General features: G+C 35.7%; 40 protein-coding genes and 1 other annotated feature (2 of these 41 only partly in view). Of the genes, 11 read left to right on the top strand and 29 right to left on the bottom strand.

Annotated elements, in window-relative coordinates:
• Positions 1-404, top strand: partial view of a TIGR03915 family putative DNA repair protein gene (locus tag NBE98_RS15085; protein ID WP_250815844.1) — the 3' portion only. Its footprint begins 337 nt before the window's first position; the window shows 404 of its 741 coding nt (coding positions 338-741); its start codon lies off the left edge, out of view; the stop codon is at positions 402-404.
• Positions 405-564: 160 nt separating this feature from the next.
• On the opposite strand, the gene NBE98_RS15080 is transcribed toward NBE98_RS15085, so the two are convergent.
• A complete protein-coding gene (locus NBE98_RS15080) occupies positions 565-1374 on the bottom strand; it encodes an ATP-binding protein (RefSeq protein WP_250815843.1) in 810 nt (269 codons plus the stop codon).
• Positions 1375-1635: 261 nt separating this feature from the next.
• Here NBE98_RS15080 and NBE98_RS15075 point away from each other — a divergent pair, with 261 nt between their 5' ends.
• A complete protein-coding gene (locus tag NBE98_RS15075) occupies positions 1636-2316 on the top strand; it encodes a Crp/Fnr family transcriptional regulator (protein WP_250815842.1) in 681 nt (226 codons plus the stop codon).
• Positions 2317-2353: 37 nt separating this feature from the next.
• Here the strand turns inward: NBE98_RS15075 and NBE98_RS15070 are convergent, their stop codons facing one another.
• Genes NBE98_RS15070 through NBE98_RS15060 form a run of 3 tightly spaced genes read right to left on the bottom strand, consistent with a single transcriptional unit; the run spans position 2354 to position 5219 of the window.
• Positions 2354-3379, bottom strand: a complete 1026-nt coding sequence (locus NBE98_RS15070; protein ID WP_250815841.1) for a CotS family spore coat protein — start codon at positions 3377-3379, stop codon at positions 2354-2356.
• Between the two features lie 27 nt (positions 3380-3406).
• The gene (locus NBE98_RS15065) at positions 3407-4177 is read right to left on the bottom strand and encodes a spore coat protein (RefSeq protein WP_250815840.1); all 771 of its coding nucleotides are present in this window, start codon (positions 4175-4177) and stop codon (positions 3407-3409) included.
• Positions 4178-4208: 31 nt separating this feature from the next.
• Entirely contained in the window at positions 4209-5219 is a 1011-nt protein-coding gene (locus tag NBE98_RS15060; protein WP_250815839.1) for a CotS family spore coat protein, read from the bottom strand.
• 156 nt (positions 5220-5375) lie between these two features.
• Between NBE98_RS15060 and NBE98_RS15055 the strand changes: the two genes are divergently transcribed.
• Complete coding sequence (locus NBE98_RS15055) at positions 5376-6506, top strand: glycosyltransferase family 4 protein (RefSeq protein WP_250815838.1); 1131 nt, start codon at positions 5376-5378, stop codon at positions 6504-6506.
• A gap of 18 nt (positions 6507-6524) precedes the next feature.
• Here the strand turns inward: NBE98_RS15055 and NBE98_RS15050 are convergent, their stop codons facing one another.
• The 5 genes from NBE98_RS15050 to NBE98_RS15030 all read right to left on the bottom strand — a co-directional run bounded on the left by NBE98_RS15050 (position 6525) and on the right by NBE98_RS15030 (position 11614).
• Positions 6525-7736, bottom strand: a complete 1212-nt coding sequence (locus NBE98_RS15050; RefSeq protein WP_250815837.1) for an ABC transporter substrate-binding protein — start codon at positions 7734-7736, stop codon at positions 6525-6527.
• 122 nt (positions 7737-7858) lie between these two features.
• Positions 7859-8581: a nickel pincer cofactor biosynthesis protein LarB gene (larB, locus tag NBE98_RS15045; RefSeq protein WP_432432688.1), complete on the bottom strand. Its 723-nt coding sequence runs from the start codon at positions 8579-8581 to the stop codon at positions 7859-7861.
• A 49-nt stretch (positions 8582-8630) separates the two neighbouring features.
• Complete coding sequence (larE, locus tag NBE98_RS15040) at positions 8631-9443, bottom strand: ATP-dependent sacrificial sulfur transferase LarE (protein ID WP_250815835.1); 813 nt, start codon at positions 9441-9443, stop codon at positions 8631-8633.
• 13 nt (positions 9444-9456) lie between these two features.
• Positions 9457-10752 (bottom strand): nickel pincer cofactor biosynthesis protein LarC, encoded by a 1296-nt coding sequence (gene larC / locus NBE98_RS15035; RefSeq protein ID WP_250815834.1) that lies wholly within the window; start codon positions 10750-10752, stop codon positions 9457-9459.
• A gap of 1 nt (position 10753) precedes the next feature.
• Positions 10754-11614, bottom strand: a complete 861-nt coding sequence (locus NBE98_RS15030; protein ID WP_250815833.1) for a DMT family transporter — start codon at positions 11612-11614, stop codon at positions 10754-10756.
• Positions 11615-11774: 160 nt separating this feature from the next.
• Positions 11775-12011, top strand: a binding site (T-box leader).
• Between the two features lie 121 nt (positions 12012-12132).
• Between NBE98_RS15030 and NBE98_RS15025 the strand changes: the two genes are divergently transcribed.
• Both NBE98_RS15025 and NBE98_RS15020 read left to right on the top strand, forming a co-directional pair.
• Positions 12133-13452: a dicarboxylate/amino acid:cation symporter gene (locus NBE98_RS15025; RefSeq protein WP_250815832.1), complete on the top strand. Its 1320-nt coding sequence runs from the start codon at positions 12133-12135 to the stop codon at positions 13450-13452.
• A 149-nt stretch (positions 13453-13601) separates the two neighbouring features.
• Positions 13602-15263, top strand: a complete 1662-nt coding sequence (locus tag NBE98_RS15020; protein WP_250815831.1) for a sensor histidine kinase — start codon at positions 13602-13604, stop codon at positions 15261-15263.
• A 92-nt stretch (positions 15264-15355) separates the two neighbouring features.
• Here the strand turns inward: NBE98_RS15020 and namA are convergent, their stop codons facing one another.
• Entirely contained in the window at positions 15356-16384 is a 1029-nt protein-coding gene (namA, locus tag NBE98_RS15015; RefSeq protein ID WP_250815829.1) for an NADPH dehydrogenase NamA, read from the bottom strand.
• Between the two features lie 244 nt (positions 16385-16628).
• On the opposite strand from namA, the gene NBE98_RS15010 reads away from it, so the two are divergent.
• Complete coding sequence (locus NBE98_RS15010) at positions 16629-17327, top strand: pirin family protein (RefSeq protein WP_250815828.1); 699 nt, start codon at positions 16629-16631, stop codon at positions 17325-17327.
• Between the two features lie 113 nt (positions 17328-17440).
• Here NBE98_RS15010 and NBE98_RS15005 read toward each other — a convergent pair whose 3' ends face one another.
• From NBE98_RS15005 to NBE98_RS14960, 10 genes are all read right to left on the bottom strand, one after another.
• A complete protein-coding gene (locus NBE98_RS15005) occupies positions 17441-18772 on the bottom strand; it encodes a 6-phospho-alpha-glucosidase (RefSeq protein ID WP_250815827.1) in 1332 nt (443 codons plus the stop codon).
• A gap of 111 nt (positions 18773-18883) precedes the next feature.
• A complete protein-coding gene (locus tag NBE98_RS15000; protein ID WP_250815826.1) occupies positions 18884-20467 on the bottom strand; it encodes a PTS transporter subunit EIIC in 1584 nt (527 codons plus the stop codon).
• A 139-nt stretch (positions 20468-20606) separates the two neighbouring features.
• Positions 20607-21365, bottom strand: a complete 759-nt coding sequence (locus NBE98_RS14995) for a MurR/RpiR family transcriptional regulator (protein WP_250817592.1) — start codon at positions 21363-21365, stop codon at positions 20607-20609.
• Positions 21366-21498: 133 nt separating this feature from the next.
• Positions 21499-22566 (bottom strand): mannose-1-phosphate guanylyltransferase, encoded by a 1068-nt coding sequence (locus NBE98_RS14990; protein WP_250815825.1) that lies wholly within the window; start codon positions 22564-22566, stop codon positions 21499-21501.
• A 123-nt stretch (positions 22567-22689) separates the two neighbouring features.
• Positions 22690-24864 carry a glycoside hydrolase family 3 C-terminal domain-containing protein gene (locus tag NBE98_RS14985; protein ID WP_250815823.1) on the bottom strand — a complete coding sequence of 725 codons (2175 nt, stop codon included), beginning with the start codon at positions 24862-24864 and terminating at the stop codon, positions 22690-22692.
• A gap of 3 nt (positions 24865-24867) precedes the next feature.
• Positions 24868-26724 (bottom strand): beta-N-acetylhexosaminidase, encoded by a 1857-nt coding sequence (locus NBE98_RS14980; protein ID WP_250815822.1) that lies wholly within the window; start codon positions 26722-26724, stop codon positions 24868-24870.
• A gap of 13 nt (positions 26725-26737) precedes the next feature.
• Positions 26738-29827 carry an alpha-mannosidase gene (locus NBE98_RS14975; RefSeq protein ID WP_250815821.1) on the bottom strand — a complete coding sequence of 1030 codons (3090 nt, stop codon included), beginning with the start codon at positions 29825-29827 and terminating at the stop codon, positions 26738-26740.
• 145 nt (positions 29828-29972) lie between these two features.
• Positions 29973-32267 (bottom strand): glycoside hydrolase family 2 protein, encoded by a 2295-nt coding sequence (locus tag NBE98_RS14970; RefSeq protein WP_250815820.1) that lies wholly within the window; start codon positions 32265-32267, stop codon positions 29973-29975.
• Positions 32268-32284: 17 nt separating this feature from the next.
• Complete coding sequence (locus NBE98_RS14965) at positions 32285-33640, bottom strand: sulfatase family protein (RefSeq protein WP_250815818.1); 1356 nt, start codon at positions 33638-33640, stop codon at positions 32285-32287.
• A 150-nt stretch (positions 33641-33790) separates the two neighbouring features.
• A complete protein-coding gene (locus NBE98_RS14960; RefSeq protein WP_250815817.1) occupies positions 33791-34645 on the bottom strand; it encodes a helix-turn-helix domain-containing protein in 855 nt (284 codons plus the stop codon).
• A gap of 168 nt (positions 34646-34813) precedes the next feature.
• Between NBE98_RS14960 and NBE98_RS14955 the strand changes: the two genes are divergently transcribed.
• Positions 34814-37048 carry a pyruvate formate lyase family protein gene (locus tag NBE98_RS14955; protein WP_250815816.1) on the top strand — a complete coding sequence of 745 codons (2235 nt, stop codon included), beginning with the start codon at positions 34814-34816 and terminating at the stop codon, positions 37046-37048.
• 186 nt (positions 37049-37234) lie between these two features.
• Here the strand turns inward: NBE98_RS14955 and NBE98_RS14950 are convergent, their stop codons facing one another.
• The 4 genes from NBE98_RS14950 to NBE98_RS14935 form a co-directional block, all read right to left on the bottom strand.
• Complete coding sequence (locus NBE98_RS14950; RefSeq protein WP_250815815.1) at positions 37235-37819, bottom strand: hypothetical protein; 585 nt, start codon at positions 37817-37819, stop codon at positions 37235-37237.
• A 393-nt stretch (positions 37820-38212) separates the two neighbouring features.
• Positions 38213-39682, bottom strand: a complete 1470-nt coding sequence (gene gtfA / locus NBE98_RS14945) for a sucrose phosphorylase (RefSeq protein WP_250815814.1) — start codon at positions 39680-39682, stop codon at positions 38213-38215.
• Positions 39683-39698: 16 nt separating this feature from the next.
• A complete protein-coding gene (locus NBE98_RS14940) occupies positions 39699-41111 on the bottom strand; it encodes a family 1 glycosylhydrolase (protein WP_250815813.1) in 1413 nt (470 codons plus the stop codon).
• Positions 41112-41331: 220 nt separating this feature from the next.
• A complete protein-coding gene (locus NBE98_RS14935; protein WP_250815811.1) occupies positions 41332-42450 on the bottom strand; it encodes an anaerobic sulfatase maturase in 1119 nt (372 codons plus the stop codon).
• A 194-nt stretch (positions 42451-42644) separates the two neighbouring features.
• Between NBE98_RS14935 and NBE98_RS14930 the strand changes: the two genes are divergently transcribed.
• Genes NBE98_RS14930 through nagA form a run of 4 tightly spaced genes read left to right on the top strand, consistent with a single transcriptional unit; the run spans position 42645 to position 48551 of the window.
• A complete protein-coding gene (locus NBE98_RS14930) occupies positions 42645-44879 on the top strand; it encodes a pyruvate formate lyase family protein (protein ID WP_250815810.1) in 2235 nt (744 codons plus the stop codon).
• Positions 44879-45802: a glycyl-radical enzyme activating protein gene (locus NBE98_RS14925; RefSeq protein ID WP_250815809.1), complete on the top strand. Its 924-nt coding sequence runs from the start codon at positions 44879-44881 to the stop codon at positions 45800-45802. The genes NBE98_RS14930 and NBE98_RS14925 overlap by 1 nt, the downstream gene beginning before the upstream one ends.
• Before the next feature lie 23 nt (positions 45803-45825).
• Entirely contained in the window at positions 45826-47382 is a 1557-nt protein-coding gene (locus NBE98_RS14920; RefSeq protein WP_250815808.1) for a sulfatase family protein, read from the top strand.
• A 26-nt stretch (positions 47383-47408) separates the two neighbouring features.
• Positions 47409-48551, top strand: a complete 1143-nt coding sequence (nagA, locus tag NBE98_RS14915) for an N-acetylglucosamine-6-phosphate deacetylase (protein ID WP_250815806.1) — start codon at positions 47409-47411, stop codon at positions 48549-48551.
• 65 nt (positions 48552-48616) lie between these two features.
• Here nagA and NBE98_RS14910 read toward each other — a convergent pair whose 3' ends face one another.
• From NBE98_RS14910 to NBE98_RS14885, 5 genes are all read right to left on the bottom strand, one after another.
• The gene (locus tag NBE98_RS14910) at positions 48617-50392 is read right to left on the bottom strand and encodes a glycoside hydrolase family 2 protein (protein ID WP_250815804.1); all 1776 of its coding nucleotides are present in this window, start codon (positions 50390-50392) and stop codon (positions 48617-48619) included.
• A 5-nt stretch (positions 50393-50397) separates the two neighbouring features.
• Positions 50398-51039 carry a class II aldolase/adducin family protein gene (locus NBE98_RS14905; RefSeq protein WP_250815803.1) on the bottom strand — a complete coding sequence of 214 codons (642 nt, stop codon included), beginning with the start codon at positions 51037-51039 and terminating at the stop codon, positions 50398-50400.
• 90 nt (positions 51040-51129) lie between these two features.
• Positions 51130-54603 carry a glycoside hydrolase family 38 N-terminal domain-containing protein gene (locus NBE98_RS14900; protein ID WP_250815802.1) on the bottom strand — a complete coding sequence of 1158 codons (3474 nt, stop codon included), beginning with the start codon at positions 54601-54603 and terminating at the stop codon, positions 51130-51132.
• Positions 54604-54621: 18 nt separating this feature from the next.
• A complete protein-coding gene (locus NBE98_RS22545; protein WP_349305959.1) occupies positions 54622-56271 on the bottom strand; it encodes an ROK family protein in 1650 nt (549 codons plus the stop codon).
• 149 nt (positions 56272-56420) lie between these two features.
• Positions 56421-57671 carry the end of an alpha-mannosidase gene (locus NBE98_RS14885; protein WP_250815800.1) on the bottom strand. Its footprint extends 1863 nt past the window's final position, so only the last 1251 of its 3114 coding nucleotides appear in the window; the start codon falls outside the window, past its right edge; its stop codon occupies positions 56421-56423.

Below are 57671 nucleotides of genomic sequence, written 5' to 3'. Positions count from 1 at the left end.
GCATGCATAACACTGAAAAAAAGGTTACATATGAATGTCATAGAATGCTTGGTTTTGTTCGATTTAAAAGCATTGATAATATGTTTTACTCTGCCATTGAGCCCGATCACAACATTTTAGGACTCATAGCCTCACACTTTGCCTCAAGACTTCCTAATGAGAACTGGATAATTCATGATCTTAAACGCAACTTAGCTTTATTTTATAATAAAAAGGAATGGATAGTTACTGAGCTTACTAAAGTAAAAGCTGAAGACTTTATTGTAATGGAAGAACCCGAATTATACGAAACTCTTTGGAAAGAGTTTTACCAAACTATCGCTATAGAAGATAGAAAAAATCCAAGACTCCAGAAGCGAATGATGCCAGCAAGGTACTGGAAGCACCTGACCGAGTTAAGATGAGGATTACTAATTTTATATTAAATAATAAAAAAGTAACAGAAACAAATAAAATATGCTTATTGAGCTAAGACCTTCTTATGGAAATGGTCAGTCAACAAGCATATTTTATTTACTTGCACGATAGTTTTAGATTAATCTCTATGTTGGTCGTATTACTTCTTTATATATAGTCTCTTTTTAAAACCTCACCTTCAAGGCTTATAGTAACAACTTTAATAGGAATGTTCACTCCGGACCTATCTCTTCCCATTTTTGCAGCTTGAGCCATACCTCCACAGCAAGGAACTTCCATTCTAAGCACAGTAATACTTTCTAAATCATTTATTCTAATAATATCGCTAAGCTTTTCTGCATAGTATGCTGCATCATCAAGCTTAGGACATCCAACAACAACAGACTTGCCTTTTAAAAAGTCATTGTGATAATTAGCGTATGCAAAAGGTACACAGTCAGCAGTTATTAATAAGTCTGCTCCCTTAAAATATGGAGCGGCAGCTGGCACAAGCATAAGCTGAACTGGCCACTGTCTTAACTTTGAAGTTACTTTAACTTCATCCTCGCTGTCCTCGACTTCCTTTCTTTGAAGCATTCTCATCTTGCTTCCTGGACATCCCCCGCCAGTGTGGTTGTGAGCATGTACTTGTACTTGAGGTCTATTAAGCTCTCTAACTTGACTTCCCGGACATGAACCGCCTTCATGACTACTGCTATGCCCTAATGCTTTACCTTGAGCTCTAAGCATTTCTTCTACTGCCTTCTCATCAAATTCTTCAGCATCTCTCTCAATTATAGTGATAGCATCCTGGGGGCAATGTCCTAAACATGCTCCCAATCCATCACAGTATAAATCCTTTATCAGTCTTGCTTTACCATCTATAATAGCCAGTGCCCCCTCGGCGCAGTTAGGAATACACAAACCACAGCCATCACACTTGCTTTCATCTATACATACTATTTTTCTTACTGCCATACTAATCTCTCCTTTGAGTACTATTATAAGAACATTATAGAAAATTTTTACTATTATGTCGGTAACCTAGGTTACAGATTAGTATTGCTATGAACATTAAGAATTTAATATAATGATATTAACGCGAGCTAAGTATAAAGCGTTTGAAGAAGATGCAATTTCACCATAAAGCATAAAATATAACAATTTAACTTTTTAACAAGTTATATTGTTGTATTTTACTTAGTTTTCTTCCTTCGCTGTTTTTAAAAGGAGAACGTTATGAGTGTTAGAAATTATATGAGAGTAATACTGAACACTAATCTATTTAAAGATTTTACAGAAGAAAGTATACTAACCTTATTTAGCAAAATCCCTTACAAAATTGAACACTACAGCAAAGGTGATGTAATCCTTGCTGAAGATGATACTTGTGATACTCTAAATTTTATATTAGAAGGCACCGTTGAGGTTCAAAAGATGGATGTAAGCGGCAAAGTCTTATCTATAGCAGAATTTCACAAAGGAGAAATTTTTGGAGAAATGCTTATTTTTGCTGATAGAAATACTTCCCCCATTAATGCTATTTCCAAAAATAAAACTTCTGTGCTGCATATCCAAAAAAATTCTGTTATAAGTCTTTGTCAAGGTAATTCAAGTTTCCTCATGGAATATTTAAGAATAATCTCAAACAAAGCCATGATTTTAAATTTAAAGCTTAAAGAAGTAACCCTTAAGACTATTAGGCAAAAAATAAGTGAGTTTATTTTAGCTCAGTATAAACAGCAAAACTCTTTGAAAATAAAGATCAATATGACAAAAAAAGATTGGGCTGATAAAATTGGAGTACAACGTCCTTCTCTTTCAAGAGAACTTATTAAGATGAAGGATGAAGGTGTTATTGACTATAGCAAAGATATTATCATTATTAAAGACTTGAATGCGTTAGAGGATTTATCTTAAATAAAAAAATGCAGCTTGTAAGTAGGCTGCATTTTTATTACTTTAATATTTTTTCTTTAAATTCATCTAAAAACTCCTGTCTATCTTCCTTATAGGAAACTTTTTTAATAAGTCTATCTAGAAACACTTCTTCTTCCCAGTCCTTCCGCTTTGTATAGTAGTCTCTTGATATACTGTAGAAGTCTTCTGGAAAGTACAGCATTCCATATAAAACTCTAATTTCCCTTTTATCTAGAGAGTTACTACTTTGATAGTCATCCAATATGGAAACTGCCTTTTCTATATCAAAAGCAAAGTTTTTAATAGCCTTGCTTATAAAATTGCACAAGTCGTTTATCCTTAAATCAATTACTGAATAATCAAAGTCAACAAAATAGGCTTTTTCCTCATTTATAAGAATATTATGATATGCCAAATCATTGTGGCATAAAACAATTTTATCCTGCTCCTTACTAAGTTCATAGTAGCCAGAATTTTTCAATATATCTATGCTTTCTTTTATCTGAGCTACATTCTGCTCATAATTTTCTAAAAAGATTTTATCAAAATCACTTTTATATTCATGTAGGTTTGCCAAACTCTTAAAAAATTCCATTTCCTGAAGTCTTCTTTCAAAGCAATCAATAGTCTTTCCTGCTTTGTTCTTATTTACCTCAGAGCTTTTAAAACCTATAGATGCCTTATGAAGTTCTGCTAGTCCTTCTGCAGCTATCTTAACATCTATGGGATTGCAGAAGTCACATTCTCTTCCTGGAACTAAATCCATAACACAGTACAATTCCTTTTTCCATTCAATACATATCTTATTATCCTCAAGTTCAGTAAAGTCCAATACCCTATTGAAGTTCTTTTTTACATATTTAAGAGCTTTATTTATAAAATTTAGATTCTCTAAAGAGTAATCGACTCTCTTTAAAATTTTTTCGCCTTTATTTGTAGACAAAACAAATACGTTTCTTATTGGAACCAAATCAGATACCTTCAAATCAAAGCTTTCAAAAAGTTCTACAGAAAGATCATACTTAGTTAAAAACCTTTTGTCTAAATATCTTCCCTCAAGCATTGCCCCACCTCCGCTCAGCTAAATGCTTTAAATAAGCATTTCTCCATCTTTTATCATTTCTTTAAGCAAGTTATCCTTATATGCTTCCTCACTCCATTCTTTAGTTCTTTCTCTATATCTGTTGCAGGATTTCATAAAACCATATGGATAGGACAAAAGAGCAAGAATGAATGTGCAGCTGTTTTCCTCAAGACCTTCGTACTCACAGAATTTGCTTGCTAGTTTTCTATAGTCAAGCTTTATACCTTTTCTTCTATACTTGCTCAATAAATTGTAGCAATCCATTTCTATATTGTTATAGCAGCATTTGTTAAGATTTATAAACTCTATACTGTTTCCTTTGCTTCTTAAGTTATTAAAGTCTGTTAACCCAAGGCAAATTTCCGTCCTTTTCATGCTTCTTTCAATTATATCAATGTAGCCTGCATTAAAGGCTTCAATTATGCACTTTTCTGCTCTTTGAAGGTAGCCATAGCCTTCTTTTAGAAGGCTTCTTTCAAAGTCACTTGAGGCTGTATTTATCCTTATATTTTTTATATATCTTTTAAGCCGCCTTATGTTTACTTTGTATTGCTCCACTACACTTCCTGTTTTATTTTCCAATCTTTGTCCCATATATCCTTTGTAGCCCATGACTCTTTTGTGAAATTGGCTTATAGTATATAGCTGCTGCAGCAGCTTTTCTTCATTTATATCCTGAAGCTGCAAAAATTCACTATCCTTAAAATCCTGCAGCTGCTGTATATCCTTCGAAGAAAGATATTCTAAGAAGGATTTGATAAGTTCATCTTTTATCACAGCTCAACACCTCAATTTACTTACTTCATTTTTAATGTCCATATTTAAAATTTCTAAACTCTTCAATAAATTCCTGTTTCTCTTCTCTATCTTCATAAATCTTGTTCAATTTTTTAACAAAGAAATCTTCACTTTTAAGAGGGCCTTCCCAGTAATATTGTATTCCTAATTGCCAGTAATCCTGTGGGAATTCCATAAACGCAGCCATTATTCCAACATCCCGTCTTTCAATTTTCCTGACACTGTCATAGCTGTCCAGTATATGAACTGCATTTTCTATATCCCACTTTCCATTTTTCATTTTTCTTATCAAAAGACTGGCTAGATCATGCAGATTTGTATCTAAGATACAGTAATCAAAATCAATTATATTTACACTTCCGCGCTCTTCAATAAGTACATTATGATGAGCATAATCATGGTGGCAAAAACCAGACTTTACTATATCGTCACTGATTTTTTCCATATAACTGCTCTCTAAAAGATTTTCTACAGCTCTTTCTGCTCTGCTGAGCTCCTTATTCATTTCCGATAAGAACAAATAATCAAAATCTGTTTTTTCTGTTTTTAATGCTATCTTCTTTTTAAAATCCAGTATTTCCTCCATCCTTGTTCTAAAATTCTCCGGCCACTTATACCAATAAACCCTAGGCTTCATAGTTTCTGTTACCATAAAACCTTCGCTTTTGTTATGAAGCTCTGCAAGCTTTACTGCGGCTAATGAGACATCCAATGGATTATCATAGTTGCACTCTCTTGCACTAATCCACTTTGTAAGATAAGCATTTAGCTCGTCTATGCTGACATAGTCCTTACCTTCTTTAGTCTTAATTATTTCCGGAACTCTGTCAAAACCTTTGCTTTGAAGATGTTTTATAGCACCTACAATAAACCAAAAGTGCGGAAACTCATATTTTATCACTTTCAAGCAGTAATCATCGTCAGAAGTTTTTATTCTATATACATTCTTAATCTTTTCAAGTTCTATAACCTCAAGTCCATAGCTTTGTTCTACTAACTGCTTAAGTTCATCTATCTTCAAAGGAGTACCTCCAAAATATTGCTATAATTGTATTATATGAGATGCCCTAAAAGTGTGTGATTGACTTATATAAAATGGAACATTTTTTAAGACAGTATAATATTATTAATATATAGACTCATTTTACGGTTTTATCAATTTAGAGGAGAGGATTGGATGAGGATTGCAATTGATGCACGTGGTATCAATTGGTATAGAGGCACTGGAATTGGTACTTATACAGATAATGTTTTGAAGAACCTATTAAGATTGGATAAAGAAAATTATTACCATATATATTGGTCAGGAAACAGTTATGAGGAGTTTCAGCAACTCAACTCTCAAATTGTAATGGCATCTAAAAAGCACCATCGTTTTTTTGAGCAAAACTTTTTCCCAGAAAATACAAAACGAAACGATATAGATATTTACCATGTTCCGCAAAACGGAATTGGATTAAGCGAAAATATGCCGTGCAAGAAAATAGCAACAATTCATGATTTGATACCTTATATCATGCCTGAAACCGTCGGTAAAGGCTATCTGTTAAAATTTTTAAAGGAGGTTCCAAAGGTACTTGATTTAAGCGATGCTTTAATAACAGTTTCTGAATGGTCTAAGCAAGATATTTTAAAGTTTTTTCCTATAGATCCAGACAAAATTTTTGTTACCCCTTTAGCTGCAGATGAAAAATATAAGCCTTTAGATAAAGAATACTGTAAAAGCTTTTTATCTAAAACCTACGGTATTAACAATCCATTTATCCTATATATTGGAGGCTTTAGTCCAAGAAAAAACGTAAAGGCTCTAATAACTGCTTTTGCAAAGATTTATAAACAGCTAGATGCTGATTATAATTTAGTAATAGTTGGCGCAACAAGAGATCAAGGTCAGTATCTAAGCAAATTTTCTACTAATCTTGAGTTTGCTTCTAAAATTATATTTACTGGCTTTGCACCCGAAGACCACCTTCCAATACTTTATAATGGCTGCGAAGCTTTTGTTTATCCATCATTATATGAAGGCTTTGGACTTCCTCCGTTAGAAGCTATGAACTGCGGCACACCTGTTATAACTTCTAACTTAACCTCCATACCTGAAGTAGTTGGGGATGCTGGAATACTTATAAATCCTTATAATGAACAAGAATTAGAAAGTTCACTAGTAAAGCTTTTAAATGATTCCAAGCTAAAAGAAGAATACAGCATGAAAGGCCTTGAAAGAGCTAAGAACTTTTCCTGGGAAAAGACAGCTTTAGATACTTTAGAGGTCTATAGAAAAGTTTATGAGTTGCCTTCAAAAGTTTAAATAAAGAACCCCTCAATACTATTGTAGCTGTATTGAGAGGTTCTTTTGAAGTTCTTCTAATATGATCTTTGTATCTTTACCTTTTATTATATTATTTGATAATTCATTTTGAATAGGAATTTTAATACCTGAAAACTTGCTTGTATAATTTATCCCATTCAGTTCTTCAGCAAGTTCTAAGTAAAGCTTTGTTCCAAAGCCTTTTTCATCATTATATGCAGTATAAGCTGGTACAGCTAATAGTTCGTTCATTTCTGATTTAAGGCTATTCCTATTTTCAGCTGCAAATTTTGCGAAATCTAAACCTATACTTTTGTTTTTGCTTGAGTTTATTAATAGCAGGTTTGCACCTCCAAAACAAATAGATTGATTTCCTCCTTCTTCAAAGGCAGGAGGCTTAATTTGCTGTAGCTTTTCCTTAAGCTCTGGTTGTTTCTTGTATATTTTTCCAAGGCTTTCAGTACTTATTAAAGCACTGTCAGTACTGCCTTTTTCAAATAGGCCTGCTATTTCTTCAAAATTCTTAGCACTCTTAATATTACCTAAGGAATATAGCTTTTTTATCATATCTGAAGCTCTTAAAGCTTTTGCTGAATTAACCTCAGCTTTTCCTTCTTTATCAAAATATGAACCACCTAACTGATTAAGCATGACTCTATAAAACTTCTCGTCTTCAAATGGAAGTGCTGAGTTAAGCTTAAGCGAAGCAAAATCCTCCCAGGTTTTTATATATTCAAGATTGATTGCATTTTTTTCTAATATAGTAGTTCTAAATACAATTACCCCTGGTTTTACTGTTAGTGGAAAGCCATATATCTTTCCCTCGAAACTTAAATTTTCTATTTTATATTTTAAATAATTTTCTTTCTTTAAATCGTTCCCAGTTTCTTCAAGTAAAGCGGCTCGTTTTTGTAGAAGGCTCTGAACGTCTTCATCCTCTAAACAAATCAAATCTGGAGCATTATCTTTTGACATCAGTGCAAGTTGAAGTTTATCTGAAAGCTCACTAGGCACTATTTCCGTAATATTTATCGTAACTTTGCTGTGTATTTTATTGTAATTGGCAGCATGCAGCTTTAAAAGCTCTGTATTTTCTTTAGCACTCCAAATTGTTATGTTGCCTTCAATTGGATCTTTTTCTTCTTGCTTCGGTTCTATATTTTTCCTGCAGCCATTTACTGAAACTAACAGTATGCATAGTAAAGCTGCAGTTATCTTTTTCAGTTTCATATCACTATCTCCTTTTTAGGAAACTTTAAATTATAAATAATAGTATACCACATCTTTAAAATTTTTCCATACAACAAAGCACAAAGCTATTTTATTGCTTTGTGCTTTGCTTATACTGACTATTAAAGTTTATTGATCATGCTTGCCGAATAACCGGCTCCAAACCCATTATCTATATTTACTACGCTAATTCCGCTAGCACAACTATTAAGCATGCATAATAACGCTGACAATCCTCCAAAGTTTGCTCCATAGCCAACACTTGTTGGTACTGCAATAACAGGTTTATCAACAAGCCCACCTACAACGCTTGCAAGGGCACCTTCCATTCCTGCTATTACAACAACTACTTTTGCCCCTCTAATTAAATCAAGTCTATTAAATAGTCTGTGTATTCCCGCTACCCCTACATCAAATATTCTTTCAACCTTGTTCCCTAAAATTTCAGCAGTTACAGCGGCCTCTTCAGCTACAGGTATATCTGAAGTTCCGGCCGTTACTACAGCTATATAAGTGTCTGGAACCTCGATTTCCTTCTTTTTTACTGTTATTGTTCTTGCCAGCTTATTGTATTCTGCCTCAGGGCAAATCTCCTTAACAGCCTCATACATTTCCTCGGATGCCCTTGTACCAAGTATGTTATTATTTTTAGTCGCCATAAATTCAATTATCTGCTTGACCTGCTCTACGGTTTTTCCCTGACAATAAATAACCTCTGGATAGCCAACTCGCATCTCTCTATGGTTATCAATTTTGGCAAAACCAAGTTCCTTATAAGGCAAATCCTTAAGTTTTTCTGTACCTTCTTCAACGCTTAGCTTCCCGTCCTTTATATCCTGCAGCATCCTTGTTAGGTCCTTCTCATTCATAAATCTCTCTCCTGTCAATTAGCGATCAATTTTTCATTGTTAATTCGCTGTTCAAGCTTCCCATCTTATAGCCTTCCATCTCTAGTGCTACATACTTAAATCCAAAGGATTTTAATTTTTGCGATACCTTATCCATCAGATCTTCATCAAAAAATCTTCTGATATGCTGCTTTGGAACCTCTATTCTGGCCAAATCTTTATGAGTCCTAACTCTTACCGCTCTAAACCCTAAATCCATAAGATATTTTTCAGCTTTCTCTATCCTTGCAAATTCTTCTACCTTAAGCTCTTCACCATATGGAATTCTAGAGAGAAGGCAGGCATAAGCCGGCTTATCCCAGGTAGGCAGTCCAAGTTGTTTTGAAAACTCTCTGATGTCAGCTTTAGTTAGTCCACACTCTAATAGCGGACTCTTAACCTTAAGCTCTCCCAAAGCCCTAAGTCCAGGCCTGTAATCATTTAAATCATCAGCATTTGTGCCGTCTAGTACATACCTATACCCTTTTTCCTTTGCCACATTTGTTATCTTAGTAAATATTGCTTTTTTACAAAGGTAGCATCTGTCACTGGGGTTAAATTTTATTTCATCAATTATTACAGGTACCTCTAAAAATTCATGCTGCACCTTTATATCTTTAATAAGCTCCTTTGCCTCTTCAATTTCCCACTTAGGTATATAAGGTGATACTACAGTAAGGGCTATTGCCCTATGTCCAAGAGCTAGCTGGCATGCCTTAAGCAAAAATGTGCTGTCTACTCCGCCAGAGTAAGCAACAACTACGCTCTCCATGCCTTTTAAATAATTGATAAGTTTCATATACTTTTCACTATTCACCATTACGTTCCATCCCCTATTTGCTCAATACTCGATTAACCTCTGAATAGATTTCAGTTATAGCTATGCTGTTTTCCTTAGCCAGCCTCTTGCAGTCATCATACTCTGGCTTGCATTTTACTTTTTCTCCATTAAAAAGAGAAGTTTTTACTGTTATCTCTCCGTATTTAGTGCTGATCTTTGAAAATTCCCTTTTAAGCATAGTTTTCTCAACCTTATGTTTTCTGACTCCTAAAGTTGTAGTTTCTGTAAGAAGTGTTTGTGTCATTATTTTTTCAGCTTCAATACTGCAAAGTACACTCAGCTTTATTCCAGGTCTTCCTTTTTTCATTATAATCGGAGTCATAAATACATCCATAGCTCCAATGTTAAAGAGTTTTTCCATAACATAATCATAAAGCTCTGGATTCATGTCGTCTATATTGCATTCAAGGATATACGCCTCTTCATAAGCCTTATCATTAACATCAACAGCTGTATGATCATATACTGAGTTTTCTCTTATTTCACCTAGATATACTCTTAAAACATTAGGTATAACAGTATCTCTTTGGCCTATTCCGTATGCCACCTTTTCAATAATAAAATCCTTCTTATCAGTAAACTCATCAACAGTAGCAGCTAGAATTGCAGCACCTGTTGGAGTTGTTGTTTCCACCTGAACTGCTCCAAGCTTAACTGGAACACCCTTTAAAATCTCTGCTGTTGCTGGGGCTGGAACAGGGAATAAGCCGTGGGCGCATTTTACAAAACCGCCTCCAAGCTCAACTGAAGATGCCATTACCTTGTCAACCTTTAAGTAGTCTAAACAAATTGCAGATCCTATAATATCAACTATTGAATCCAGTGCTCCGACTTCATGAAAATGCACATCCATAAGCTTCTTGCCATGAATTTTAGCCTCTGCTTCAGCTACCTTTAGGAACATCTTACGACTCAAATTCTTTACCCTGTCACTTAGTGAGCTATCATTTATTATATCTTCAACGTCTTGTAAATTCCTGTGGTGATGCTCATCCTCATGTTTATGATCATGATGCGTATGACTATTATGTTCATGGTTATAATGATGAGATTCATGCTCATGTTGATGATGATGATATTCGTGTTCTTCACTTTCAAGTGTAACCTTAACCTTTGTTCCTGTTATACCTTTTCTTTCATCAGTTTTGACCTCAATTTTATATCCATGTACATTAAGTTTTCCAAGCTCATTAACAAGATAATCCCTATTCACACCTAAGTCTATAAGTGCGCCTAAATTCATATCTCCGCTTATCCCAGAAAAACAATCATAATAAAGTATTCTCATTCTAGTCACCCTTTCTATCTATCTTTAGATTTATAATAATCATTCCAAGCAGTATCAAAGAACATCCCCAAGAGGTTCTTCCACTTAATTTATCTCCAATAAAAACGGAAAATATAGCACTGAACACTGGCTCAGCTAGAAATATTATTGCAGTATGTGTTGGTGTTGTATAAGCCTGAGCAACATTTTGCAGTCCATAAGCAAAGATTGTACAAAAGAGCGCTGTAAAAATAATTGCTCCCACTGCAAATAAGTTTAGATTTATTTTAAAGCCTTCAATAAAAGCTGCTGGTACTGAAGACAGAAATCCTACCACTAAGAACTCTATGGTAGTTAATACTGCCAAATCACTATCCTTTGCAAACTTATCAACTAAAATTATTTGCACCGCAAAGGCAACAGCACTTAAAAGGGTTAAAAAATCGCCAAAATTTATACCGACTTTACCACTAATAGACATTAGAGCTAAGCCAGAAACTGAAAGTACAACTCCAAGGTTTGTTTTAAAATCAGGAATTTTTTTATATATAAAAGCTATAAAAATAGGAACAAGCACAACATTCAGTCCAGTTATAAAGCCTGATTTACTTGGAGTTGTATAAGTCAATCCAACAGCTTGAAGTATACATCCTATTCCTAATGCTATACCTATAAGAATTCCAGGCTTAAGCATTTCCCTGCTAAAATTGTTAAACCTTTTTATAAAAAATATACCCAAGATTAGACCTGATAGTATATACCTCATTGCTATAAAGGAATAGGGCGGTACACTCTTAAATGCTATACTCATAATTGGAAAGCTGGCTCCCCATACTACCGTTACTGCAAGCAAGCTTAAGTCAGCTTTTAGTTGTTTTGTCATCATTGCTCTCCTTTGCTAAATACTCACTACTATTTTATCAAATATGACTAAATTGGTAAACATTCGCTAACACTTTAATAATAATTTATTAAAATAACTATTGATTTTTTAACATTTTGCTTTTATAATTAATTCATAGTAATTCACTATGAATTGTAATTTAAATGCAGTGATCAGGAAAAGTAGACTGTAGGACACATACAGAGAGAAGCTTCTAGGCTGAGAAAGCTTTATGTTGGAAAATGGTTGAAGTGCCCCTGTGAGCAGTAGGCCGAAGAATAGTAGGCTGATACGGATGCTCCCGTTATAGAGCTATGACATGCATGTGTCTGATGAGAGATGGGCGTTTTACGCCTAATCAGAGTGGAACCGCGGAAGTATACCTTCTGCCTCTGTATATATTTATACCGAGGCAGGAGGTTTTTTATTTTGCTTGTATACTAAGGCGCCTGTATACAAGCGGTAAGCTTTAATCTATTTACAAATTAATTTAACACAAATTTTTAGGAGGCTTTATAATGAATTCACAATATATTGTTTTATTAGTTTCAGCATTATTAGTCGGTTTTTTATACTTTTTAGGTAGAAAAAAAGTAAGCTTTGGAAATAGAGTTTTAATAGGAATGATTCTAGGTGTTGCTGTTGGTGCAGCATTTGCAAAAACAACTTTAATCATAGAACCTCTAGGTCAGATATATATTAACTTGATTAAGATGCTTGTTATTCCTTTAGTTACATCAGCTATTATCTCAAGTATAACTAATCTTGAGGGACCAGATAAAATTAAGAGCATTGGTGTTAAAACTTTAGCATGGCTTGTAGCAACAACTGCAATAGCTTGCGTAATTGGCTTACTAGTTAGTCTTGTTACTGATCCTAGTTCTGGAGTTCAACTTGTTAAGGATGCTTCCTACAAGGCTAAGGAAATACCTACTTTTGGAAAGGTATTAGTCGATTTATCACCTTCAAATCCTATAGCAGATGCTGCAAATGCAAAAATAATTCCAGTTATAGTATTCTCTATGTTTGTTGGAGTTGCTATAGCTATAGAAAATGCTAAAAAGCCTGAAGTTATAAAACCAGTAATTTCTGTTATAAATGGTTTTGCTCAAGTTATGTTTAGAATTACGGATATTGTGCTTGACATTACCCCTTATGGTGTATTTGGCCTTATGGCTACAGTTTCTGCAAAATATGGACTTTCAACACTATTACCTCTTGGAAAGTTTGTTATAGCAGTTTATATAGCCTGCATAATACAGGTTGCAGTAGTACACACAGGACTTTTAGCTTTTGTTGCTAAGGTAAATCCATTGAAGTTCTTTAAGGCTATTTATCCAGCACAGGTAGTTGCATTTACTACAAGAAGCAGCTACGGAACCTTACCCGCTACTATAAAGAGCTTGACTAAGAAAGTAAGAATCTCTGAAAAAATTGCAAACTTTGTTGCTCCAATGGGAGCTTCCATGGGTATGAATGCTTGCGGTGGTCTTTACCCAGTAATGGCTGCAATGTTTATAGCTAATGTTTATGGAATGCCTCTATCACCTGGCAAGTACGTTATTCTTATATTAGTAACTACAATCGCATCCTTTGGTACTGCTGGTGTTCCAGGAACCGCTTCCATTATGTCAACAGTAGTTCTTGCAAGTATGGGACTTCCTGTTGAAGGTATAGCAATGCTTCTTGGAGTGGATGCAGTAATAGATATGGCAAGAACTGCAACAAATGTTACTGGAGCTTCTGTAGCTGCACTACTGGTTGCAGACTCTGAAGGAGAATTTGACAGAGAAGCTTTCAATGCTGAAGCCTCTGGCAAAGTTAAATTAACTGCATAAAATAAGCGGCTAGATAATAGCCGCTATTTTTATTTTTTGACATTTTTTATTCGACACATATCTCGTTGAATTTGTATAGATAAGTATGTATAATATTAGGTATTTGGAATTATTTGTAGAAATGGTATATATTTCTCAGGGGGATTGAGATGTGTTACGAAGACAAAACTAAAGAAGAGCTTATTGAAGAGCTTAGAATAAGGGATACGGTACTGTATGAACAGAACTTAAAAAATAGTAAGACTATATTGGAAGCAATCTTGCAATCAGCTACTGATGGAATATTGGTAATCGATTATAATGAAGAAATTCTTCATATTAATAAAAGGTTTAATGAATTATGGAATATACCCCAAAAGGCTATATTAGAAAAAGATATATGGAAAATTACGCATTATTTAAAGAATCAATTAGTGGACCCTGAAGCTTTCATATTAAGTACAAGAAAAATAATTGATATATCCGTTGAATATAAAGATATTATATATTTAAAAAATGGAAGAGTTTTGGAGAGATACTCTCATCCACTTATACTCAATAATAAGCCTATAGGTACTGTTATAAATTTTAGAGATATCACGCAAAAATCTATTCTTGAAAACAAACTTATAAGAAACCAGAAGCTCTATAGAAGACTTATAGAGCTTCTTCCTGACGGTATCTTAGTATATAGGGATAACAAATTGTTTTTAGTAAATCAAGCAGCTTCTAAATTATTGAAGCAGAGCAAAAAAGATATCCTTGGAAAGAAAAGTGGATCTATGGCTAAAATACATCCCGACTACAGGGACGAAGCCTTTAAAAAAATAGCAAAGCTTCATCAAAATGAGTCAGTAATGGATTATTCGGAATACAAACTAATACTTCATGATGGAACAGAGATTGATATTGAAACTGGTGCTTTTTCCTTTAAAAATGAAGGTCATTTTTTTATTACAAGTATCATAAGAGATATTACTGAACGCAAAAAAATACGTCAGTTAGAGGAGACAGTTTCACAAAAAAGCGAACTCCTAAAAGAAGCGCAGGAATATAACAGGTTGAAAACTCAGCTTTTTTCCACCATATCTCATGAGTTAAAAACCCCATTAAACATAATTTTTGGTTCTGTTCAGCTTTTAGAGAAACTATATAATGGAGCCTCATTGAATAAATACTTAAAGATTATGAAACAAAACTGCTACAGACTTCTTAGATTAATTAATAATTTGATAGATTTAAATAAATTTGAAATCGGTTATTATAAACTTGAACTTAATAAATGCAATATTGTAAAGGTAATTGAGGATATTACACTTTCAGTTGTTGATTATACAAGCAGTAAAGGAATTGAATTAATTTTTGATACTGATGTAGAAGAAAAATATACAGCTTGTGATGCAGAAAAACTAGAAAGGGTTATATTAAATTTATTATCTAATGCAATCAAGTTTACTGAACCAGGCGGAAATATTAAGGTTAGTATACATGATAATGTTGACAATATACTTATTTCTGTAAAAGACTCTGGAATAGGTATTCCTGAAGATATGCTTGATAAAATTTTTGAAGCCTTTAGACAAGTTGATTCTTCTCTTAGAAGAAAAGTAGAAGGCAGCGGACTTGGACTTTCTATTGTAAAGTTTCTTATAGAAATGCATGGAGGAAATATTTCAGCTAAAAGCCATTTAGGAAATGGGAGTGAATTTTTAATTGAACTGCCTATAAATCCAATCCCAGATATCATTGAAGGTGTCCAGGAATACAGTCCTGCTGCTATTGATAGTAAGGTTGAAAAAGTTAGCATTGAATTTTCCGACATTTATTCTTAGTTTATAAAAGGAAGAGTCTTTCTCCAGATAAACCCTTAAAGCTATATTAATTGGGAGCCCCAATACCAGTCAAAAGTATTGGAGCTCTTTTATTATCCTCTGAACTTACCTCTATCATATTGTTTTGGCCACTCTACCTCAGCCCTTAGCTCGTGAGCAGCTCTCAATGGCCAATAAGGATTTCTTAATAGTTCCCTACCCAGGAAAACTAAATCCGCTCTATTGTTTTGAACAATCTCTTCTGCCATATCTGAAGCAGTTACAAGTCCACCAGCTATAACCGGAAGACCTGTTTTGCCCTTTATTATTTCAGCAAACCTTATTTGATAGCCTGGATAGGGTGTAATAGGAACTGGTACAACTCCTCCTGAGCTTACGTGAACTATATCTAATCCTTCTGATTTCACCATGTTTATCATTTCTGCTAAGTCATCAGAATGATTGCCTTCTTGTGTATAATCCTCGGCTGAAACTCTTAAAATTATTACTTTATCCTTAGACCAAACTTGTCTAACTGCATATAATATTTCCTTTAAAAATCTTGCTCTATTCTCAGGAGTTCCACCATACTCATCTGTTCTTTTATTAGTAAGTGGAGATAAAAATTCATTTATCAAATATCCATGAGCCCCATGAATTTCAATAACATCATACCCAATCTCGCTGGCTCTCTTTGCTGCGGCCTTAAAGGCTTCTACAACAGTGTTAATGTGCTCCCTGCTCATCTCTAATGGAGTCTTATATTCTTCACTAAAAGCAATCGCACTTGGTGCAATTATATCCTCTGTTCTTACTTCACATTTTCTTCCTGCATGAGCTAGCTGTATACCCATTGTCGCTCCATAGGTCTTACATTCGGTAACTATTCTCTTTAGACCATCAATCTGAGAATCTTCCCATATTCCTAAATCCTTATCTGTAATTCTTCCTCTAGACTCCACAGCTGTAGCTTCCTGAATAATAAGCCCAGCCCCTCCAACTGCTCTTGAAGCATAGTGCATGTAATGCCATTCTTTTGCTTTTCCATCGTTATCTGCGCTGTACATACACATAGGTGCCATTACAATTCTGTTCTTAAGCTCTATGTTCTTAATATTAAAACTTGAAAATAATTTTGACATATACTTCTACTTCCCTTCCCTCATTAATGAATTAAATTTATTATACCCATGTTTATACTTAAGTTTCATGGATATAACATTAATGGCAGCTAATTAATTTTAAGGTTCAAATTAATTACCTTTAAGCATTTACTTGACAAAAGTAACTAACTTATTTTATTATTAATTATATAACAATTAATAATAATTATCAATTATAAATATATAAAATCAGTAAATAATAGTAAACGGAGGTATTGTATAAATGTTAAGAAAGATAGAAAATAAAAAAATGGGACGCAGTAACCTTGGGTGGCTAAAAAGTATATTTCATTTTTCCTTTGCTGAGTACTATAATCCTGACAATATGAACTTTGGTGTACTAAGAGTTTTAAACGACGATATAATTGAGCCAGGAACAGGTTTTGACACTCATCCACATAGAAACATGGAAATAGTCTCCTATGTGGTAGATGGTGAACTGACTCATGGTGACAGTATGGGAAATACAAAAACATTAACTAGAGGTCAGGTTCAATACATGAGTGCAGGTACTGGAGTTTTTCATAGCGAATTTAACTATGGTGACAAGCCCGGTCGCTTTCTCCAAATTTGGATATTACCAGATAACAATGGCTACGAACCTAACTATGGTGATTATGAATTCGAATGGAATCAAAGAAAAAACAAATGGCTTCATCTTGTTTCCAGAAAAACAGGAAATGCTCCGATCAAAATCAATCAAGATGTTAATCTCTATACCCTGGAACTTGATACAGATAAAGAAATTATATTCCCTGTTAAGGAAGGTCGTCAGGCTTATTTGATCCAAATTGAGGGCACTTCCTACATTAATAATATAGGCCTTGATGCTAAGGATGCCCTAGAGATAACTGAAGAAATCATAACAATAAAACCAAATGCAACTTCACATTATTTGTTAATTGAAATGAGTAAATCCTAGCCCCTACACTTATAAAACAGCTATATTTGTCCATTTTTACTTTGATATTAATTATAACAAAAAACTCTGAGGAGATTTTGCTCTCCTCAGAGTTTTATTGTTAAAAGTATTTATTATTTCAGTTCTGGCCAATAGCCCTTGTTTGCTTCTATAAAATCGTCTAGTATTTTCTTAGCTTGGAAGGCAGATTTAACTGTCTTGTTCATAGTTAATGCCATTAATGCTTTTGTATAGGAGCCTTCTATAGCTGCATCTACAAGAAGCTTTTCTGACGCTAATTGCTGTTCCATTAATCCCTTGTAGAATAACGGAATTTCTCCAACTCTTACTACTTCAGGTCCATTAGAAGTGATATACGCTGGAACTTCAACCATTGCATCATCTGGAAGGTTTGCAATAGCACCCTTATTTTCAACTATTACTAAAAATCTCTTTCTTAGATCAAATGCTAACGACATGGCAACATCAACAATAAACTGTCCATGTACGCCAACATAGAACGCACTAGTATCCATTTCTCCAGTATCATTGTATCTGTCAACTGCTGAGAATAACTTCTTTTCTCTTCCTTCCATAACTTCGTTTGCTCTTGTTCTTTCCTTGTTTGCATTTTCAACTATATGGTCGGATATTAAATAGTACTGCATATATGGGTTTGGCAAATATTCTGGGAACATTTCAACCAAGTATTTTATATTTCCCCAAGTCTTTAACCATGATGGGTCAGAGTGTTGTACGTCTACTTTGGACATATCAGGTAAAAGCAATCCATGTTTTTTAGTGTGCTCTAATATTTCCGGCATTCTGTCTACACCATTTACATAAGCTTTAGTAAACCATCCAAAGTGATTTAACCCGAAGTATTCAACTGTTAATTCTTCTCTTTTGCAGCCTAGTATTGCAGATATGTTTCTCATAGCTCCAACAGGCATGTCGCAGATGTTCATAACTCTTGCATTTGGTCTCAGCCTTCTAACAGCTTCTGCAACTATTGAAGCAGGATTACTATAATTAACTATCCAATAAGACTTCTTAGCATACTTTTCAACGTAATCTATTAACTGAACCATTGGAAATATTGTTCTAAATCCGTAAGCCATTCCTCCTGGTCCGCAAGTTTCCTGACCAACTACGTCATACTTTAGAGGAATCTTTTCATCGTGCTCTCTCATGGCGTACTTTCCAACTCTCATTTGAGCGAATATAAAGTCTGCATTTGTGAAAGCTTCTTGCGGATCTGTAGTTAAAGTAAGCTTTAACTCTGGATCCATTTCCTTTATAACTTCTCTAACAACGACTGCCACCTTGTTTTGTCGTTCTGCATCCAAGTCGTACATTCTAAGCTCTTCAAGCTTGAATTGCTCCTTGTTCAACAATAAACTCTTTATAATTCCTGGAGTGTATGTGCTTCCTCCACCAGCTATAGTTAATATGAATTTCTTCATAGATTTTTCACCTCTAATAGTTGTTTTTTTTAATAGTTTTGATAAATGGAGTACACGGAATTATAAATTCCGTGCATTCCAATATATTAATTGTCTTCTTAAAAGAAAACTTTATTCACCTTGGATTCCTAAAAAATCATCCACTGCTTTTCTTATTTTTGTTACTTGTAATCCATAAACTACTTGAACGTTTCTGTCTTTTACAATTACACCACTAGCACCTGTACCTTTTAGGGCTGTCTGATCAACCTTGCTAGTATCCTTAATTATAAGTCTTAATCTTGTGTAGCAGTTGTCAACTTTTTCTATGTTGTCTGCTCCACCTAAAGCTTCCACTACTGTAGCAGCTAAATCTCCATTAGCATTTCCAGACTTTTCACCTTCCTGCTTAGCAACATAGTCTTTTTTGCTGTAAAGCTTAGTCTCTTCTGTTTCCTCTTCTCTGCCTGGAGTTTTTAGATTCAACTTAGTTATAAGCAATCTGAATATGAAATAGTAAACCACTGCTTGAACTAAACCTATTAATATAAACATTGGCCAGCTTGTTTTAGCAACTCCAAGTGGTATGTTGTATAGCAAGAAATCTATAACTCCATTTGGTCCTATAGCTCTTACGTCAAATATATTTAACACAACCATACCTAATCCATTCAGCACTGAGTGCGCTACGAATAATATTGGGGCAGTGAATAAGAAGGAGAACTCAAGTGGTTCTGTAACACCAGCTATTAAAGAAGTTACAGCCGCTGAAATTAGTATAGCCTTTATTGCAGTCTTCTTTGATGGCTTAGCAGTATGATACATAGCTAATGCTGCACCTAATAGACCAAACATCTTTGAAAGACCACGAGCATCGTATATAACTGTTGATGACAATCTTAATATCTTTGGATCTGCTATTTCTGCAAAGTAAATATTTCTAGCACCTTCTATAACTTTTCCACCTATTTCAGCAACTCCACCTATTTGCGTATAAAGGAACGGAGTATAAACTAAGTGGTGCAGACCAGTTGGTATAAGAAGTCTGTCTAGTAAACCATATAGGAATATACCAAAGTTACCTGTAGCTCTTATAAAGTTTCCAAGGCTTGAAATCGCACCTTGTACTGGTGGCCAAACATAAGTAAAGATCACTGCTAGCAACACCATTATTGGTATAAGAATTATAAATACTAGTCTTGGTCCACCATAAGTTTGCCATGCACCGTCAAACTCTGTATTTACATATCTGTTGTGAATAAGTGCTACTATTATTCCAAGAATTATTCCAAGGAAAACACCCATGTCTAATACTTGAACACCAAGAACCATTGCTTGACCTGAACCTCTTAACTTGTCAGCTGGTACTAGCAGCTTGTTGATGCTCATGTAAATATTCATTGCATTGATATAAACTAAATAAGATAATACCGCTGTGAAACCTGCATGAGATTTCTTCTCTTTCGCCAGGCCTACTGCAAGACCAACACAGAAAATAAGTCCTAGATTTGTAAGAATTGAAACCAAGGAACCTGAAAGCATTCTTCCAAAACCATTTATTGCTGGCGCCTTCAAAAATGGCATTATTTCTGCAAGCTTTGCATTAGTAAACAGATTACCAAATGCTATTAACAAACCTGCAATCGGAAGAATAAGAACTGGTACAAACATACCTTTGGAAAACTGTTGCATAGCATCCATAAGTTTTTTCTTCATAGGATTGTCCCCCTAATCTTATATTTTTTATGAAATTTTGTCTTACGACTTGCTGTAGTTTGATTATAAATGTAACGATTACAGATGTGAATAGATTTAGGGCTTAAAAAAACATGTTACCTCAGAAGGTAACACGTTTTCATTTTGTCCTGTTTTGTTCAATTAAATACCTAAAAATTAAATACTCTATAAGCATACATACATTAGGAAAGAATGTATTTGGATAATAGTTTCTATCGTCAAGTTTATTCATATCAAATATCTTAAAGTTTATATCTGATGCCTTTGCAATGCTATTTTCTATCTCTCTTGTGATAGAGATTACTTTTATACCCCTTTGTTTTGCTGCTATTACCTTATCTAATACAGTCTTGGTTTCTCCAGATTTAGATATAACTATTAACATTGCCATGTCATCGAGATGGTTTTCAAATATACCTATTGAATCACTTCCGCTTGAAAATATGCTTTTGCTGCCAGTTATAACCAATCTGTTGTTCAGATACTCAGCAGCTATCTTTGAAAAGCCAGTAGCATATATAAAAATAAGCTTGTTGTTCACATGCTTCATAAGATTTATAAAAACATTTACATCCTCTTCAGAAATAAATTTAAGTAAATTTACTAAATCCATCCCATCCATCTTATCTTTAATTTCATGTTCCTTAACTTGATCTTTGTTTACTAAAGGTATTAGATTATATACCATATCTACAAAACCGTCATAGCCCATTTTTTTTGCAAGCCTCATTATTGTTGAAGTTGAAGTAAAGTTTTCTTTTGCTACTCCTCTAACCCCTATCTTCATCACGCTATTTATATTGTTTATAATATATTCTAGGACATGCTGCTCCAGTTTTGTTATGTCCTTATTTTTTATGATTTTTTCTAAATCTATCTTCATGGAAAATCATCCCTATCTTACCAAATTAATAAGTATTATAGCATAAAGCTTTATTATATTCTACATCTTAATATAGAATATAAAATAAGCTTTGGTGAGGGCAATATTCTCCCACCAAAGCCTTTTCTTACAGGTATTCACCTAATTCATTTATCTTTTTAATTTCATTTACAAGATGTTTAACCTCTTGTTCCTTATTCTTATCCATAACCAGCAGCACATCCCCTGCATCAACTATAACCAAATCTTTTATTCCAAAGCCTATAATAAGCTTATCTTTTCCAAACACATAACAGTTCTCGCTTTGTTCCATGAATGCATTACCTGATATATTGTTGTCTCGGTAATTATTCAAAAACCTTCCTAAAGCTGCAAAGCTTCCTATGTCGTCCCAAACAAATTCGCATTTTATAACATAAGCCTTCCTAGTCTTTTGCATTATTCCGAAGTCTACAGATATTCCATCAATAAGGCTGTATTGGTCTTTTATTACTTCGTGCTCTGTTGATTCTCCTATATGCTGATATATAGTCATTAAGTTTTTGTACATCTTAGGAAGATATTTCTCCATTTCTCTTAGGAATACATCTGCTCTCCATACAAACATGCCGCTATTCCAAAGATAGGTTCCTTTTAGTATAAAATCTTTTGCTACTTCAATATTTGGCTTTTCTGTAAACCTCTCAACCTTATAGGAAGCAATATCGCCATTAATTCTTTCTCCCATCTCAATATATCCGTAGCCTGTTTCAGGCCTTGTAGGGGATACTCCTATGGTTATTAGTCCTCTTCTCCTCTCTGCAATTTCTACAGCTTGAGAAAGAGTATCTATAAACATCTTATCTCCCTCAATATAATGATCTGAGGGAAGAACTATCATTGTAGCATCTTTGTCCCTTTTTAAAAGTTTAACTGCAGATAATCCTATACATGTTGCTGTTTCCTTGTTTTCTGGCTCAACAAAGATGTTATCTCTGTTTATATCGGGAAGTTCTGCATAGATTTTATCTAAATATTCTTCATTAGTTACAACATAAATGTTCTCCTTGTTTACCAAAGGTCTTATTCTGTCCACTGTGTTTCTCAAAAAGCTCTTATCATTTATCACCTTCAGAAACTGTTTGGGATTTTTTTCTCTTGATAATGGATATAACCTTAGTCCTTTTCCTCCTGCTAAAATTAGTGCGTATAGCAAAACATACTCACTCCATATAGTGCTTTAATTCATAGTATGAAAATGAGTATGTTTGTGTGAAGAAGTTATTTATTAAAAACGTCTACTCAATCCTTTAAAAATTACTCTATTCCGCTGCTTCTTTTAGTATTCAATAATCATTTCCTCCCCATTAATGAAGAAGGTATCTTTTAGCATATCTCCACCTGTTAGCCTCTTGCTTAGCTCATCGGGTTGACTGCCACCTACGTAAACAGCAAAGCTTCCTGGCTCAATAACACAGCTACCATCTTCTTTTATAACAGCCATTTGTCTGGCTTTAATTTTAAAGCTTAAAGCTTGCTTTTCACCCTTATTTAAGGCTACTCTTCTTAAAGCGACAAGCGAATGATTTGGAACTGTCGTAGAAGCTTCCAAGTCCTTCAAGTAAATCTGTACGACCTCTTCTCCATCAAAACCTCCAACATTCTCAATTTCAAACGATATATCTATATCTTCTTGAGGATTTAGTTCCTTGCAGCTTAGCTTTAGATTTGAATAATTGAATTTTGTATAGCTTAAGCCAAACCCAAAAGGATACAATGGTTCCTTATTCATAAATCTGTAGGTTCTGCCTTCCATATCATAGTCTTCAAAATCTGGCAAATCTTCTACAGACTTTACAAAGGTTACAGGAAGTCTTCCAGCTGGATTATAGTTGCCAAAAATAACATCTGCAACCGCATTTCCACCCTCCTCGCCTGGATACCAAGCTTCAAGTATAGCTGAAGAATATTTTTCAGTATCTCCTAAAGCAATTGCACTTCCATTTGATAAAACCAGAATAATCGGTTTGCCTGTTTCTGCCACAGCCTTTAGAAGCGCCTCCTGTCTTCCTGGAAGTGTTATATCTATTCTATCTCCGCTGGCGTCTGAGTTGAAGGCATCTCCCTGCTCTCCTTCTATTCTTGGCGAAAGTCCAAGGCATATAACTACTGCATCAGCTTTTTTAGCTGCAATAACAGCTTCAGGTATTAAATCCACAGCCCAAGAGCCAACATCTTTTTTAGTTAAGTCACAGCCCTCAGCATAAATAATCTTTGTATTCTTGGATGCTCTATTTCTTATGCCTTGAAGCATAGTTGAGTATTCTGAAGGAGTACCATTATAATTTCCAAGCAGTACATCCTTTGAATCTGCATTTGGACCTATTACTGCTATAGCTTTTATATCTTTGTTTAAAGGCAAAGTGTTTTTTTCATTTTTCAAAAGTACAATTGACTTTTTAGCAGCTTCAAGTGCAAGCTCTCTATTTTCCTTGGTGTCTATGCTATCGTAGTTAAGATTGCTATAAGGTACTATTTCAGGTGCATCAAACATTCCTAATTTAAATTTTGCAAAAAGCAATCTTCTTAGCGCTTTATCTATATTCTCTTCAGGTATCATTCCTGAAGCAACTGCAGCCTTTAAATAAGTATAAGCATTTCCACAGTTTAAATCGCAGCCGTTATTTACAGCCATGGCGCTGGATTCTGCAGCATTGTGAGTAACCTTATGATGCTCGTGGAAATCGCAGATTGCACCGCAGTCAGATACTACATAGCCTTCAAAGCCCCACTCTTTTCTTAAGAAATCTTCAAGCAGAGTCTTGCTTCCACAGCAAGGTTCTCCATTTACTCTATTATAAGCTCCCATAACTGCTGAAACCTCAGTTTCTCTTACGCACTCTCTAAAGGCATAAAGATAGGTTTCTCTCATCTGCTTTATGTCTATATCCACATTAAACTCGTGACGCTTGCCTTCAGGACCACTGTGAACAGCGTAGTGTTTTATTGTAGCATCAAGTTTTTTATATTTTGGATCGTTTCCTTGAAGTCCTTTTATAAAGGCAATACCCATTCTTGAGGTTAGATAAGGATCCTCTCCATAGGTCTCATGTCCTCTTCCCCATCTTGGGTCTCTAAATATATTAATATTTGGAGACCAATAAGTTAGGCCTTTGTATATTCCTCTGTCGCCAATAGCAGAATGTTCATTGTACTTTGCTCTTGCTTCATCGGATATAACCTCAGCTACTTTTTCCATAAACTCTTCATCAAAGGTGGCCCCGAGACCTATTGCCTGAGGAAAAACTGTTGCTACTCCCGCTCTCGCCACTCCATGAAGCCCTTCATTCCACCAGTTGTACTGCGGAATGTCCAACCTTTCTACGGCCGGGCTGTTAAATAACATTTGAGTAATCTTTTCACCCAAGGTCAGCCTGGAAAGCAAATCCTCAACTCTTTTTTCAATTGGCAGCTCAGGATTTTTGTATGAAGGTATATTATTTTTATCTTTCATTTGTTATACTCTCCTTAAAAAGTCGCAGAGATACTCAACATTTTCTCTTATTCTGTAAAGCTCACTTTCCTTGTTTCTTATTCTCCATACTCTGCTGTAGTCAGCAAGCCAATATTCAAGCTCTTCAGCAATAGTTTTTGGTTCTTCTAGGAGCTCTAGCTCTGTCTGTCCAAGGTCGTACTTTTTAATCACAGTGAACAGAGCATTTAAAATAGGAAGTCCCTGAGCTGAAACTACTAGCTCTTCAATATCTGTATTCTTTTCACGTGAAAGAGAAGGTACAAGACTTATAAGTTCATCTATAAGCTTTTTAGAATTATTATAACCTGCGACTATTTCTTCTATTTTTATATTTCTAAACACGTCATACCATTTATCCAGTTCAGGCTCTTTTAAAAGCTTAGCCTCTCTCCACATAGTTACGTGCCACCAGTTTGCTCTCTCTGCTTTAAACAAATCTCTAAGAAGACTAACTATTCTTCCTGATTTATCGTCATATTCAAGCTTAGAGATATTTTCATAAACTTTTTCAAAATCTTTTTCACCTTCTGGATTCCAAGAAAGTGAAGCTCCGTAAATCATTCCAGGTATAGAATTACCAAGAAGGTTCACATGCCCAAAATCGCCCCAGTCTGTGTTTAATGCTCCTACAGCACCATGTTTCTTTCCATATTCAATCATCTTTGTGATATTAGGAAAGGCTTCATCGTAATTACACATAAATCTATTCCAAGCATTAACCCCAGGACAAACATATTGAGGAATGCCGCTTTCTGCTATAACCTGTGTATCTTTTTCCTTTGGATTTGCTCCATAGAACCAGTTTAAGCAGGTTACATCGCTTGGTATCTCTCCTAAGAGTTCTGGATGATGCAGGATAATATCTCCCCAGAACATAACTTTTTTATCATACTTCTTAACTATGTCTATAACCTTGTTTAAAAAATCTACATACAGTCTTCCGGAGCCAACCTTTTGTGCAAGCTCTAAATTCTTTCCCTTTCCAAGGTCGAAGGTTTCATCACAGCAGATATTAAACTTGTTAGAGCTAAATAAAGGCAGAAACTCCTCTATCATGTATTCTACAAGCTTTATGCTTCCTTCATTTGATACATCCAAGGTATTATGTCTCATACGGTCAACCCAGGAATATGGCTTTCCTTTGCTGTCTTCAATCTCGCATAAGTCCCCAAAGCTGTTAGTTGATAAAACCTCATAAAGATGTCCAAAGGTTGCTATGGAAGGTACCAGTTCAACGTGACGCTTTTTGCAGTACTCGTCTAAAAGCAGTATTTCCTCTGCTGTCAAAGGATCCTTTCCAGTCCATATCTCGCTCATATTTTTGAAAGCAAAAGTATGTTCTACATAAAGCTGTAGCTGATTTATTTTATAGGAAGCCAGTCTATCCACTAGCTCTTTTAAAGTTTCCAGAGTAGGTACCCTTCCTCTTGTCACATCATGGTAGAAACCTCTGTTTTTAAAGTAAGGCTCATCTTCAATAAATACGCACTTAAGACTTACTCCATTTTGCTTTGCTAGTTGGATAAGTGTTTGAACTCCGTAAAATAAGCCCGCACTTCCTTTACCCCTTATTTCTATACCTTGTGAAGTTATCTCCAAGCTATAAGCCTCACTGTCAGCCTTAGTGCTAGTTAAAAAAATTGAGCCCTCTTCCTTTGAAAAAGTCTTTGTTATAGGCATTGTATAGCCTAATAGTTTTTTAAGCTGAGACTGAAGAAGCTTTGCTGCTTCCAAGTCATCAAAGTTGCAGCTTGAATCCAAAACTATTTTTGCGTTTCTCTTTAATAAAAATTTTTCTTCCTTTAATTTCAATTCTTTTGGAAATGGCATTAGTATCATATCTTCACCCCATCTATTCAAAATCTACCATAATGCACTTAAGTTCATATGGTGAAAACTCTAAATTTATTGTGTTTTCATTAAAGCTTACAGGAAATATCTTCTCCTCAAGCATGCTGCACTCATAAGCAGCCTTAATGTTTCTGTCAAACTTCACAGTTCCCTTTGAGCTTCCATTAGCATACTCATAAAGCCTAAGCACCATGGAATTACTGTCTTCTGCTCTCTTAATAGTTTCAATTATTACATTTGAAATAGCTGAATGAACAAAACAATGCTCCTTAGCCATAGTTCCATTATTTTTATGTCCATAAGCAATTGTTAAGGGATAATTAAGCTCATAGCCAGCCTTAACAGTATCCCCTTCAACAAAGTTTCCTTTATGGGGGTACAAGCTGTAAACAAAATTATGCTCACACCTATCTGCTGTCTCATCTGGATATATGGGTGATTTTATCAAGGTAAGCTCCATAACATTTTCCTTTATGCTATAGCCGTATTTGCTGTCATTTAAAATGCTTACTCCATAATCCCTTTGAGAAAGGTCCGCCCACTTGTGAGCTGGAACCTCAAACTTTGCATAATCCCAGCTGGTGTTAAAGTGTGTTGGTCTTTCTATATTTCCAAACTGTATGTCGTAAGTTGCTTTAGTTGAATGAATGTCTACTGGGAAGGCTGCTTTAAGCAGTGTCTGACTTTCCTTCCAATCTACTTTTGTTTCAAAATCAATTCTGTTAAGCTCACTGTATATATGAACCTGCTGCTCTATTTCAGAATTCATATATTCCCACTTAAGCTTCAAGGTACCTCTTTCAGTACCTGATTCAAATATATCTGCGCTTATAAGTTTATCTACTTCATAGCCTTTATCTTTATAGAATATATCAATATCCCAAGCATCAAAATTTATTGGCTTATCTTCATAAGCTGTAATGACATTTGCGGCTTTACCTTCTTCAAGAACTTCCTTATCATTGAGCTTATCGTATATTGAAGTAATTTGCCCTTTTCCGTTAAGCTTAACTCTAAAGAATTTATTTTCAAGAAAGTTATTAGTTATTGTTAATGCGTCACCTTCAATGCTGTTTTCTTCTTTCTCTATATCTAAAACCTTATATCCGTAGGAAGGAATATCTTTTACATAAACCATATAGCACTCTCTACCTTCATGTTTTACTACCTGGCTTGAAAGCTTAACTCCCTTATCAGTAAATATGCAGCTGGCTTCTTTTTTCTCTATATAAATATATCCGCTTCTAATCCATCCTAAGGTGTTAAACACAACTACACTTTCACCATTAATGCTGATGTTTGATATAAGTTCCTTTAAAGCTGCTTCTTTTAAAGCTTTTCCATCTTCAGTAATCTTCCTGTACTGCTCAATGCTATCCTCATAAACCTCTTTTATAGAAGATCCAGGAAGTATATCATGGAATTGATTCAACAGTATTAATTCCCAAGTCTTATTTATTTTTTCTTGTGGATAAGCTTCATCCTTTACAGCAAAATAATTAAGTGCTTCCACATCATGCATCAGTATTTCAGTTTTTCTATTGTATCTCTTGTTCAAGCCTTGAGAAGTATATGTACCTCTATGAACTTCAAGATAAAGTTCACCATTCCAGGTTGGAAGCTGAAGCTTATCTTTAAGTCTTTCTTCTAACCTCTCCAAATACCCGCTTACAGTTCCCATTTTGCAAACAGCGGCAGTGGGTACATATTCAGTGGTGTAAAGCTCCTCTATCATCTCTCTATTTGTGCCGCCGCCGCCATCACCATGACCAAACACCATAAGAAGCTCTTTATTATTCATATCCTTGTGTCTATAATTTTTCCACATGGTCTTTAAAACATAAGGATTTGTATCTGCATTGTATGAATAAGCCCAGCTTTCTCCGTATCTTGGATCTTCAGGCATGGTCATTAGATTTACTAAAAGCTCGCTGCCGTCTAGTCCCTTCCACTTAAAATTGTCATATGGAAATCTGTTAAATTGGCTCCAACCAAGCTTTGTGGTTACAAAATATTTAAAGCCGCTCTTTTTAGCTATTTGAGGAAGGTTACCGTTAAAACCAAAGGCATCTGGAATCCAAAGTATATCATTTTTAACTCCAAACTCCTTTTCGAAAAATCTTGTTCCAAGCAAAAACTGTCTTACCAATGCTTCACCTGAGCTTACATTGCAGTCAGGCTCAACCCACATGCCTCCGTTAACTTCCCATCTTCCTTCTTTAACTCTTTCCTTAATTCTTTCATAGATTTCAGGATAGTCTTCCTTTATAAACTGATAAAGCTGTGGGGAAGACTGAAAGTAATTATATTCTGGATACTGTTCCATGAGGTTTAAAACAGTAGAAAAGGTTCTTGACGCCTTTTCACGAGTATGCTTAAGCTGCCATAACCAAGCCACATCAATATGTGAATGTCCAACGCTGTTTACAACGGGCCTATTTGTATTTAATGTAAGCTCCTTAAGCTCTGTTTTTAGCAAGTTAAGAGCCTTGCTTACAGAAGCATAAAACTCACAGCTTCCTGGAGCTCTCCAATCAAGCTTGTTTAAAGCTCTGTCAATTACAGCTAGTATGCTTTCTCTAGCATAGTCGTCCTTTTCATAGGTTAGAGCAGTTAAGCGAGCCATCTTCATTGCGTAAAATAGTTCTTCTGTATCCGTATCGATAGTAACTAACTCTACCCCATGAAATCTATTTTTTCTTTCTTTATATCCACTGAAGGCTTTTATTTCTATATCTAAAATCCCCGCCTCTAGAAATCTTTCTGGTATTACTATTTCTCTATGGTTGGCGTCGCATCCCTGCAAGGCATAACCATTTATATATACTAAGGCTTCTGGGTTAATCTCAGGAAAATTATATTCTGCAATGCTTGAAAAAATTGCGACCTTTTCTCCCATATAGTTCTCAGGTACAGCAACCTGTCCTTTAAACCAAACCACCTTGTCTCTTCCGCCCCACTTCATTTCTAAAGCGCAGGACTTATAAACATCTTCCTCTTTATATTCCATAGGAATATTTATTTTCTGTCTATAAATATATTTTTGTATTTCTTCTAATCTTCTCTCAGATTTCTTTTCTACAAAAAACAAAATCTTATCCTCCTAGTAAAGCATTCTGCATTTAGACAATGGGATGTTAAACAATAGAAAGCAACAGCATGTTCGTTGAAATTTTCCTAGACTTCAATGAACATGCTGTACTTCTAAGCTATTGTTCAAAATCCCATTAACTTAACTAAATACTTTCTTTAAAGCTTTTAATCTTATCCCAGAAATCATTGATGTTTTTATAGACATAACCATCCGCAGCAGAGAAAACGTAGAAGTTTTTATATGTTTTTCCTTCTGCATTAAGTTCAAGCTCTACGAAGAACAAGTCAACTTCTTTTGGTAGATTATAACTAAATTCCTCCACAAGCTTGCAGGAGTTATCCCCAATTTCAACTTCTATACTCTTATCTAATAACACCTTTGAGTTTCTATCCAAAATTCTGTAGTTTACAGTTCCATCAAAGGCTTTTAAGTCATTATGCAAATACACTCCTGCCTTAAACTCGCTGCCTGGTTTAAATTTTAACCCGTCATACTTTAGAGACACAAGTACTGGCTTAAAGGCAAGCTTTACATAATCATATACAAGCTTTTTGCCTCCATAGTAGTCTACTAAAGAAGTACAGGATACGTTTGGCCAAGGTTCATTAAATTGCCATATGATGCTTCCACTATTTTGGAACTTTCTTCTTCTGTTTGCTTCAAGAGCATATCTTAAGCCCTCTGCCTGCATGTATTGGCTTGTGTTTATAAAATCTTCTATGTTTTCTATTTCTACAAAAGCCTTCTTGTCTCTTACTAAAGTGTCCCACCACTCTCCATGGTGCCTCCAGCTTAAGTTTTCTTCCATAGTAGTTATCTTTATATTTTCTTCCTTAAGGAACTTTCTCATAGTTTCAATATTAACCAAACCATCTGCTCCAAACTCGCTGTGTATTAAACTGTCTGAACGGTTAAATAAATCATAATGCTTAATTACGTGACCAAACTTCCAAGGTCCGTGAACATCATGATTGTAGCCTGGTTTATCTGGATTTAAAAACTCTAGCGGTCCTGACGCTGAAGTAGGAAGGAATAATCTTTGTCCATCAAGAGCATCAACTATACCCTTAAGCATAGCAATGTTCTGGTCTTCATAGGTTGCCGGAACTCCCTTAGCATCTGTAAGTTCGTTTCCACCACTCCAGAAGGTTAAGCATACGTGATTTCTCTTTAGCTTTACAGCTTGAAGAGCTGTTTCTCTCAAAAGCTTTAAAAATTCTGGTCTTTTTGAAGGTATGTTGTCAAGTCCAGAGCTTGATTGTATAAACTCCTGCCATACCATAATTCCATACTGGTCGCAAAGATCATAAAAGGCCTCTTTTTCTATAAGGCCTCCACCCCATACACGCACTAGGTTTATGTTTGCTTCCTTCATAGCTCTTAAAGCCTTGTCATAATCCTCTTTTTTAACGCAGCCATACATGTGATCCATTGGAACAAAATTTACACCTTTGATATATATTTTTGTTCCGTTAACAATCACTGTATAAGGAAGAGAATCTTCTCTTGAGTTTTCATTTTGGCTGTAGCTTACGGAACGTATACCTGTATGCATGGTTTTAACATCCAATAAGTTTTCACCCTGGTATACGGAAATTTTAACCTTGTAAAGAGGCTGGTCTCCATAACCGTTTGGGTTCCAAAGCCTAGGATTTTCTACAATAAATCTTTGTCTAAGCAGTATTTCGCCTTCACTTAAAGTCACGTTCTTTTCAACTTCTTCAAGGCACTTACCTTCAAAGCTAAGCTTTATTTTAACACTGCAAGTGTTTTCTTTATAAGCATTAACCTTAAAGCTTAAATCAACAATCCCCTTGTTATCTTCAACTGTAGTCTTTAGGTGAGTATCTCCGATTTCATCCGTATTAATAACCTTTAAAAGCACATCATCCCAAAGTCCAAGGTTAACTAATCTTGTGCTAAAGTCCCACTTGTAGTTAAATCTGCTCTTTTGAGTATAGGTTTGTGAAGTATAGCCTATCTGGCTCATTTCATCCGGAGCCTTTTCAAGCATTACTGTAAGTTCGTTTTCTTCAGGCTTAACTATGCTTGATACATCAAATACCACATGCTCATACATTCCTTCATGCTCGCCAAGCTTAGTTCCGTTAAGGTAAAAATGTGCCTTATAGTCCACTCCCTTAAACACAAGCTTATATATATTGCCTTGGTCGTAATTTTCAACTTTAAAACTAGTCTTGTATATCCACCAGCGGTTAGACACCCACTCGCACTTTAAGCTGTTAAGTTCATAATAAGGATCTTCTATAAGGCCTGTATTCTGCAAGTCCTTGTATACACTTCCTGGAACCTCAGCCGTAATCCAAGGAGTTGTTCCCTGAAGTTTAACCCCTGTTTCCACGCTGTTTCCAAGCATAGGCGTATAAGGCCAAAAGCCTGCTACCTTCCACTCTAAATTGTTTAATAAAACTTCCATACCGTTACCACCTTCCATTAAAATTCAGGTAATTCAAAGCTGTCTCCCGTTTCTATTATCCACTGTCTAAGCCTGTCATTTAGCCTCTTTCTCTCTTTTCCATACCTTGGATTATAGGCTAGATTCATCTGCTCGTAAGGATCTTCATTTAAGTTGTACATTAGCCACTGTATGCCTTCAAAGCAAACATATTTCCAGCCATCCTTTGTCACTATGCCTCTCCAAGCTCTGTCAACGCTGTCAAGGTGTCCTGTTGGCACTACGCACTGAAGATAAGCCGAATCAGGCTCATTGTCTTTTTCTCTAAAGCTTAGTCTGTAGTGAGAATAGTCTGTTCCCTCCATCCAATTAGGCTTCTTTATTCCGCATAGACCTAGAGTTGTGGGGGCTATATCCACATGATTTACCGGAACATTATATCTTCCAGTTCTTCTTCCATTGTAGTACCCAATCTGCTCCCCTCCTATAATAAGAGGAACTCTTATAGCCTCTTCGTGAGGAGTAGTCTTTCTAAACTGGCCATGAGAACCAAGCATATCTCCATGGTCGCTGAAGAACATGATATGGGTATTAAAGAATAGTCCCTGCTCCTTTAAGGTTTGCATAATTCTTCCCATATTAAAATCAAGATTTTCAATCATTGCACAGTAGCCTGCCAGGTCTCTTCTTGCATCTTCTCTAACCCATTTAACCTGAGGTACATTAGGTCTTAATTCAACTCTTGCAGGATTGTGATGCTGCATGTATTCTGGCGGCGCTACATAAGGGTCATGCGGTGGCTGCACGGATAATACCGCAAAAAACGGCTTATCCTTGTCCTGCCCTCTTTCTTTTATGTAATCTATAAATAAATTGGTTAATTCGTCTGTTTCATATCCCGGCAGCCTGTAATGAGAGGCATTTTCTCCTTCTCCTCCATGCACCCAGGTATCATATTGATTATTATTGTTTTCATAGCCTATCCAGTGTCTAAAACCGCCTCTTCTATCTGGAGGCACTATGTGCATGGCTTCTCTTGCATAGTCTCCACCATGAAAACCATCCAAATGCCACTTTCCTATGTAAGCAGTATCATAGCCCTGCTCATTAAAAATATGTGCTACTGTCTTTTGCATCTGAGGAAGCTGCATTTCATGTCCAGGTACACATTTATGAGGATACAAACTTGTAAGCATGGAGCCTCTATATGGGCAACAAAGTGGAAAACCTGATACCGCCTCAGTAAAATTAACTCCCTGTCCAGCAAGACAATCTATATTAGGTGTATTAACATTAGAATCACCATTACAGCTTAAAGCCTGTGCTCTATGCTGGTCACTAAGTATCCATATAACGTTAGGCCTGTCTACTTTAGATATGCCCTTATCTAACATCGAAATTCCTCCAATTAAGATTTTAAAAGTATTTACAGTTAATCCATTGTAATCGTTCAACCCCTATTTTATATCAATGCTGACTTTTATAAATAGAACTATATTATTTAAATATGGAATAATGTTAGTTATAATCGCTATACATCCTGTTTATGGAATTATGGTCTTTTTATAAGTTTTTCTATACTCACCAGGAGATACTCTATTTATTTTTTTGAACACATGATAAAAATGGCTTAGATTTTGAAAACCTGCTTCTAAAGCAATGTCCAATATTTCCTCATCTGTGTATATTAGAAGATTTCCCGCATAGTTTACCCTAAGTTCATTTATAAACGCTGTTGGTGTTACATTAAAATACTTAACAAACATTCTGTTAATATGCTCAGGGCTTTTTCCCGAGATACTCTTCATTATGCTTATACCCTTAACAAAATTGTTCTTAAGCTCCATCTGACTTTTAATATCTAATATCCAGCTTGGAATATTATTTTTTTCTGTTTTAACTTCAATGAAATACTTAGCAAATATATCAACAAGTAGAACTCGAATTAAAGCATTTTTAATATGGCTGGTCATAGTCTTTGAGAAGTAAATACTTTCTATTTTGTCTTTTAAATGACTTGTTTCTACCATGGGCAGTAATACTTGAGATGGCATATTTGAAGCTAGCAGGTTGTCAACTGAAAAACCTGTGCCTAAAAAATTGCATATAGCTTCAAAAGTATTTTTAGAAAAGGCTAAATTTACAAGCTGACAATCTATTCCGCTCATTTCCTCATAATAATGTATATCTCTTGGTCTTATAAACATCAAAGTACCTTCTCCTAAAATACTACTTTGTTCATTGACTATATGCTTTGTAGAACCTTTTATTATTACAAATAATTCATAGAAATCGTGATAATGAATACCTGAGGTTTTCTTTATACTGTTAATAAAAGCGTAATGACATTCCATTGCTTCTCCAAAAATATCCTTTGCTAATAGCTTATCCATCTTCATATTTCTCTCTTCTCCTCGATTAAATCTTATCTTCAGAAAATATATTCTACATCAATATAGTACAATTTAACAGCAGATAAAAACAAGATAAAATCTATATATTATAGTAAACTCATAATGTAATTTTATTTAGCTAAATCAATATTTTATAAATCCAGGGGGATTTTTATGTCAGAATTTAATGATTTTGCAATTGAAAAAGCATTTACTAAAACCTATAAGAAATATAAAAATAGACACATAGCTATCAGGGAGGCTATGTGTCTAAAAGCAATGTATCCTGCTATATTGAAGCCAATACAGCAGAAAGACCTATTTGCTGGAAGACTAGTCTACGGCGCAGTTGGTTTCAGCCCGGAACCAGGCGGCTTTGGCTATTACTGCAATAAGCAGCTTTTAAGAGAAAAGCTTAAGGACGAAAATATCCCATCTTCCATAAAACAGGATATTCAGGACATTTTAGATTTTTGGAATAAAGAAAAAACTTCAAGGGAAAAAGTTATGGCAGCCTTTCCCGAAGAAATGAAAAAAGCTCTACCTTATGAGGACTATGTAAACGATCATGCTGTAGCTGTTCCTCTCTACAGAACGGCTGGTGGAAACTTAGACTATGAAAAGCTTCTTAGTTTAGGTATTCCAGGAATGATAGAATCTGTTAAAATACGCAAAGAAAAAGCTCTGTTAGAGGGCGAAGATATAAATCTATTTGATGGGATGTTAATTGTACTTGAAGTTTTAATAGATTCCTGCAAATACTACTCAAATATAATTTCTGATTCTTTAAAGGAAGAAACAGAAGAAAATAGAATTATAGAGTTAAAAGAAATGCGCTCTGTCTTAGATAATATTGCGATTAAAAAGCCAAGTTCATTAAGAGAAGCTATACAGCTCTTCTGGCTTTATTCTTTATTATCAGGTGTAATAAATTATGGAAGAATGGACGTTTATCTAGGAGACTTTTTAGCTAAGGACCTTGAAAAGGGCATACTTACCGAAGAAAAAGCACTTTCTTTTGTACAATCTATATGGAGGCTTATAGCTGCAAGAAAAACTGTAATGAATGGACGTGTAATTGTAGGCGGGCTTGGCAGGCCAAATGAAAAAAATGCGGATAAATTTGCACTGCTTGCAATTGAGGCTACAAGAACTGTTTTAGAAATAGAGCCTCAGCTTTCTTTAAGGTTTTATAAAGGAATGAAGAAGGAAGTATATGAAAAAGCTCTAGACTGCTTAGGCGAAGGCAGAACTTTCCCTATTCTATATAATGATGATGTTAATATCCCTGCCGTAAGCAAGGCATTTGACATTAGCCTTGAGGAAGCTGTAGATTATGTACCTTACGGCTGTGGAGAATATGTTATTAATCACAAAAGCTTTGGTACTCCAAGCGGAATTATAAATCTAGTAAAAGCACTTGAGGTTACTATAAATAACGGAGTGGATCCCACTACTGGAGCAGAGCAAGGCTTAAAGCTAGGCGAATTCAACAGCTTTAAAACCTTTCAAGAGCTTTTAGCTGCCTATAAAATGCAAGTTGAATACTACGTTGAGCATTTAGCAGACCAGGAAGAATTGGAATACAAAATGATAGGTGAAATGGCATCCTGCTTATATTTAAGCATGCTTTACGATGACTGCCTTGAAAGAGGAAAAGGGATTTTTTCAGGCGGCATAAGATATCTAGGCGGAACCTTGGAGACTTACGGAAATACTAATACAGCAGACAGCCTAGCAGCAATTAAAGAGCTTGTTTATGCCAAGAAGCTTATAAGCCAAGACGAAATGCTTGAAATTCTTAAGTCAAACTTTGAAGGCTATGAAAAAGAAAGAAACTTAATGCTTAACATTCCTAAGTATGGCAATGACAATGAGCAGGCTGACAGCACGGCTGTCCATCTCCATGAGTTTGTGTGCAATTCTGTTAGAAATCAAAAACACAGAACCAACATTCACAACTATTTAGTAGTTATAATAAACAACGATGCAAACACAATACTAGGACGCTTGACTGGTGCTTCACCCGATGGAAGAAAAGCAGCAGCTCCCTTTGCTAACGCTAATAATCCTTCTGGAGGCAGCGATAAAAACGGTATTACAGCTCTATTGAATTCTTTAGTAAAGCTTAACCCGGAGCTTCACGCAGGAGCTGTGCAGAATATGAAATTCAGCAAGGATTTGTTTAATAAAAACAGGCCTGCTTTAAAAGCGCTGCTAGAGGTTTATTTTAACAAAGGCGGAGCACAATCCATGATTACTGTATTAAGCAAAGGCGACCTTGAAAATGCAATGCAAGAGCCTGAAAAGTATAATCACATTTTCGTTAGAGTTGGCGGTTTCAGTGCAAGGTTTGTTGAGCTTTCAAAGCAAGTTCAGCAAGAAATTTTAAGCAGAACCCTCTACTAAACTCATTCGGCTTAAAGTCCTCGCAGCTTAAAAAGTTAACTTGTTAACTTTTTATGTTCTTATATTTTTAACAAGTTAACTTTTTCTAAAATAAAAATTTTAATTTAACACGTTTAGAGCTATATAATTCTTCTAAGTTTTCAGGAGAATTATATAGCTCTACTATTTTGAATGCAAATATTTGTTTTAATCTATGGACACCTTAAGGCTTGTAGCTATTTTAATTAAATCATTTATTAAATGCTTGCAGTGTTGTTCTTTGTTGTATTTTCCAAGCAATTCAAGCTTCGCAGCTAGCGGAATATTATTTTCTATCTTGTATAAATAATATTGATCTGAAGAATTTTTCACCTTAAGTAAAACCAAATGCTCAGGAAGTCCAGGTACACTTACCTTTTGGAGCATACTATTTGTTCCAGTCATGCTCTCTGCCCACTGACTCACTTTTATATCCTTCTGAAACGCCATCAATTCCACGCTGTTCTTCTTAAGTTCCTCGCTCATCTTATCAAAATTCACAAGATAAAAATAAATGTTGTCTGTTCTATTATCTTTATCAAAAGCGTACACAGCACTGCCAATTGTTTTATCCGTACCTAAGAGAGTAAAATTTTTTGGAATCTCAAAGCTCAGCTTTAAATCCCCATTTTTATCATTTATCCAACCTCTTATCAACGCTGACCCTTTAGCATCAGTGCAGCTAGCATAAAAAAATATTGATAGCAATATAAATACCAGCAACAAGCTCTTTGGTAGACGAAACCCATTCATATCATCGCCTCCTAACACAATAAATGATATTCACTACACCTTATACATACTACAATCTCATAGCTTTTAAAACCTATTCCCACCATAAAATGAGACAAATAATATATTAAAAATATAAAAGAGTCTGCAGCAAAGTAGATTATCACAAAAGCAGCTGAAATATGCAAAACCTGCTGTAAGAGCATTTAGCGAGCAGTTAGAAATTCTTAGCGAAAGAAAGGCAGTAAACCTTAGTGTTGTTCGTTTGTCCGAAGCGAAGCAAGTTTTACGAAAACACTTGGTTTACAGCCTTTCTGAGCTTAGAATTTGTTGCACAGCGGTCAGCTCATTAAGCAGGTTTTATATATTTCAGCGGTAATTTTACGCTGAGACTCATTTAAATACAGCAGACTCTTAAACTAGGTATTTAACTAAGCTGCCTTCTTCATTTACATATTCTATAACAGTCTTATTAGTGTTTAAATCTATGAATAAACTGCATCGCTTATCATCCTTCTGCCAGGAAAGCTTAATCTCATCCTTTGTAGAATCAAGAACTTTAAACTCTCCATTAAAAGCAGCATAGTCATTTCTAAACCTTATAAGCTTTAGCAGTCTTTGTACTACTTTCTTTTGCACAGACTTTTCAATCTCATCTACAGTATAGTTGTGACGATTAATTTCACGACCTTCCCCTGTTCTCTCTGCAGCTTCATAATCATTCTCTCCTGCCAAAAGTCCTACATAATAAACCTGCGGAACTCCAGGCGCAAAGAATTGAATAGCTCTTGCTGCTATATAAGCATCATCGTCGCAGCCAAGCATTGAATAGTAGGTTCCTCTTATCTGATGAACATCAAAGCCGTCTGGAGCCTTATGCTCGTCAGATAATATAAGACTTAAGGTTGAGCCTCTCTCAACACATAAATCAACTACTTTTCTAGCTTCCTTTGTATCTATCAAATCGTCCATATCAGGCTTAACTGGAACACCATCATGACAGTCAAGCATTGTAAACTGTTTGCTTGGGCGAACCTTTAAATAATCCATAAGCTTTGTACTTGATTTATTTATCAAAGCATCAAGAATACTATAAGGCAAAATAAAATCATATACCCAAAAGCCATGCCGAGCAAGCTTGTTTTGAATAGAATAATGCGAGTGAACCTCTGGCAGAAGCTCAATTCCTGAAGCCTTTGCAAGCTTCATTATCCATTCAAGAAAATCATATATTTCCGGCTCTACAAAGAAGCAGCTTGTTCCAAGCTTTTTAATAACATAGCCTACTGCATCCAATCTTACTATTTTAATATTGTTTTTAGCAAAATTTGAGAAGAAATCATCAACAAGCTTTTTAACTTTCTCTGATTTTATATCAAGATCAATCTGTTCAGATGGCTCCGTTCTTCCAAAGGTAGTCCATACCTTTTCCTTTTCATCAGTTTCATTTATGGTAAAGGTTGAATATGGAAGCGGTCTTCTAAGAAATATCTTGTCCACATCTTCCTTAACCGGCTTACCCTCAGGCCAGATTTTATCAAGAGTTATAAATAAATCCGCGTACTCTGATTTACGTCCTTTTTTAAGGAAATCCTGAAAGTATTTAGACTTTTGAGATATATGATTAACCATTAAGTCTACCAAAACATCGAAATTTTCTCCTATTGCTTTAATATCCTCCCAAGTTCCAAACTGAGGCTCTATCTCTAAATATGTTAGCGGTGCAAAACCTCTATCCCCTGAGGATGGGAAAGGAGGAAGAATGTGAACTCCACCTTCAAAAATATCTGAAAAGTGCTTCAAAAGCACCTTATTAAGCTCTTTTAAATCTCCGCCAAGAGAGTCAGGATAAGTTATAAGCTGCACTTTATTTTTAACTGACATCTTCCATTCCTCCCCTTTATAGCTTTGGCTGTAATGTTCTACTTTCTATGACTTTTTTATACCAATATCCGCTGTCTTTAATTATTCTTTCCTGAGTTTCAAAGTTTACATAAGTTATTCCAAAACGCTTTGAATAGCCTAAAGCCCATTCGAAATTATCCATCAAGGACCATAGATAGTAGCCTCTAAGCTCTCCTCCACTTTCAATAAACTTCAAGCATTGCTTCAAGCAATTATACACATACAAAATACGAGCCTCGTCATGAACTCTTCCATCTTCCGCAACAAAGTCAATGTCATTTGCTGAAGTAATTATTGTACCAAACTTTTCATCATCACCAGCATCATCCTTATAGCCTTCAAGAGCCAATCCATTTTCGGTGATATATATTGGCAGGCTTGTATACTCATTCTTAATGTTCATTAAAAGCTTAAATAGTATTTCAGGATATGTATCCCACTCTTCCTGAGTCTGGGGCATTTTTTCACCAACCCCCACATATCCAAGCAAGCCTTCCTGTGACGGCTTAACCATATTTCGTGCATAGAAATTAACTCCTAAAAAGTCCATTGGCTCAGTTATTATTTCAAGGTCACCAGTTTTTATAAAATCCAGCTTTCCTATTTTGCTTTCATAAATCTTAACCATATCTACAGGATAGCTACCTTTAAACAATGGATCCATAAACCACCTATCCACAAAACCATCTGCTCTTTTAGCAAGTTCTATATTTTCGGAGGTTTGCTCTAATGGGTAGCCCGGAGAAAGATTTAGAGTTATCCCTATTTTGCTGTCCTTAAAGTTAAAGCTTCTAAAGGCCTTCACAGCAGCACCATGTGAAAGGAATATATTATGTGATGCGGTTAAAGCCTCCTTAAGATCTTTATGTCCTGGAGCGTGTAGCCCTTTTAAATACCCTAGTATACTTACGCAAAAGGGTTCATTATGAGTAGCCCATAAGGTAACCTTTTCACCTAAAGCTTCAAACATGACTCTTGCGTATTCTTCAAACCATACTGCTATATCTCTATTCAACCAGCCGCCTAAATCATAAGCCCATTGAGGAAGATCCCAATGATACAAAGTAACCATAGGCTTTATGTTGTTTCTTATAAGTTCATCAACCAAATCAACATAGAATTTAATTCCTTTTTTATTAACCTCGCCTCTTTCAGGAAATATGCGAGGCCATGAAACTGAAAACCTATAGGAATCAACTCCTAAATTCTTTAATAGCTGAACATCTTCCTTATATCTGTAATAATGCTCGCAGGCTATATCACCTGATTGATCTCTAAACACATTACCAGATATGCTGCAATAAGTATCCCATATGGAAGCTGTCTTGCCATCCTCAAATGCTGCTCCTTCAATTTGATAAGCCGAAGTTCCTGTTCCAAATACAAAGTCTCTAGAAAACTTATTCATGAATATACCCTCCTGTATTCCTTATCAGCACGTAAGGATTATTAATCCTCACGCCTCCTGTATTCCTATTCGGTCTGCAGCAGCTATCAACTGTTACTTTCCCGATATGTATACTATAAAATAACTATAATTGTTCCAATTTAATTTTATAGCACTGAATACTTTTATAAATAGCTCTATATCATTTAAATATGGAAATTTGTTAGGTATATCTATATATTTATTTATGGGATAAACTTCTGGCTATCTGCTGGAGCCTTGGTACTGCATAATTAAAGAATTCATAGTAAGAAGTACAAAAATAATTTAAGCTTAATTTCCCCTCAATAACAGGTTCTCTGTTTCTCCTGCAGCCCCCTCTGCATAATCCAAGCCATTTACACTGCTTGCACTTTGGGTCAACTACACGAGACTTTTCAATAAAGCTTTTAACCTTTTCCCCTTCTTTAATGTCCTTAAAGCCCATCTCTTTAATGCTGCCTAAATACCAATTATCCTCCGCATAAAAATCGCAGGGGTATACTCCTCCATCCGACTCTATAACGAACTGACAAGTACAGCTCCCACTCATTCCACAAGCCTCTGGTGGATTTCCTAAGAACATGGAGATAAGATTATCAAAGTACCTTATACTTATACCTTGTCCCTGAACTACGTCCCTATACCACAGGTCAAAAATAGTCTTTAAAAAAGCTTCATAGGCCTCAGGCTTTAAGGAATAAGGATTGCTACCTAACTTCTCATCAATTCCATCTAAACAAGGTATAAATTGAAGATAATTAAAATTGTTTTTCTTAAAAAAGTCGTATACTTTATTTACATGTCTTGCTACTCTGGAATTTATGACGCAGAGTATGTTGTACTGCACCTGGTATTTATCAAAAAGCTTAATAGCATTCATAACATTTTTGTAGCTTCCATTTGAATTTACATCAATTCTGTTGCTGTCATGTATGTCTTTGGGCCCATCTAAGGATATTCCCACAAGGAAATTATTTTTTGCTAAAAAGCTTGCCCACTTTTCATCTATTTTAACTCCATTTGTTTGAAGCGAATTAAAAACTTGAATGTTTTTAGTATTGTATTTCTTTTGAAGCTCCACAAGCTTTTCAAAAAATTCCAGCCCTGCCAAAGTGGGTTCCCCTCCTTGAAAGGCGAAACTTACAAACCCCTCTGCATAAGCAAAGGCTTTTTCTGCAATAGTCTCAAGAGTTTCAATACTCATTATTCCGTAGGACTTTATATTTCTATTATCTGCAATTGAACTGTAAAAACAGTACTTGCATCTTAAATTACAACTGCTGGATGCAGGTTTTATAAGCATATTTAACGGCGGCATAGCTGCTCCCTTCTTTTCCATATCAAAGTTTATTTATATTTACTTTAGTACAATATCAATATAGCACAAACAAATATTAATTCAATACAAGATATAAAGCCTTTACTATAATAAAATATAAGTACAGTGATTCATTGTATAAAGTTCGGTAATTTACAAATTTATATTGATTGATTAACTTAGGGGGATTGTTAATGTCAAAAATAAACAATTATGCTTTGGAAAAATTGTTTACTGATACCTATAAAAAATATAAAAATGAACCTATTGCAATAAAAGAAGCAATGTGCCTTAAAGCAATATATCCTTCCATATTAAAACCCATTGAGCCTGGCGATTTGTTTGCTGGCAGAATAGCTTACCCTGCTGTTGGCTTTGGAATTGACGAAGGTGGTTTAGGCTACTACTGCAATTATGAGCTTCTTGAAAGAGAGCTTTATAATGAATGTCTGCCTAAGTCAGTTAAAGATGATTTAAGGGAAATTATCGACTTTTGGAAGGAAGAGAAAACTACAAGGGAAAGAGTTAAAGCAGCTTACCCTAAAGGACTTCAAAAAGCACTACCTTACGAAAACCATGAAAAAGATCCTGCCATAGCTGTGCCTCTATATAGAATGACAGGAGGTTATTTAGATTTTGATAAACTTCTAACTCTTGGCATTCCTGGAATGACTAATTTGATTGAAAGCAGAAAGGAAAAAGCTCTATCAAACAATGAAGATATAACGCTTTTTGATGGAATGCTTTTGGCCCTGAAAACTTTAAAAGATATGTGCTATTATTATGCCGACATGGCATTAAATCAAGAAAGGCAGGAAGCTTCTGCGGAAAGATGCTCCGAGCTTTTGGCCATAGCTTTAGCTTTAAGAAATATTGCAAATCATAAACCAAAAACCATGAGAGAAGCTATGCAGCTTTCCTGGCTATATGCTCTTATATCCGGAGCAATAGAGTACGGACGCATGGATGAATATCTTGGCGACTTTTATATTAGAGACCTTGAAAACAGTATACTTGATGAAAACTCAGCTTTATCTCTAACTCAAGGACTATGGAGATTAATAGCTGCCAGAAAAAATATCTTCCACGGCCGTGTAGTAATTGGAGGCTTGGGCAGAAGAAATGAAGAAAATGCAGACCGTTTTGCCTTTATTGCAATAGAAGCAACCAGAACGGTCTTAGAAACCGAGCCCCAGCTTTCTCTTAGAATATATAAAGGTATGAATGAGAAACTATACGAAAAAGCCTTGGACTGCATAGGCCAAGGCAGAACTTACCCTATGCTTTATAATGATGATATAAATATTTCTGCAATAAGCAAAGCTTTTGACATTAGCCTCGAAGAGGCAACAGGCTATGTGCCTTTTGGCTGCGGTGAATATGTTATCAATCATAAAAGCTTTGGAACTCCAAATGGAGTTATAAACATGGTAAAAGCCTTGGAAGCAACCCTTTTTAATGGTATTGATCCTGAAAGTGGAGTTGAATACGGCTTAAAGCTTGGAGAGTTTAAGAATTTTAACAGCTTTGAAGAATTTTTTGAAGCTTATAAAAAACAGGTAGAATATTACGTAAACATGCTTGCCGCTCAAGAGGCTATAGAATATGAAGTTATGGGTGAAAATACCTCCTGTCTTTATCTAAGCATGCTCTACGACGATTGCATAGATAGAGGGAAAGCTATCTTCTCTGGAGGCATAAGGCACTTAGGCGGCACTTTAGAAACCTATGGGAATATTAATACTTCAGATAGCTTGACTGCTATAAAGGAGCTTGTATATGATAAAAAATTTATTTCACCCAACACATTGCTTAAAGCATTAGCTTCAAATTTTGCAGGCTATGAAAAAGAAAGACAGCTCATGCTCAAGGCTCCTAAATACGGAAATGATAATGAGGAAGCAGATACAATGGCTGTGAAAGTTCATAACCACATCTGCAGTGCAGTTAGAAAGCAAAAACATAATACTTCCTTGGACTCTTACTTGGCAGTTTTAATAAACAATTCAGCCAACACTATTATTGGGAATCTAACAGGTGCTTCTCCAGACGGCAGAAAATCAAGAGATGCCTTTGCAAATGCTAACAATCCTTCTGGCGGAAACGATAAAAATGGCATAACCGCCCTATTAAACTCACTTGTTAAGCTTAGTCCGAATATTCATGCCGGAGCAGTTCAAAACATGAAATTCAGCAAGGAGCTATTTAATAAAAATAGAGCTGCTTTAAAGTCGCTTTTAGAAGTTTACTTTAGGAATGGCGGAACCCAAGCTATGATTACTGTGATTAACAAAAACGACCTTGATAATGCTATGAAGGAGCCTGAAAAATACGGGCATATATTCGTAAGAGTTGGCGGCTTCAGTGCTAGATTTACAAATCTTTCAAAAAACGTTCAGCAAGAAATTATAAGCAGGACAATATACTAATGAGGTGTAAATTTATGACAACTTCTGGTTTGATATTTGATGTACAGCGTTTTGCGCTTAATGACGGACCAGGCATAAGGACAACAGTATTTTTAAAGGGCTGTCCTCTAAATTGTCAGTGGTGCCATAACCCGGAATCACAAAGCTTTGCAGAGCAGCTTTCCTTTAACTTTTCCAAGTGTACAAACTGCTTAAGCTGCGTAGAAGCTTGCCCTTATGGAGCGCATTACGTTAATAACGGAGTTCACAAAATGAATCACGACATTTGCAAAACCTGCGGCAAGTGTGTAGACAGTTGCTTGTATAATGCTTTAAAAATCTTTGGAAAGAATGCCGATGCTGATAGCTTAATGGTGGAAATAAAAAAGGATTTTCAATACTATAAAGCTTCAGGTGGTGGACTAACTATTTCTGGCGGAGAACCTATGTCTCAGTTTACGTTTACGAAAGCTTTACTTATGGCAGCTAAAGAAAAAGGCATTCATACTTGTTTGGATACCTGCGGCTATGCACCTACAGAGTATTATGAAGAGATTTTGCATTACGTTGATATATTTCTTTTTGATTATAAAGCAACAGATGATAATAAACATAAGGAACTTACGGGTGTATCTAATGCTTTAATTTTAAAAAACCTTAATTACTTATATAGTAAAGGCGCTTCCATAATACTAAGATGTCCTTTAATTCAAGGCATAAATGATGATATTGAGCATATGAGGGAACTAGCAAATATGTATCAAAGATATCCAAAGCTATTAAAAATAGATATTATGCCATATCACAATATAGGTAACGATAAGTATTGTCAAATAGGAAAAAAAGCTCCACTTGAAGAGCTCAAAACCGTTGATGATGCAATAAAAAAAAGCTGGCTTGAAACACTTAAAATGCTTGGCTGTGAAAATGTGGTCTTAAACTAAAATTGCTGAAAGGACTGATCTTTATGAATAAAAGACTAAATGTTTTATGTTTTATAACCGACCAGCAGAGAGCTGACCACTTAGGCTGCATGGGAAACACAATAGTTAAGACACCTAACATAGATGCCTTAGCTGAAAATGGAGTAGTTTTTGACAGAGCCCATGTAGCAAACCCACTCTGTATGCCTGCCAGAGCCTCCTTATTTACTGGAAGAACTCCAAGAGGTCATGGAGTAAGAAGCAATGGCATCCCTCTTTCAAAGGACATACCAACTATGCCTGAAGCCTTAAGACAGGCTGGCTATAGAACTCACTCCATTGGAAAACTTCACCTTAACAATTACAATAGGCCTAAAGGCTTTAAAAATATGGAAATTGACCCTCAAGATTTTCCAGAAGCAAATCACTTTTGGAATACAGGCATAACAGACAGAATTCAAACTCCTTATTATGGTTTTGAAACTGTAGATTTGGTAGATGGCCACACCAGCTGGGCATTTGGAGATTATATTACTTGGCTGGAAAAAGAGCATCCTGGAGCTAGGGAACTGCTATACAGTGAAAATGCTTTAGAAAACAGAACTGGCTTATCAGAATGCTATAAGATGGCAATACCAGAGGAACTTCACTACAATCGTTATATATCGAATAAGACTATAGAATTTCTGGAAGATTCCAAGGAGGAAGATAAACCATTTTTCTTATGGTGCTCCTTCCCTGACCCTCATCATCCCTTTGGAGTGCCTGACCCTTGGTACAGCATGTATGATCCTGTAGATATTCCTCTTCCAAAAGCTAGATATGAAGAAGAATTAGATAAGCTTCCTCCTTTCTACAGAAGGATTTATGAAGAAGGAGGCCCAGTAGTAAGCGGACTATATGGAAAATCAAAGGTTACTGATAGTATTCTTAGAGAAATGATAGCATTAAACTATGCAATGATAAGCTTTGTGGACAATGAAGTTGGTAGAGTAATGAGTAAGCTTAGAGAGCTTAACATGCTTGAAGACACTGTTGTAGTGTTTTTAAGCGACCATGGCGACATGATGGGTGACCATCATATGATAAGAAAAGGTCCTTTTCAATTTGAAGGTTTATTGAGAATTCCATATATTTGGAGCTGCCCTGGACGCTTTGCATCTGGCTTAAGAACTAATGGCATTGCAAGTCAGATAGATTTTACACCAACTATTTTAGATTTATGTAATGTTCCTATACCAGAGGGCAAGACACCTTACGAGCCTGAGGCTCCAAATATGGTTGAGCCTTGGCCTGGAAAATCCCTTAAGCTTCAGCTTGAAGGAAAGGTTGAAAAAGTTAATGACTATGCTATAGTAGAAAATGATGAAGACTATTTAGGGCTTAGAATAAGAACCTTTATAACAGACAGATACAAGTTGACAATATATGCCGGCAAGCCCTATGGAGAACTGTTTGATTTAAAGGAAGACCCCATGGAGCTTAATAATTTATGGAGTGAGCCTGATTATCAAGAATTAAAAGCTTCTTTGAAGTGTCAAATGCTAGATGCTTATATTCTTCAGGATAACGCTCTTCCTAGAAGGCTCTCACATTCATAAAAATATTATTTTACAAGGAGGCAGCTATGCTAATACTTAAAAATTGCAGTTATTTATCGAAGGATAGAAATTTTGTTACAGGCAATATTGCTGTAGATAAAGATACCATAGTTAATATAGGAGATTTTAATATATCTTCTGAAGATATTGTTGTAGATTTAAATGGTAAAAAAGTAATCCCCGGACTTATTGACATACACTTTCACGGAGCAGTTGGTTATGATGTAATGGATGCCTCACCTGAAGAATTTAACAAGATATCTTCTTATCTTGCAAAGTGTGGAACTACTTCTTATCTTGCAACAACCATAACTTCAAGTAAAAAGAACTTGTTTGTTGCTCTTTCAAACATTAAAGAAGCAGCAAATAATAAGCATCTTGCTCAAGCTTCAATTGAAGGAGTTCATATTGAAGGACCTTACATAAATTCAGAGAAGAAAGGCTGCCATGATGTAAATTACATGAGAGCTCCGCTAAATAGCGAATTTGACGAACTTAAAAGTGGATTTGGCGATACCCTTGAACTTCATTTTACAATAGCACCAGAAATACAAGGTGCTGAAGAGTTTATAAAATATGCCTGTAAGTCTGGAGCTACTGTTTCTATTGGGCACACAAATGCAAAGACTGAAACTGTTAAAGCTGCATTAGGTTGGGGAGCAAATATTTTCACCCATCTTTATAATGCAATGAGAGGTATAGACCATAGAGAGCCTGGAGTTGCTGGAACTGCCTTAAATTCTGATAGCTATGTAGAACTTATTAGTGACGGTGTCCATGTTCATCCTGATATTGTTAATATAACCTACAAGCTTAAGGGCAGTGAAAAGCTGGTGCTTGTAACAGATGCCATGAAGGCAGCTGGCCTTGGAGATGGTACCTATGACTTCGGAGGCTTTAAGGTAATTGTTAAAGATGGTATTGCTAGACAGGAAAATGGAACCTTAGCAAGCAGTACCTTAACTATGCTTAATGCTGTAAAAAATATAATGAAATTCACAGGTGCTTCTCTAGAGGAAGCTGTTAGGATGGGTTCAGAAAATCCTGCAAGAGCTGCTCATATTTTTGACAGAGTTGGTTCTATTGAAACAGGCAAGAAAGCAGACTTAGTTGTTTTAAATGATAATCTGGAAGTTCAAAGCGTATACTGCAGAGGTAAGCAAATCTAAGAAAAATGACTGCTGATAGATTTTTCTGTCAGCAGTCATTTTTTATTTATGAATCATCAGTCTAATTAAGCTTTCTTTATGTTTCTAACGATGTCATGAATTTTCTTCGGATCAAACTTAAGGTTGTGATTCCAATCCATCAAACCGTTAACTTCCTGCTCTACATCTGTAAGCTGTGTATAGCAGTATCCACAGGCATAATCCAATTCCATGAAAGCCTTTGTTATGCTTTCAAATCTGACCAAGAACTTCTCTTCAGTTTCAACCTTGTTACCATAGCCCCAGCCACTGTCTTTAGCAAAAGCTATTCCACCATATTCACTGATTATAACAGGCTGACCTTCATAGCTATAGCCTTCTGCAAAAGTCCTCTTAGTATTTCCTTTTGAAGGTGCCCCATTAACTATTTTTTCTTTGTCCTTGTAGTCTTCTCTTACATCGTCTCCTTTTTCAACATAATCATGTATAGTTAAAATATCTGTTATAGTGTGCTCCCAGCCATCATTGCTTACTAAAAGTCTTGACTGATCCATTGATTTAACCATGTAATAAAGTGCATTGGCTAAACTCTGCTGCTTTTTATTTGCATATACTTCATTAATTCCCCAGGACTCATTCATTAAAGTCCAAATAATTATTGATGGGTGATTATACTGCTGTTTTACAGCTTCTGTCCATTCATACATTATATTTTCAACTGCTCTGTCATCAAACTCATAGGTACTGGGCATTTCAGCCCATACTAGCATGCCCAGCTTATCACACCAGTATAAGAATCTTGGATCCTCTATCTTTTGATGCTTTCTTAGACCGTTGAAGCCCATAGATTTAATTTTCTTAATATCATCTATAAACATCTGCTCGCTTTCAGCAGTTAAAAGACCATCCCCAAAGTAACCTTGATCAAGTATGAGCCTTTGGTAGTATTCCTTGTTGTTAAGCATTATTTTTCCATCTCGAACACTTATCTTTCTCATACCAAAGTAACTGTTAACTTCATCTTTAACCCCATCAAGCTTCTTTAACTTGAACTTAATGTCGTAAAGATGAGGGTCTCCTGGCCACCAATAGCTAACCTTGAAGTCTATAGCTTTTCCGCATACGTCTATTGAATAGCTTGTTCTCTTTTCCACAAGTTTTACATAAGATGTATTTATATATTTTCCTTCATAATGTATTTCTGTTTCGAGAATAGTATCCTTGTAAACTTCTGGTGTGAATACTTCTATATGAAGGCATCTGTTATCTATATCAGGAGTCATTTTAACTCTTTCGATATGAATCTTATCTACAGCCTCAAGCCATACTGTCTGCCATATACCAGTAGTTCTTGTGTACCAGCAGCCAAAGTTTCCTTCCTTCCAAGTTTGTTTTCCTCTTGGCTGAGAACAGTCAAAGCTGTCATCTTCAACTCTTATTGCTACTAAATTCTCGCCTTCTACTAAAGAATCTGTTATATCAAAGGAAAAAGCTATGTGCCCTCCCTTATGACTGCCCACTAGGTTTCCATTTACCCAAACCTTTGCTATATAGTCTACTGCTCCAAAGTTTAACTTAACTCTTTTTCCTTTAAAGCTTTCTGGAACTGTGAAACTTCTCTTGTACCAAACCACATCGTGCATTGATTTGTCGCCTATACCTGATAAGGAGCTTTGATAGCAGAACGGAACAGTTATTTTCTTTTCTAAGCTTTTAGCAGCATACCACTTTTCTGCTTCTCCGACATTATTGTCATCAAAGTCAAAATCCCATTGACCATTTAAATTCATCCAAAGCTCTCTTTCAAACTGAGGTCTTGGATATTCATTTCTCGGTATATTTAAGGTTTCAGTGTTTGTCATACTATTTACCTGCCCTTCTCTTTCAGTACCTGCTTTAAATAATCTATTCTCTCCTGAGGTATCTCCTTTGGTCCTCCTAAAAGCTTTGAAAATATTATTGTCTTTGCTACATTCTCTAAAGCTTCCATCTTGTTGAATGCATCAAATAAATCTTTTCCATAAGTTACTACTCCATGGTTCTCCATAAGTATTGCCTCAGAATTTTTAACTACATTTGCAATGGATTCTGGAACTTCATCTGTAGATGGAGTTCCATAAGGAGCAGAGGTTATATTTTTTAGTATTACCAAAGTTTCCACAAGATAACTTTCTTTTATTGGTTCATGTGCTAAAGCAAAAGCTGTTGCAAAAGGAGGATGTGTATGAATTACAGCATTAATATCTTCCCTCTCTGCATATATGTTTAAATGAAGCTTTATCTCAGAGGAGCATTTATGTGTTCCTTCTACAACCTTGCCTTCATTGTCCACTACTACCAGCATATCTTCAGTTAAATAACCCTTGTTTACTTTAGTAGGAGTAGTAAGAATTCTGTTCTCACCTATTTTTACGCTTATGTTTCCATCTGCAGCACTTACTAAGTTCTTATCATATAACATTCTGCATATATTAACTAACTCTTTTTTATATGCCTCTAAGCTTTTCATGCTATCTCTTCCTTTAATTAATATTTAATAGTGTTGATTTCACATGTTTCTATAAAATCAACACTATACTTTTATATTGTTGACTAATTTTTATAAAATCACTCTTACACTTGAAAGTGACCAAGGTTCTACTTCTACCTTTAAGCTTCCATCGCTTTCAATTGATATTTCTTCAATGGTTCTTTCCAGGAGATCAGTTCTATAGGCCTTTTTAATCTCCTTACCAGTAAATCTAACTTCAGCCGTTTCCCTGCTGCCTGATATCTCTTGAAGTCTTACTATAAAGCCTTCCTCGTAATTAGCCTTCTTTATAGTAGAAGCTACAACCTTGTCAGAGCCTATTTTAGCTAGTGTCATTCCTGTTTCATTTATATAAGGAGCCTTAGTTTCACGGAAATCCTGATAGCTCATCCTTTGTGCATAAATCGGCTGTCTGCTTTCCCAACCAAGTTTATATGCTTTTCCCAAAGCTATTTCCTTGTCGCTGGTTATACTGTATCTAAATATGAAGGTTCCACCCTGACAGCCCTTATAGTTTGTATTCCAGTAGTTATTAAGCACATAAGAAAATACTCTGCTACCTGAAAGATTAAGCTCTTTTGGCCACCTTCCAACTACAACCTCATTAACAGTGAACAGTGGAACATCTGGAGAGGTTACATGAATATCTACTTCGTTTCCTTTTATCATAAAGCCTGTTTGGAGAGGAAGCCACTCCTTGCAGGCTCCTGGAAGCTCATCTTTATCCCAGTTAACCCATCCAAGATGTGAATCTGATAATACCTCAGGCTGTGATAAGTTGAATGGGAAGGCTACGTACACAGCTTCCTTATTTAGAGTTTCTTCTTTTATATAGATGTAATTCAAATCTATTTTCTTAGCTTTGTTATGAAGTACACATTCTATTTGAAGCTCTCCTCTAACTACTTCCCCTTTTAGTTTAATGCTGGTTCCATGGTCAAACTCCTCTATTTCATAGGAGCTTAGCTTAAAGTCTTCTATAAGTTCTGGACCTTCATCACTTAGCTCATAGTGATTCCCAGTAAGCTTTGTCCCTTCACCACCCTTAGCATAGATAAACTTTCCTAGCCCAAACTGATCCTTTAAGTCTACAAGCTGATAGTTTGTAGTTTTATCAACTAAGCTTGTAATACAGCCTTTTTTAATATCAAATACTAAATTATAATACTGATTTTCAAGAGTTATTTTATTGTCAACTGTTAAATAAGCTCCATCTTCTTTTTCTTCTCTGGCTTCTGGCTTTAAAATATATCTTCTATAACTTAGTCCAGGAAGTTTTTCCACCCAAAGCTCAACTGTAGCTTGAGTTTTTAGCTCTACTATTTTTCTTACTGGTATTTCTTCACCAGTTTCTGAATCATATACTTTTTCGCCTTTTGCAATCTCGACTCTTACAGTACCGCTTACTTCCCAGCTGTGAGGGTTGTATAAAACAACTTCACGGCCTTTATTGTTCCAGCTTAAGCTGTGTCTTGTAGCTGCACTTAATAAAAGTCTCTTAGACCACATTAAGCTGTTTTTAGCCATGTGTTCCTTTACTTCCCAGGAATCATGCTGAAGCCAGGATTCCTCTTCTACACCTGCCATGTGAGATCCCCATGTATGCTCATCGAATAAAAGAACTTCTCTCCAAGCATTTTTAAAGTCCTCTAATGAATAGCTCCAGTTTTCATTATGAATAACTGCCAAGGATTCCAGTCTCTCTGCTGCTGTAAGCATAGCCTGAGCATCTCTAACCTGCCTTGAAGCTGTAGCTGTTGAACCGCAGCCATCCTCCCAGTATGCGCCACTGTCTCCCTTTACAGTTTTTAAGGAATCTTTAAAGTTATCCTCTACATACTTAAAGAATTCACTTCCATCGCTGTTTATAAGCTGTGGGTACTCATAGGTTCTATTCCACTCCTTAACAAACTCATGAGGCTGAGGGTCAATATCTGTATTGTCTGCTTCCATTCCATAAAGAAGAACTGCATCTGGAACGTAATCTTCTCTTTCATATTCATCCAGCCACATGTTCAAGCCTGTTGAAGCCGAATATAATACTGGAGGGCTTCCGCAAACCTTTCTAAGCTCGCAGTACATTTTGGAAAGCCATACTAATATCTTTCCTCCATTAGTTCCTTCCCAGTAGAATGGCGATATCTTGTTAAGACCTCCATTTAGTCTGAAAGGACCTCTGTCTTGGTTGTTGGCATGGATTAAATATTTAACCCCCATACCTTCCAGTATTGCAGGTGCAGAACCTGTAACGGAAGCCACGTCAACTACTGACATATAATCTGGAATCTTCCCTGCTTCACGAAGTACTTCTTCGCTCAGTTCACCATTTCTTATTAAATCTTCAAGTGAAGCAAACTGAGTTAAAAGATCTACGTAGTTGCTTGGTACGCTTATATTCTTTTCTTTAATTTCTCTTAAAAGCTCTTGTCTTTTTTCTTCGCTTCTAGTGCTTAAGAAAGTCTCTATAGCCCAAGAAGAATCCAAGTTGTAAGCAAATATATTATCAACGCCTTCTTCTCTATCCTTCTTTATCATTTCAAGAGCTTTATCTATGTTTCTGTTTAGTCTTTCAGCAACCTCCCACTGGCGATGAGTATAGCCGATGTCAGTGTGAGCATGAGGTGTTAAGTAAACCTTCCACTTTTTCTTTCTCTTAAATTCTCCAGTTTCTTTAACAGCTTCACCATTTATTGTTCCTTCAAGAACATACTCAAGTTTGTCTTCTCCATCAAAAATCTCAAAGTCCAGCTTATAATGCCCTATAGCTGTTTCTGAAATTCTAAATTCAACATTTTGTTCTCTACTGCCTTCTTTTACAGTAAGGGTCAGTGTTCCTGAATTAACCTTTTTGTTGAATTCTAGATATAAGGAGCATTTTTCAGCCAAATCTCCTTGTTCATTTCTTAAATAAACTACTAAAGGCACTACTTCCGCATTATTTAAAGTACTGTTTAATTCTTCTTCCACTTTAGAGAAAGCCAAGTACTGATAGTTAAAACCTGACGGATTCGCCATTCTGTCCAATCTTTTAATCTTCTCTATATTATCTGTCCTTAGTACCTCTTTGTCATCGCGGCTGGTAAGAACAATTGTGTTTTGCCCTTTTTTCATATACTCAGCTGGCACAACAACCTTTAAGCTTCCTTCAGAATAAATTGAGGTATGAAGTCCTGCTGCTATTTTTATTTCACCGGAGGTAGATGGATGAGGCAATAGGTACGCATTTCCTGACACTCCATTAACCTTAACCTCTAAATAAGGAAGTCTTGGTGAAATCATAAGGTAATCTATTCTTAGCTCGTAGTTCCCTGTTGGCTCTTCTTCTAAAGTAAAGTTTATGGTATGTGGATGAAGCCTGTAGCCTGCATCTGGGTCTGCTTCATTTGCATGGAATAGAGGCCATTTTTCTTCCTCATCTAGGGTATTCTTTCTTTCGTCTGCGTTCCAAATCGCATCTTCTACAAGATTTGGATTTCTAAAATTATTAGCAAAATAGTGCAAATCACCTTCTGGAACTCCTATAGCCCATAATATTTGTGACATAAGTGCTAGTCCTCCCTTTTACTGAAAAAATTCTTCTTCAAGCATGCAGCAAAGTGTGTGATATATAGGAAGATGAAGCTCCTGTATATCTGGAGTAATTGCAGCTGGTACCTTTATAGCTACATCGCAAAGCTCAGCTAATTTTCCTCCGCCTTGTCCTGTAAGTCCTATAGTCTTCAAACCTTTAGCCTTCGCTACCATCACTGCATTAACTACATTACCCGAGTTTCCTGAAGTACTTAACCCTATAAGCACATCTCCCTTAACTCCGTAGCCGTAAACCTGCTGAGCAAATATCATGTCTGGAGCAACATCATTTAAGAAAGCAGTTGATAAAGCAGCATGCTGAGTTAATGCTATAGCTGGAAGTGCTCCTTGAAGATGATCTGCTATATACCGTCCTTTTTCATCTCCTGCGGTGCTTTTTATAATCTCATGTTCTTCCTTGCTTATTAGTCTCTTCTTCATAAAACCTTTCATAAGCTCTCCCACTATATGGTCAGAGTCAGCAGCGCTTCCACCGTTACCACAGGCTAAAAGCTTTCCGCTATTTCTGTATGACTCTGCTGTTATTTCATAAGCCTTAAATATATCTTCACTTATAGCTTCAAGCACAGGATATCTCTCTATGAGTCTGTTTAAGTGAGCCATAACCTTTTCACTTGCTGGCTTCTTTTCTTCCAAACTAATTTCTGCACCATAAGCAGCAACCATTATGCTAGCAAGATCACCAACCTTTTCTTCTAAAGCAGCTGGTACTACCTTGCAGTTTTTTCTAGATATCTCTAAGGCTTCTTTTTCTATTACTTCTTCCATCTTAGATCTTAAAAGCTCTTCTCTCCTAGCAAAAATACTTCCAATAACTATAAGTTCAGGATTTAGTATATCTATAAAAGCAGCAAGCGCCTCTCCAAGCTTTTCGGCTACTTCCTCATATATAGCAGAAGCGTACTTATCGCCCTCTGCAGCGTAGTCTCCTATAACCTTTGCATTTAAGTTTTCTATATCCTCTTCTGTTTTGCACCAGGATAGTTTTACTCCGCTATCAATAAGTTCACTTACTCTCATTTGAGCAAGTCTTCCTATACCACCGCCGCTGCAGAAGCCTTCAAAGGAACCTATCTTTCCGTAGCCCTCTGGTCCTTGGTCTTTCAATCTAATGTGTCCTACTTCTCCAGCCATGTCATTTCGACCTGAATAAAGCTTTCCGTCTATAATAAGACCAGCTCCCATGCCTGTCCCCATGGTTAAGAACATCATGTTTGAGCTTCCCTTTCCTGCTCCAAGCTTCCACTCTGCTAAAGCACAGGCATTAGCATCATTTTGAAGATAGGTTGGAATTCCAAATTCCTTTTGAAGCATATCTACAATATGAACATTATTCCATCCTGGCAAATTAGGAGGAGACATTATAATACCTCTTTTGCTGTCTAAAGGACCTCCGCAGCTTATACCTATTGAAGCCACTGACTTTTTATCTACATTATTCTTTTGTAGAATTTCTTTTATAGCTTCAAACAATTTATCTATTGCATAGTTAAAGCCTTTATCTGTTCTAGTATCGAATCTTAGTTTATCTAAAATCTCTATATTGTTGCTTACGCTTGCTAGCAGAACTGCACATTTTGTGCCGCCTATATCCAAACCTATAATATATTGCTTGCTCATACTAACCCTCCTGTATTCCTATTCTGTACGTAAGCATTATCAATGCTTACGCCTCCTGTATTTCTTAAAGGTCCATAACAGGTATCAACTGTTATGCCTCCTTAAAATACAAGCCAAGCAGCAACAGGCTGCTCAGCTTGTAATGTAAATTATTCAAAGTCTACCATTAGACATTTTAATTCAAATGGAGTAAATTCTAAATTAATCTTGTTGCCTTCAAAAGCAATTGGAGCTTCATTCTTTTCCATCATATCGCATAGGAAAGCTTCTTTAATCTTCTTGTTGAATCTAATTTCTCCAGCTGTAGTTCCATTTCCGTATTCATACATTCTTATTACTGTATGATCACAGTCTTCAGCTTTCTTCACAGTTTCAACTATAACACCAGGTATAGCATTTTCTACGAAGGAATCAGAACTTGGAAGCTGTCCAGCTGTTTTTTCTACATAAACTACAGGCATTTCAAAGTTTAGGCTGTAGCCTTCCTGAACAGTAGCTCCTTCAAACCAGTCCCCCTTGTGTGGATACAAGCTGTAAGTGAAGCTGTGGTGGCACTTATCTGCAAATGGGTCTGGCTCAATAGCAGATTTTAATAGAGATAACTCTATTACGTTATTCTTAATGCTGTGACCATACTTGCAGTCATTTAACAAGCTTACTCCAAAATTTCTTTCCGAAAGGTCTGTCCACTTATGTCCAGTAACTTCAAATTGACCGTAATCCCAAGGAGTATTGTTGTGTGTAGTTCTTTCAATGCTTCCAAACTGAATTTCATAGGTAGCTTTTGTAGAACGTACATCTACAGGGAAAGCAGTCTTTAATAAAGTTTGCTTTTCCTTCCAGTCTATCTCTGTTTCAAAGTCAACTCTTGCTACATTGTTGTATAAATGAACATATTGAACTATATCTGAATTCATATATTTCCACACAAGTTTTAAAGTACCTCTTTCTGCACCTTGTGATACCACTTCAGCTGAGACTAGGTTATCTACCACATATTGCTTGTCCTTATAGTAAATATCTATGTCCCAAGCATCGAAGTTAAATGGCTTATCCTCGTAAGCACTTAGCACGTTTCCTAGCTTACCTTCAGCAAGCACTTCTTTGTTGTTAGTCTTATCAAATATGGAAACTAATTGTCCCTTATCATTTAAAACTATCTTAAAGAATTTGTTTTCCATTGCGGTCTTGTTAACAGATATGTTATCTTCGTGGCTGTTAGAGCCCTTCTTAGTTACCTTTACAGTCTTATAGCCATAGGATGGTACATCCTTAACAAAAATCATGTAATAGGATTTTCCGTTCTTCTCAACTATTTGTGAAGAAAGAACACTGTCTCCATCAACAAATTCTGATTCGTAAGCTATAGAAGCTTTTTCTACATATATATAGCCATCTCT

Source organism: Clostridium swellfunianum (assembly GCF_023656515.1).
Classification (GTDB): Bacteria; Bacillota; Clostridia; order Clostridiales; family Clostridiaceae; genus Clostridium_AT; species Clostridium_AT swellfunianum.
The sequence above is the reverse complement of the archived record's forward strand: the minus strand, read 5'-3'. Positions and strand labels throughout refer to the sequence as shown.

Coding starts and splice junctions, on each gene's coding strand:
- NBE98_RS14960 (WP_250815817.1), bottom strand. CDS start 34,645: ATGAAGATGGATAAGCTATTAGCAAAGGATATTTTTGGAGAAGCAATG.
- NBE98_RS14940 (WP_250815813.1), bottom strand. CDS start 41,111: ATGAATAAGTTTTCTAGAGACTTTGTATTTGGAACAGGAACTTCGGCT.
- NBE98_RS14985 (WP_250815823.1), bottom strand. CDS start 24,864: ATGAAAGATAAAAATAATATACCTTCATACAAAAATCCTGAGCTGCCA.
- NBE98_RS15010 (WP_250815828.1), top strand. CDS start 16,629: ATGTTAAGAAAGATAGAAAATAAAAAAATGGGACGCAGTAACCTTGGG.
- NBE98_RS14900 (WP_250815802.1), bottom strand. CDS start 54,603: ATGTCACAAATATTATGGGCTATAGGAGTTCCAGAAGGTGATTTGCAC.
- NBE98_RS14980 (WP_250815822.1), bottom strand. CDS start 26,724: ATGATACTAATGCCATTTCCAAAAGAATTGAAATTAAAGGAAGAAAAA.
- larB (WP_432432688.1), bottom strand. CDS start 8,581: ATGCTGCAGGATATAAAGGACGGGAAGCTAAGCGTTGAAGAAGGTACA.
- namA (WP_250815829.1), bottom strand. CDS start 16,384: ATGTCAAAATTATTTTCAAGTTTTAATATTAAGAACATAGAGCTTAAG.
- NBE98_RS14920 (WP_250815808.1), top strand. CDS start 45,826: ATGAATAAAAGACTAAATGTTTTATGTTTTATAACCGACCAGCAGAGA.
- NBE98_RS14965 (WP_250815818.1), bottom strand. CDS start 33,640: ATGTTAGATAAGGGCATATCTAAAGTAGACAGGCCTAACGTTATATGG.
- NBE98_RS14950 (WP_250815815.1), bottom strand. CDS start 37,819: ATGAATGGGTTTCGTCTACCAAAGAGCTTGTTGCTGGTATTTATATTG.
- larE (WP_250815835.1), bottom strand. CDS start 9,443: ATGGTGAATAGTGAAAAGTATATGAAACTTATCAATTATTTAAAAGGC.
- NBE98_RS14935 (WP_250815811.1), bottom strand. CDS start 42,450: ATGCCGCCGTTAAATATGCTTATAAAACCTGCATCCAGCAGTTGTAAT.
- NBE98_RS15025 (WP_250815832.1), top strand. CDS start 12,133: ATGAATTCACAATATATTGTTTTATTAGTTTCAGCATTATTAGTCGGT.
- NBE98_RS15005 (WP_250815827.1), bottom strand. CDS start 18,772: ATGAAGAAATTCATATTAACTATAGCTGGTGGAGGAAGCACATACACT.
- NBE98_RS14910 (WP_250815804.1), bottom strand. CDS start 50,392: ATGACAAACACTGAAACCTTAAATATACCGAGAAATGAATATCCAAGA.
- NBE98_RS14970 (WP_250815820.1), bottom strand. CDS start 32,267: ATGGAAGTTTTATTAAACAATTTAGAGTGGAAGGTAGCAGGCTTTTGG.
- larC (WP_250815834.1), bottom strand. CDS start 10,752: ATGAGAATACTTTATTATGATTGTTTTTCTGGGATAAGCGGAGATATG.
- NBE98_RS15055 (WP_250815838.1), top strand. CDS start 5,376: ATGAGGATTGCAATTGATGCACGTGGTATCAATTGGTATAGAGGCACT.
- NBE98_RS15070 (WP_250815841.1), bottom strand. CDS start 3,379: ATGCTTGAGGGAAGATATTTAGACAAAAGGTTTTTAACTAAGTATGAT.
- NBE98_RS14930 (WP_250815810.1), top strand. CDS start 42,645: ATGTCAAAAATAAACAATTATGCTTTGGAAAAATTGTTTACTGATACC.
- NBE98_RS15030 (WP_250815833.1), bottom strand. CDS start 11,614: ATGACAAAACAACTAAAAGCTGACTTAAGCTTGCTTGCAGTAACGGTA.
- NBE98_RS15075 (WP_250815842.1), top strand. CDS start 1,636: ATGAGTGTTAGAAATTATATGAGAGTAATACTGAACACTAATCTATTT.
- NBE98_RS14955 (WP_250815816.1), top strand. CDS start 34,814: ATGTCAGAATTTAATGATTTTGCAATTGAAAAAGCATTTACTAAAACC.
- NBE98_RS14925 (WP_250815809.1), top strand. CDS start 44,879: ATGAGGTGTAAATTTATGACAACTTCTGGTTTGATATTTGATGTACAG.
- NBE98_RS14905 (WP_250815803.1), bottom strand. CDS start 51,039: ATGAAAAGCTTAGAGGCATATAAAAAAGAGTTAGTTAATATATGCAGA.
- gtfA (WP_250815814.1), bottom strand. CDS start 39,682: ATGTCAGTTAAAAATAAAGTGCAGCTTATAACTTATCCTGACTCTCTT.
- nagA (WP_250815806.1), top strand. CDS start 47,409: ATGCTAATACTTAAAAATTGCAGTTATTTATCGAAGGATAGAAATTTT.
- NBE98_RS22545 (WP_349305959.1), bottom strand. CDS start 56,271: ATGAGCAAGCAATATATTATAGGTTTGGATATAGGCGGCACAAAATGT.
- NBE98_RS15050 (WP_250815837.1), bottom strand. CDS start 7,736: ATGAAACTGAAAAAGATAACTGCAGCTTTACTATGCATACTGTTAGTT.
- NBE98_RS15080 (WP_250815843.1), bottom strand. CDS start 1,374: ATGGCAGTAAGAAAAATAGTATGTATAGATGAAAGCAAGTGTGATGGC.
- NBE98_RS15020 (WP_250815831.1), top strand. CDS start 13,602: ATGTGTTACGAAGACAAAACTAAAGAAGAGCTTATTGAAGAGCTTAGA.
- NBE98_RS15000 (WP_250815826.1), bottom strand. CDS start 20,467: ATGAAGAAAAAACTTATGGATGCTATGCAACAGTTTTCCAAAGGTATG.